This window comes from Nonomuraea montanisoli (assembly GCF_013363975.1).
GTDB classification, from domain to species: domain Bacteria; phylum Actinomycetota; class Actinomycetes; order Streptosporangiales; family Streptosporangiaceae; genus Nonomuraea; species Nonomuraea montanisoli.
In genome coordinates this window covers 112,716-166,640 of record NZ_JABWGN010000018.1, presented here as the reverse complement: position 1 = coordinate 166,640, position 53,925 = coordinate 112,716, and the positions used below count along the sequence as shown (strand labels likewise).

Sequence of the window (53,925 nt, the reverse complement as noted above, 5' to 3'; positions counted from 1 at the left end):
GGCCGAGCCGGTCGAAGGCGCGGCTACGGACGCCAAGCCGGTCGAGAGCGCGGCTGTGAAGGCCGAGCCGGCCGAGACCGAAGCGGTCGGCATCGAGCGAGCAGAGACCCCAGCTGTGGAGGCCACGTCTGCGGAGACCGCCGGTGACGTCGCCGGGGAGTCGCGGCTGCTGAGCGTCGTGCAGGTCGTGGCGGTGGTCAGCGGGGCCATCGCCGTGTCCACGTTCCTGGCGCAGCTCGTGCCCTGGTGGAGCCTGCCGATGCCGATGGCGGGCGTGATCGGCACGATCCTGGGCATCGCCGTGCTGATCAGCGGGGTCGCGTTCGGCGGGCCGTGGCGGACGCACGTGCTCGGGCCGCTGACCGTGGTCGCGGGCGTCACCTCGGTGGCGTTGCTCGCGGACGTGATGACCGGCTCCACGCTTCAGGTGAACGCCGTCACCGGGTACGAGCCCGTCACCGGCGGCCGGTTCTACGGCTTCAGCAACATCGCCTTCGCCGTCTACGCGACCGGCACCATCCTCGGCCTCGCCGGGATCGCCCACTGGCTCCTCGGCAGGGGGGCGCCCCGGCTCGTGACGCTGCTGGTCTGCGCCGCCTACGGGGGCCTGGCGGTGTTCGCCGACGGGTGGCCGGCGTGGGGAGCCGACTTCGGCGGCGTGCCCGCCTTCGTGATCGGACTCGCCGTCTTCCTGATCATGCTCGCCGGGCGCCGGGTGTCCGTCGTGAAACTGCTCCTGGTGGCGTTCGCGGGCGCCGCGCTGATCGGCGCCATCGCGTTCTTCGACTGGCTGCGGCCGGCGGCACAGCGCACCCATCTGGGCAACTTCGTCCAGCAGATCATCGACGGCCAGGCGTTGACCGTGGTCGGCCGCAAGTTCGGCGCCATGATCGGGGTGACCGTCGGGAACTGGTCGCTGACGCTGCTGTCGGTGGTGGCGCTGGCCTTCCTGTTCCTGGTGCTGGACCGTCCGTCGCGCTGGGGCGCCTCGGCGCTCGGCCAGGCGTACGCGCTCGCGCCGCCCCTCCGGGCCGGCCTGTTCGGCGCGCTGACGTGCGCGTTCATCGGGTTCCTCATCAACGACTCGGGGATCGCCATCCCCGCCATGGCGCTCACGATGGCCGTCCCGCTGGCGCTGGCCGCGTCCGTACGGGCCCTGCAGCTCTCCAGGCCCACCACACCAGAGCGCCCGTCAGAGCCAGCAGCACCCACGGAACGACCTGGGGCCTGACCACGGCCCTGAGCCAGCCGAGGTCGTCCGGGAGGACGATCACCCGTGCCGGGAGGTAGGCCAGGGACAGGGCCAGCAGGTGCGCGACCAGGAAGCCGTCGAACGCCGTGGCCGCCACCAGGGCCAGCAGCGCGAACGCCATCCCGTCGTACCAGGGCAGGACGTACGGGGTGGCGAACACGTACGCGCCGACCAGCACGGCGGCCACCACCTCGGCCGGTAGCCCCTCGACCTGCCCGACGCCTCCGGCGGCCGGCGACCCGACGGGGGTCAGCCGCTGCGACAGCCGGAACAGGGACCAGGCGACGAGGACCAGGACCAGCAGAGAGCCGATCTGGATCTCGCCCCGGTAGGCGCTTCCCGGGCCCACCAGCGTCTGCAGCCAGCCTTGGACGAGCTTCCAGTAGGAGGCGTGGGAGATCGCCTTGCTGGTGCGGGTCACGGGGCTGATGGCGTCCGTGCCCACGACGGCGTAACCGGCGATCACCACGGCCAGTGCCGCGCCGGCCATCAGCGCGAGCCGCACCGGCCGGCGGCGCAGCTCCCATGCGGGCCCCAGCGCCACGAGCCCGGCATTGACCTTGATCGCCACGCCCAGCCCCAGCAGCGCCCCGGATCCGAGCGGACGGGCCCGGGCGAGGAGCGCCGCGATCATGCAGGCCACGGCCAACGTGTCCACATGCATGCCGGCGACCAGTTGGTACAGCAGCAGCGGGTTGGCCGTCCACAGCAACGCCGCCCGGAGCCGTCTGGCGGGATCACGCCTGGTGGAACAGTCGATCAGGAGACCCGTCGCGACGAACGCGGCCGAATTCAGCACAGCCAGGACGAACATGGTCAGCCTGAGCGAGTCTCCGCCGACCCAGCTCGCCAGCGCCTGCGCGCCCGTCGCGATGGGGCCGTAGACACTGGGCTCCTCGCGCCACGGCTCCTCCACGGCTCGGGCGATGGGATCGCCGGGGAGGTCGACCGCGCCATGCGTGTACGGATTGACGCCCAGGACGACCATGCGGCCGTACGCGGCGTAGTTGAGGTGGTCGCCGGAGCCGGAGGGCGGCAGGAACGCGAGCAGACCGGCGGCCACGCAACCGACGAGGACGAGGAGGCGGGCGGTGGCCGACAGGCCGACACGGCCCGGCCGGTGGGCGGTGGCCGACAGACCGTCACGGTCGTCCTGCTGGCGGGCTGTGGCGGGGCCAGGAGTGCGTTCTGCGCCGCTGGGGTCGCCTGCGAGGTCGGCGGGAGTGCCCCCAGTGTGTTCGGTATCGCGTGTGGGGTGGCCAGGGGGCCTCTCGACGCGATCATCAGGGTTTGGGGGGTGGGTGGCAGTGCTCTCCACGTGGTTGGCGCCGCCTGTGGCGGGGTGGGAGGCGCCTGCGACGGGGTGGGAGGCCCCTGTGGCGGGGTGGGAGGCGCTTGTGGCGGAATGTGTGGTGCCTGCGGCGGGGTCAGTGGCGCTTGGGGCGAGGTTTGGAGCGCTTGTGGCCGTGTTGGGGGCGCTCGGCGCGTGGGCGGGAGCGGCTGTGGGACGGGGTGAGGCGCGGCGGGTGGCGGCCAGGCCGGCGAAGAGACCCAGGCCGCCGAGGACGATGGCGGCCGCAGCCATGGCGATCACAAGGTGGGGGTCGGGCCGGACGTCCAGCGAGAACGGCGGCAGCCAGGCCGGGCCGCCGAGGTCAGGGACCATGGCGGACGGACCGAGGAGGCCGATGGCGATCGTCAGCAGGATGGATGCGATGATCGCGATCATGGCCGGCCCCGGAAGCCGGTGGGTCGGCTTTCCGCTCTCGTTCTCCGAAGTCACCCGCAAATTCCAGCACACCGGTCCGAGCACCTGGTCCGTCTATCCCCAGCCTGTGGATAACTTCGCGGTTCTGGTGGATGAAGGGGGCTGGGGAGGGCTCTCAAGGCCGTCTGGGAGCGTCCGGATCGATTTCGGGCGCGCCTGAAGCGCTGTTTCGGACAGATTCAAGCTTGCTGGGGTGATCGGGATCCCCCTGGGCGGATGGGTGGGCTGGCCGTGCGCCTGTGCGCGTCCGGTTGTGGACCCATGAGGCGTCCCTTTGAAGGTGTGGCGAGCAGAACGGCCGGTCGCTGCTCACCTGCCATCGGTTCGCCCGAGCCGAGTGTCGATCACGCGCACCGGAGCGACAGGGCCGTGGAGGGCAACCGGTCGAGCACACGAGCGCGTCGAAGCCGCCGCTCACCTCAAGGAAGCCGCCGCTCACCTCAAGGAGGAAACCGGGCGATGACGCCGCTCACTCCAAGCAGGGAAGCCAAGCGAAGCCGCTCTTCGTCCCAGCAGGACAGCCGAGCCAAGAGGCTCTTCGTCCCGACAGGACGGCCGGGCGAAGAGGCCGGCCGGAGGGGGGTTCGTGCGCGGATTTGGCGGGGCGTGGAGGGGGTGCGGGGGATCGACCGGGTTTGCGTGGGGCCGGTCAGCGGTTGGGGCGGAGCTTGTTGAGGTTTTGGGTGATTAGGGGCTCGCGAGTCGCGAGTGCGAGTGCCACGTCGCGGAGTTGGCGGGCACGGTGGAGCTGGGCGCGCCAGTCGGTGCCCGTCGCACGATGGCTCATCTCCACCTCGACCTCCACCACGCGGTACCCCTTGCGCAGCAGGTCGATGGTCAGTCCCGTCTCCACGCCGAACCCGTGAGCCAGCGGCCGGGCCGCCTCGAAGGCGTCGCGGGTCAGGCAGCGCTGGCCGTTGAGCGGCTGGGTGGCCGTGAAACCGGTGGCGCGGCGTATGCCGTCGCGCGACAGCCGGACCACCACGCCGTGACCGCCGAGCTTGACGCGCGTGGCGAACACCGCGATGGACATGTCTGCCTTGCCCTCGCGGATGGGGGTGATCAGGGCGGCCGCCGCGCGGGCGGTGTCCCCGAGGTCGGCGTCCAGGAACAGTAAGTGGCGGGAGGTGTCGTCGTCGAGCAGGCGCACGGCCTCGGCGCCCGTCTCCATCGCGGCGGCCTTGCCACGGTTGCGGCTGTGGCGCACCACTCGGGCTCCCGCCGCACGCGCCGCCTTGCCGGTCTGGTCGGACGATCCGTCGTCGACGACCACCACCAGGTCCACACCTGGCAGCGCCAGGGCGGCGGTCACGGTGGCGCCGATGCGCCCGGCTTCGTCCTTGGCGGGAATGATGACCGCTGTGTCGCCGCTCACCACGCCTCCCCGTCAGTCATCGGAATCGAGATCGGGCCAAGAGAATCAGGTCTCAGTCGCCGTCGGCAGCTCAGGCGTCCGAAGGTGCCCGTGTGTGTGAACGTCTCCGGGCTCGCGGAGGTGCCCGCGCTCAGGGGGGTCTCGGTGCACGCGAAGGTCCGCAGATCTGCGCAAGTCTCCGTGCCCGCGAAGGTCCTCAGGTCCACGCGAGTCTCCGTGCCCGTCAAGGTTTCCACGCTCGCGAACGCTCTCGTCCCGTGCGCCGCTCTCCGCGCGCTTCCGCGTCTCGCCATGGGAGAGGGCGACAGGTGGGCGTCCTGGGTGCGTGTAAGGCGCGCCCTGCATGTGGGCGTCAGGCGAGCGCCCAAGGTGCGCGTTCGCACAGGGCTGGGCCGCATAGGGCTGGGTGCGGGCGTCGGGCCCGCACCCAGCATGGTCGTACGGCCCGCCCCTCGCGAGGGCGGTTGGTCCGTCGTGGGCCGGGGGGTCGGGTACGCGCGTTGCAAGGGCGGCCTCACGACCCTTCGGTGATCAGAAGCTCCTGCGGCACCGCGTCGTACACGGTGAAGACCGAGTCGAGGCCCGTGACCTGCAGGATCTTCCGTACGGCGGGACGAGGGGCGGCCACGTCGAGGGCGCCGCCCCGCTCCTTCATGCGTTTGAGCGCAGAGAGCAGGACGTTCATCCCCGTGGAGTCGCAGAAATCCACGCCGGACATGTCGATGACCACGCGGCTGGGCCCGTCCTGCAGCAGGCGAGTGAACTCGGACTGCAGGTGGGGTGCCGTGTAGAGGTCGATTTCGCCGGTGATGGCGACGAGCGCCTGACCGGCATGTGATCGAGTCGAGACCTTGAGCTCCACAGGGGCAGGCTAGCGGCGCGAAGCCTTCCGGTCACGTTGTCACGCCGAGAGGCGAACCGCAGGTTTTTGTCCTCCGTTTGGGCTCCACAGGAACGCAGAGTACGCGAAGCTTGACGGTGTGACACCGGCACGGCCGGAAGGGGGCGGCCCGGCACCCGCGTCCGGTCCCCGCTCCGATGCCGCACCGAGACGGATCGCCGCACCGAGAAGGAGGGGCTGGGCGCGACCACGGGCCCGAGTATCTGATGAATACCGAAGAACCCGAAGATCCTCAGCGTCGACGGCTCCGCGAGCACCTGGAGACCATCCTCATCCGCACCGAGAAGGCCGCTCCCTGGCATGACGAGGCCGGACGCCTGCGCAGTCTGGTCAATCACGAGGGATTCGTCCCTGTACGTACACGGTTGGCGATCGAGGACCTGGAGTTCCTGGCGGGCGCCCGCCAGGAAGTGCTGACGTTCGCCGAGCTGACCCTGCGACTGCTCGACCTGCATCAGCCCCGCGACGCCGGCGGCATCACCAGCGACTCCGCCCATCCGATCCTGCGCTGCCGGAGCTGCATGTGGCGCTGGCCGTGCCCGACATTTCGGGCAATGACGGAGTCGTTCGGCGGGGCCCTCGACGCCCTCTCAGAGCCCGCATGAAGCTCCGCTCAGAGCCCGCATGAAGCTCAGAGCCCGCATGAAGCTCAGAGCCCGCATGAAGCTCAGAGCCCGCATGAAGCTCCGCACGCCCCCAGCCCTCAACGCACCAACGGCAGCCGGATCTCGAACCGGCAGCCCGGCCCGTCGTTGATCACGCCGATCATCCCGTCGTGCGCCTCGACGATGCCCTGAGCGATGGCCAGCCCGAGCCCGGCCCCACCCCCCTCCCGGGCCTCCCGGGTGGGGGTACGGGCAGCCTCGCCCCGGAAGGCGACCTCGAACACCCGAGGCAGGTCCTCCTCCGGTATCCCGCCGCAGCAGTCCGACACCGACAGGCAGGCCATCCCCGAGTCCACCCCCGCCCGCAGCACCACGGTCCGGTCCGAGGGAGTGTGCCGGATCGCGTTGACCACGAGGTTGCCCAGCGCCCGCCCCAGCGCGGTGGCGTCGGCCTCCACGGGCACCGGCTCGGCGGCCTCGGCGGTCAACAGCACGCCCTTGGCCCTGGCCAGCGGCTCGGCGCCGGCGACCGTGTCGGCCACCAGGTCGGCCAGCCCGACCCGCGCCCGTGACAGCCGCAGCGACCCCGCGTGGATGCGCGACAGCTCGAACAGGTCGTCCACCATCGCCGACAGCCGCTCCACCTCCAGCTTGATCTGCCGGTGGTAGCGCTCGACCGTCGCCCGGTCGGTGACGACCCCGTCCTCCAGCGCCTCGGCCATGGCGCGCATCCCGGCGAGCGGCGTGCGCAGGTCGTGGCTGACCCACGCGACCAGCTCGCGCCGCGCGCCTTCGAGGGCGCGCTCGCGGGCGTACGCCTCCTCCAGGGTGTCGGCGATCGTCTGGAGCTCGGCCGGCAGCCCGGACGGGGCGGTGAACGGCGGCTCCCGTACGGCGGCGACCAGCCTCCTGCTCTCCCCCACGACCCTTCTGGCCAGCACGTACGCCACCCCGAGCCCCACCAGGCCGCCCACCGCGACGACGCTGAGCACGATGTCCCTGACCTCGCCCTCGATGATCATCTTGAGGGTGATGGCCACGACCCCGGCCAGGGTGGCCGCGATGGACACGACCATGACCACGGCCAGCATCACGCCGATGGACCTGCGGCGCAGCGCCCACATGGCCCACACCCCGACGAGCGCCACGAGCAGCCCCAGCCCGGCGGTGACGGCGACGATCAGCCCGAGGTCGTCCATGGCCGCCCCGGCCCCCAGGGCCGCCCGCACGTTCACCCCCCGGCCTCCAGCGGCTCGAACCGGTAGCCGACCCCCCACACCGTCACGATCCGGCGCGGCTCCGTCGGGTCGGGCTCGATCTTCTCCCGCAGCCGCCGCACGTGGACCGTCACCGTCGAGGAGTCGCCGAACGACCACCCCCACACCTGGTCGAGCAGCGCCGACCGGCTGAACGCCTGGCGCGGGTTGCGCATCAGGTACGCCAGCAGGTCGAACTCCCGCGCCGTCAGCATCACCTCGGCGCCCCCCAGCCGCACCTCGTGCGCGCCCACGTCCACCACCAGATCGGCGTCGCGCAGCACCCCCGTGCCGCCGGGCACGGACGCGCCGCGCGCCCGCCGCAGCACCGACTGCACCCGCAACGCCAGCTCGCGCGGGCTGAACGGCTTGGTCACGTAGTCGTCGGCGCCCGTCTCCAGCCCGACGACCCGGTCGATCTCCTCGCCCAGCGCGGTCAGCATGATCACCGGGACCGGCCAGCGCTCCCGGAGCTTGCGGCACACCTGGAGCCCGTCGATCTTGGGCAGCATGAGGTCGAGGACCATCAGGTCGGGCGGCCGGGCGAGGGCACGCCGCAGGGCCTCGGCGCCGTCGCCCACGCACTCCACCTCGTGGCCGTCGCGCTCCAGGTACCGCGCCACCACCTCGGCCACGGTGGGATCGTCGTCGACCACCAGGATGCGCGCGTTCACGCTTTCACCGTACGGCCCGCACCCCCGGCAGGACACTCACGTCATCGCTTCGTAAGCCTCGCGGATCTTGGTCGCAGGACGTACGGTGTGCTCATGAGTCGAGTCGTCATGCTCGTGCTGGGCGCCCTTCTGGCGCTCTTCGTGCTGTTCAACTTCATCCTGCCCATGGTGGTGGGGCTGCTGAAGGTGGCGCTGATCATCGGGGTGATCGGCCTGCTCGTCTTCGTCGCCGTCTCGCTGGTCGGCAAGACGTCCTCGCGGTGATCCCGCCGGAAATCTGACGTGACCCTGTTCCTGCTGGACCCGTGGCTGGCCGGCGTCACCATGGTGGCGGTCCTGCTCCTCGTGAGCTGGGCCGCCAGGCTGCTGCCCGTCGCGAGCGGCCGGGCGCCGAGCTTCCCCCTGGTGTACGCCCGCCGTACGGCCTTCCAGCGCCAGCGTGACCCCGGGGCCGCCGGCCGGCCCCGGCCGAGAGCGCCATCACGCCGCCCCGCTTCCACCTAGCGGGGCTCGCCTTCCTTTTCGGGCCCGCTGAGGGCTCGTCATCGAGACAGAGCCCTCGTTCACCCTGTACGTCGAGGAAGGGCTCATGTTCGATTCTCTTGTCACGTTTCTCATTGGCATGTCCGGAGGCCACGCGGCGCTCGCGATCGTGCTGTTCACGGTGGCCGTACGGCTGCTGCTGCTCCCGCTGAGCGTCCGCCAGGCGCGTGCCGCGCGCATCACCGAGCGGCTGGCGCCGAAGGTGCGCGCCCTGCGCGAGCGGTTCGGGCGCAACCCGGAACGGCTCGCCCGGGAGATGTCCGCGCTCTACGCCAAGGAGGGAAGCTCGCCGATGGCGGCGCTCCTGCCCGGGCTGGCGCAGGCGCCGTTCATGTGGCTGGTCTACCGGGTGGCCACGCACCCGACCGCTCTGGCCGGGCACGATCTGCTGGGCGCCCCGCTGGGCCAGCAGATTGCCGGAATTGTCGACAATTACGGACTGATCAGTTGGCCTGTTTCGGTCTTTGTCGTGGTGATCGTCCTGGTCATGCTGGTGGCGTGGCTCCAGGCGCGCCGGATCGCGGCCACGCTGCCTGCGGAGCAGCCGCCGCTGCTGCGGAGGATCATGCCGCTGATGCCGTTCGGCTCGGTGCTCGCCGCCCTGGTGCTGCCCCTGGCGGCTGGTCTCTACCTGCTGGTGTCCACCGCGTGGACGTACGGTGAACGGACGGTGCTGACGCGCCGGCTCGCCTGAGACATTCGTCACAGAGCCGTCCGGCGAAGCCGCGAGGCCGGTTCAGCCGGCCTCGCGCAGGGCTGCGACCTGCCCGTTCATGCCGTTGCCCGTCCCGTTGGGGGCGGGCAGGATGGCCCAGACCGTGGTGGTGTCGCCGTCGTGGCGCACGCCCCAGCTCTCGGCGACGTACTCGACGATGCCGAGCCCCCGGCCGCCGAGCGAGGACAGCGTGGGACGGCCGGCCCGCGGCTCGGTGGCCGCGCCCCCGTCGCTCACCGCGACCTCGATGTGGTCGTCGTTGCGCAGCCACGCCACCTTGACCATGCCCGACGGCAGCGGATGCGCGTGCCGCAGCGCGTTGCTGAGCAGCTCGCTCACCACGAGCACCGCGTCGTCGATCGCGGCGGCGAAGACACCGCAATCGTGCAGGTCAGTGCTCAGACGCTGGCGGGCAACGGCGACGCTGGACGGCGCGTACGGCAGCAGCACCACGCTTGACACACCCACCTCCCCGTCTTCATGTGCCCCCCGCGGGAACACCCCCGGTACGACCGAAATGCCCCGTTACTCAATCCCAGAAACCGGATCTCGATCACAGCTTGTCCACATCGGACGATAGGTCAGCTCAACCGTGACCACCTCGTTACCACACCGGTGTGTCGGATCCGATAGGGGGAGCCGCGGCGAGCACCATCCGCATCCGGGTGCCTCCACCCGGTCGCGGATGGGCGCTCACGTCGCCGCCCTGGGCCCGCGCGAGGCTGCGCACGATGTAGAGCCCGAGCCCCACTCCGCCGAACCTCCTCCGGTCGCCGCTCTCCACCTGGACGAACCTCTCGAAGATCCGCTCCCGGTCCGGCGCGGCGATGCCGACGCCCTCGTCGTCCACGACCACGACCACCCTGTCGCCCTCCGGCCACGCCTCGACCCTGATCAGCCCGCCCTTCGGTGAGTACTTGAAGGCGTTCTCCAGCAGCTGGCCGAGCACGATGTCGGTGGCCAGCGCGTCACCCTTCACGTACGGCAGGCCGTCGGGGATGTCCACCTCGACCTGGTGCGTATCGGACAACTCGGGCAATCCTAACGTCGCCGCATTGATCCGCTCAGCCAGGTCGAAGGTCTCCACTCGTACCTTGAGCTCGTCGGCGCCCGCCCGCGAGCCGAGCAGCAGATGGTCCATGAGCTGTCCCAGCGACCTGGCCCGCTCGGCGATCGTGTGGACGGCCGAACGGCGCTCCGGGTCGCTCAGCTTGTCCCAGCGCGAGTCGAGCGTGCTGGCGAAGCCGCGCACGATCGTGATCGGGGTGCGCAGCTCGTGGCTGGTCGTCGCCAGGAACAGGTCCTTGGCCTCCTCCAGCTCCTTGGCCCGGGTCACGTCGCGGAAGTCGACCACCGTCTCGCCGGTCGCGTCCACGCGGGCGCTCACCACGTCGAGCCAGCGGCCCGTGTCGAGCTGGAACGTCAGCTTCTCCCCCGGCCTGGGCAGCGGGAACGGCGGCGGCCCGCCCCTCACCGCGTCGGCGGCCAGCCCGGTCAGCTCGGCCGCCGCGGGGTTCCACCGGATGACCCGGCCGGCCCCGTCCAGCACCGCGATGCCGTCGGCGCTGGCGTCGAACACCGCCTGCTCGTGCGCCCGCTGCCGCACCGCCTCCTGGTAGGCCATGGCGTTGCCCACGGCGATGCCGGCGTGCCCGGCCAGCAGCTCCAGCAGCTCCAGCTCCAGGTGGCCGGGCTTGCGCCGGGCGTACAGCGCGTACAGCGCGCCGTACGGCCGCCCGCCCACGGCCGCGAGGCCGAGCGCGATCGTGTGCAGGCCGCTCAGCTCGGCCCACACCAGCTCGTCCAGCCCCTGCGACTCCAGCAGGACCGTCTTGCCGGTGCGCAGCAGCTTGTCCACCAGGCTGGTACGCAGGCCGGCCGTGGCGCCCTTGAGCGTCTCGGGCAGCCGGTGGGCGCTGACCAGGCGCAGCCGCTCGTCCTCGATGAGCACGAACCCGCCCGCGTCGGCGCCCGTCAGCTCGGTCAGGCTGCCCGCGATCCGGTCGAGGACGGCCGGCAGCTCCAGCTCGGCGTTGATGTCGCCGACCACGTCGGTCAGCCGGCGCACCAGGCGGACCCGGCGCGCCATGCGCTCGCTCGCCGCCTCCTCGGCCGCCGCGCGGTGGTGGACGCACACGTAGCCGACCACCGAGCTGCCGATGACCAGCGGCCCGATGTCGACCGTCACGTCGAGCACGCGGCCGTCGCGGCGTAACCGCTTGGTGCGCAGCGTCACCTGGTCGCCGGTGCGCGCGCGTTCGAGCACCGCGTTGTGCTCAGCCGTCAGCTCCCCCGGCACGATCGGCGCCCTGCGGCCCAGCATCTCCTCGGCACTCCAGCCGAAGAGCCGCTCGGCGGCCGGGGTCCAGACCAGCACGGTCTGGTCCCGGTCGAGCGCGATCAGCGCGTTGGGCGAGCCGGCGAGCACCGCGCGAGCGATCTCGTCGTCACTGCCGGCCCACTCGTCACCCACACCTCCATAGTGCCCGCGCTGCGGGGCCGCCGTCGGCCGATCCGTCCGATACGCTGCCGATCACGACCTACCAGGTGAGAAGAGGGTGAGCGGATGTCGAGCGGCGACCTCGATGCCCTGCTGCGGGTGACCTCCGCCACCTACCGCGGGGAGACGCCCCCGGACATCGCGTTCGGCACCTACGACGGCGCCGTGGGGCGCCTGGTGCTCGCGGTCTCCGGCAAGGGGGTCGCGGCCTGCAGCTTCGAGGACGAGCACACGGTGTACGAACGGGTGATGCGGCACGTGGGCACGTTCATCGGGCCCGACCCCGGGCGGCTCGACCCGGTGCGCCGCGAGCTCGACGCGTACTTCTCGGGGCGGCTGCGGGCCTTCACCACGCCGGTGGACCTCGCCCTGGCCACCCCGTTCGCGCGTACGGTGCTGCAGAAGACGATGGCGGTGCCGTACGGCACGACGACGACGCTCGGCGAGATCGGCGAGCGCATCGGGCGGCCCCGCGCGCTGCGGGCGGTCGGCAACGCGCTGATGGCCAACCCGGTGTGCGTCGTCGTCCCCTGCCACCGCGTCGTGCCCGGCGACGGCGAGCTCGGCGACTACGCCGGGGGCGTGGCCGCCAAGCGGCACCTGCTCACCGTCGAGTCCCGCTCCTGAGAGCGGGCGGGCGGTCGCCCCGGCGGGTGACCAGGCCGATGGCGAGCGTGACGAGTGAGGCCACGAGCGCCGCGCCCAGCGCGCCGTTCATCCACGGCTGCCGGGTGAAGCCGATCGCCGCGCGCGCCCCCGCCCACAAGCCGTCCCAGGCGGCGACGGTCGGCGTCGAGGTGGTCAGCCAGTACGCGGCGAAACCGAGCACCCAGGGCACCAGCATGGACCAGCGGGCCGGGGCGTCCTCGTCGGTGTTCCACCGGGCGGCGCCGCCGAGCAGGAAGTAGTCCACGGCGAGCACCGCGAACATCGGCACGAACACCGCGCCGATGACGCCGAGGAACGCGCCGTAGGAGTTCACGTCCACGAGCAGCGCGAGCCCGGTGGTGACCACGCCGATGGCGACGGTGAAGATCCGGCGGTCGACGCGCGGCATGAGGTTCTGCAGCGAGACGGTGGTCGAGTAGACGTTCGCGAACGACTGGTCCGTCTCGCGCAGCACGAGCACGGCGAAGAACAGCGCACCGAGCGGCGCCGCGACGAACGCGCCGAACACCGCGGTGGAGTCGGCCTGAATGGCGGCCGCCCCGGTGATGGCCACCGCGTACACGCCGAGCCCCAGGCACGCCACCTGGGCCAGCGTGTAGCCGCCGACGACGCCGGTGAACGCGGCGGCGCTCGACCTGGAGTGCCGGGCGAAGTCGGCCGCCATCGGCACCCACGAGACCGACAGCGCGATCACGTAGTCGACGGCCGGGGCGAACGCCTGCCACGAGCCGCCGGTCTGCGGCTGGACGTGGCCGAGGAAGTCCACGGCGAACCAGATCAGCGCGAGGATCACGGCGACCGTGACGTACCGGCGCAGCAGCCGCACCGAGCCGAGCGGCCAGATGGTCAGCGAGGTGGTGAGGACGCCGGCCGCGATCACCCACACCGCGTACGGCACGGCCGGACCGAAGATGGCGGTCGCGCCCATGGCGATCACCCAGAGCTCGAAGGCGCCCCAGCCGACCATCTGGATGATGTTGAGCACGGTCGGCACGTACGACAGCCGCGCCCCGAACAGCCCGCGGAGCAGCACCATCGCCGGCCGGCCGGTCTGCGTGCCGGGAACGGCGGCCAGGCCCACCATCGCGGTGCCGATCAGGCTGCCCACCACCGTGGCGGTGAGGGCGGCGGCGAGGCTCAGCGGCGCGCCGCCGAGCGGGTCGAGCAGGAAGAGCGCGCCGGAGAAGCCCAGCAGGCTGACGCCGAGGTTGGCCCAGAGCGCTCCCTGGTCGAGCACGCCGAGCGTCTTCGGCGGGGGCTCGTCGAGGGTCAGCGGGACTTCGTTGACGGCATGCGTCATCACACACTCCCTACGCCGGCATTACCCGGACAGGTTCATGCGGTCGGCAGCAGCGATAGCTGCCCTCTCAGCCCGGTGACCCCGAGCTCCCGCGTTGGCTCATGAAGTTGGCGCCCTCATATTGCCTCACGAGAGGGCATATGGCCACACTCAGGGGCGGCGGATGGCGACGGCGGTGTACGGCGTGGTGGCGGTCGGGGTGGTGTCGAAGCGGGCGTTGGGCAGGTAGAGCCGGTCCCTGAAGGCGGCCATGGTCGCCGGTACGTCGAAGCGGGGGTCGGTCACGCGCCGCGTGACGCGGCCGTCGGTCCCCGCCTCGTTCAGCCGCAGGACGGTCACGGTGTTGAGCCGGTTCTGCACGGCGTACAGCGTCCGGCCGCGCAGCAGCAGGCCGTCGCCCTCCTTCAGCGACTCGCCGTGCAGGTCCACCCGGCGGGTCCGGCCGGACGGGCTGACGCGGAACAGCCCGCCGGTGTTCGACTGCACGACGAGCAGGCCCCGGCCGTCCGGCGTGGGGGTGATGCCGTTGGCGTTGAAGCCCTTGCGGTACACCATGTCGCCGGTGAGCTTGATCCGCTGCGCCGCGGCGGGCAGGCGGCCGCCGCGCAGCGGCAGCTTGTACAGCACGGGGTTGGTGGAGTCGGTGATCCACGCCGCGCCCCGGGTGAGGGTGAGGTCGTTGACGAACGCAGGGCCGGTCGTCAACCGGTAGGTGGCCAGTGCCTCGCCGCTGCGCACGTCGAGGACGCGCAGGTCACCGCCCGTGCCGCCCGCCACGAACAGCCGTCCGCCCGAGTCGACCGTCATGCCGAGGGCCGGCGTGCCCGGTCCCCGGCTGAGGATCCCACCGCGCCCGGTGCGCAGGTCGGCGCGGTAGATCGAGCCGTCGGCCATGGAGCCGACGTAGGCGTACGGGCCGGGGCCGATGGCGATCCCCTCGGGCTGGAAACCGTCGGGCAGCGAGATCGACCGCGGGAACCTCGCGGCCTGCCGGTCCGCTGCCGCTCCCGCGGACCCGCCCATGGTGACGACCAGGGCGAGCGTGGCGGGAACCACGACGAGGAGCTTCATCATGCCCTCCGGTCGGCCGCGGTGAACGCCGCGGCGTGGTCGCGGACGAAGTCGGCGATGTCGCGGGGGCGGCGGCCGAGGAGCTCGGCGACCGTGTCGGTGGTGAAGTCCCCCCAGCCGGAGGCGTACGCCTGCGCGTACTCCTCCAGCATGTCGACGATCCAGGGCGGGACTCCGTAACCGAGCAGGGTCTTGCGCTTGGCGTCGTCGCTGACCGGCAGGTACGCGACGGACCTGCCGAGGGCGAGCCCCAGCTCGCCCGCCACCTCCTCGAACCCGAGCGAGCGAGGGCCGGTGAGGGTGTACGTCCTGCCGTGGTGGCGATCCGGGTCGTCGAGCAGCACGCGGGCGGCGCACTCGGCGATGTCGCGAGCGTCGATCATGCCGACCCGCGCCGCGGCCATGTTCAGCTGGAACGTGCCGGCGGCGGCGATGTCGCCCGTCTCGTTCAGCAGGTTCTGCATGAACCAGTGGGGACGCAGGATCGTCCAGCGCATGCCGCTCTCCTCGGTCTCCCGGTCGGAGAGCGCGTGCAGCCGGCCGCTGCGGTTGGGCGCGTCGTGCGCCGCGCCGACGACGGACAGGCGCACGACGCGCTCCACGCCGGCCTGGCGCGCGGCCCACAGGGCGTTCATGTGGTGCTCCGGGGCGCGCGGGCCGTTCGGGGTGAGCAGCCACACGTCCTGCACGCCCTCGAAGGCGGGCGCGAGCGACCGCGGGTCTTCCAGGTCGCCGACGACGACCTCGGCGCCGCCCGCTCGCGGGCTCCTGGCGCGGTCGTGGACGAGGGCGCGGAGGTTCACCTCGGCGCCGCCCAGCGCGTCGATCAGCGCGGTGGACACGGTTCCGGTGGCTCCGGTTATGAGCACGGTGCGTGGCACGGTCATTCTCCCTTTGTGGTGGTGGTGACGGGGGTACGGATCGAGGCCGGCGAGCTCTTGCCCGCCGCGCGGCTGACGGTGACGCGCTCCAGCACCCACAGCACGACGGTCCCGGCCGAGAGGGCGGCGCCCAGGACGGACACGCCGGCCCAGCCGGCGTACGCCCAGACGATGGAACCCAGCGCGGACCCCACCGCGCCGCCGACGAAGAAGGCGGTCATGAAGGCGGAGTTGATCCGGTTGCGGGCCTCGGGCCGCAGCGCGTAGACGACGTTCTGGCTGCTGTTGAGCACCGCCTGATGCGCCAGGTCCAGCACGACCACGCCGACGAGCAGGAGGACCAGCGAGCTCGCCCCGGCCGCCATCGCCGCCCAGGACGCCACCAGCAGGACCGTCCCGGCGCCGCTCACGACCTGGACCAGCCCGCGGTCGGCCAGCCGCCCCGCCACCGTGGCGGTCAGCGCGCCCACGGCGCCGACCAGCCCGAACAGGCCGATGGCCGACTCCGACCACGCGTACGGCGCCCCAGCCAGCAGGAAGGTCAGCGACGTCCACAGCACGCTGAAGGTGGCCAGGCTCAACGCGGCGATGCCCGCCCGCCACCGCAGCAACGGCTCCAGCCGGAACATCGCCACGGTCGAGCGCAGCAGGGCGAGGTACGACTGGCGTGGGCCGTCCCCGCCCAGCCGGGGCAGGAAGGCGCGCAGCAGCACGGCCATCAGCGCCATCAGCACCGCGCCCACCCAGTAGACGGTCCGCCAGCCGCCCAGCTCCGACAGCGCGCCGGAGGCGGTGCGCGCCAGCAGCAGGCCCAGCATCAGTCCGGTCATCACCGTGCCGACCACCTTGCCGCGCTCGGCCGGGTCCGCCAGCGTCGCCGCGAACGGCACCACGACCTGCGCGCCCACCGAGGTCAGCGCGGTCAGGGCCGTGCTGACCATGAGCACCGCGCCGTTGGGCGCCATGGCCGACACCAGCAGGAACACCGCGGTCGCCGCGTAGAGCGTGACGGCGAGCCGCCGCCGCTCCATCAGGTCGCCGAGCGGCACCAGCAGGATCAGCCCCAGCGCGTACCCGGCCTGCGCGGCCGTCACCAGCAGCGCCGCCGCAGAGGGCCCGACCTCCAGCTCACGACCGATCAGGTCGAGCAGCGGCTGCGCGAAGTAGTTGCCCGCGACGGCCAGGCCGGTCGCGACCGACATGAGCAGGAGCAGCCCGCGCGAAAGTCCGCCGGATGTGTGAGGTCTTGTCGCTGTCATGCCCCCAAGCCTCGGGCTCAGGGCATCAATGAGTCCAACGCATGTTTGTCATCGGACCGATCGTGCATCACGATTGATCCATGGAGCTGCAGCAGATGCGCTATGTCGTCGCCGTCGCGGAGACGAGGAACTTCACCCGCGCCGCCGAGCAGTGCCTGGTCGTCCAGTCCGCGCTGAGCCACCAGATCGCCCGCCTCGAACGCGAGCTGGGCGCCAAGCTCTTCGAGCGCACCAGCCGCCGCGTACGGTTGACTCCCGCCGGCGAGGCGTTCCTGCCCGCGGCCCGTCAGGCGCTCGACGCAGCCGAACGAGCCCGCGCCGAGGTGGCGGCGGCGGCGGGCGAGATCCGGGGCCGGTTGGCCGTCGGCGCCATCCCCACGGTCGCGGCGGTCGATCTGCCGGCCGCGCTGAAGCGCTTCCACCTGCGGCATCGGCAGGTACGGATCACCCTCCGCTCGGGCGCGAGCGAGCGGCTGATCGAACAGGTGCAGCAGGGCACCCTGGACGCGGCCTTCCTGGGGCTGCCTCTCGGTGTCCGCCCCAAAGGCGTCCGCGGGCGCGAGCTGGCGCGCGGCGACCTGGTGGCCGTGGTGGCGCCCGGCCATCCGCTGGCGGAGGAGGAGCGCGTGGACCTGCGCCGGCTCGCGGACGAGCCGTTCGTCGACTTCCCTCCGGGCACCGCCGCGCGGGCCCAGACGGACGAGGCGTTCGCGGCGTCCGGGGTCCGGCGCGAGGTCGCCTTCGAGGTGACGACCGTGGACTTCATCGCCCGCCTGATCCGGCAGGGCCTGGGCATCGGGATGATGCCCGCCGCCTTCGTGTCGGAGCTCCCGGGCCTGCCCGTCCTCCAGCTCAGCGACGCCCCCGCCCGCATGGAGCACCTGATCTGGAGCCGGTTCGCCCCCTCTCCTGTCGCCGCGGCGTTCCTGGCCACCCTCGGCGTCTCGGCGGCGGAATGCTCAGGGGCGCCCAACCGGTGACGTCAGGCGCCGGGGGCGCGGACGTACGGGGTCGTGGTGCCCAGCGGCTCGAACCCGAGGCGCAGCAGGATCGGGCGGCTCTCGTCGGAGGCGTCCACGTGGAGGTAGCGGTAGCCCCGCTCGACGGCCACCCGCGCCCGGTAGGCCACCAGCGCCCGGTACACGCCGCGCCCGCGCCAGCCGGCCACGGTGCCGCCGCCGAAGAGCCCGGCGAACTCGGTGTCCGGGTCGAGGTTGAGCCGCGCCCCGCTGATCGGCCGGTCTCCGGCCATCGCGACGACCGCGACCATCGACTCGGGCCGCTCGCTCAGCCGGCGCAGCACCCGCTCGCGCAGCCCGGGCAGCGACATGCCGAACGCCTGCTCGTGCGCCTGCACGAGCAGGTCGATCCCGGCCGGGTCCTCCGCCACGCGCAGCTCGACGCCCTCGGGCAGCCGCGGCTCCGCGGCCACGGCGGCGGCCTCGGCCGCCATCAGCGTCTCCTCCGGCTCGGCCGTGAAGCCCGCCGCCAGCAGCCGCTTCGCCAGGTCGGCGGGCCGGTCGTGGGAGTACAGCTTCCACTCGAAGTCGCGCTTCAGCGCGGCGAAGTAGGCCCGCTGCCCCGCGATCTCGGCGTCGGCCGTCTCCTCGTCGAGGTCCGACCACAGGATGCCGTTCCAGCCGCCCTTGGCCGCCTTGCGCACCACGCGCCCCACCCGCTCGCCCTGGCGGATCCGTACCTGGCGCTCGTAGGCCGCCAGCACTTCGTCACGATTCACCGGCACAGCCCACCAGCCGGGAGGCGGGCCGGGCAACCGGTTTGCGGCTCAGGCCACGAACGGCGGCCGGCCGGTCTCACTGACCATCGGGCGGCTCGCGCCCTCCCACGACTGCATGCCGCCGCCGACGTTGACCGCCTCGCGCCCGAGGTGGTTGAGCCAGGCCGCGACCTGGTAGGAGCGGCCGCCGACCCGGCAGACGACGTAGACCTGCCGGTCGGCGGGCACCTCGTCCACCCGCCCCTGGATCTCGGTCATCGGGATGTGCACGGCCTCGGGAGCGTGGCCCGCCACCCACTCCTCACGCTCGCGCACGTCCAGCAGGAAAGCGTCGGCGGGGACGTCGCGTGCCTCTATCTCGGGAACCGTCATGCGTCCATCATCTCGCGCCCGCGGTCGTAGGCCGCACGGGCCTCGGCGATCTCCTGCTGGTGGTCCTCGGTCCAGGTCACCAGCGCCTTGATCGTCTCGTGCAGGGTGCGGCCGAGCGGGGTGAGCGCGTAGTCGACGCGCGGCGGCACGACGGGGTGGACGGTGCGGCTCACCAGGCCGTCGCGCTCCAGGTGGCGCAGGGTCACGCTGAGCATGCGCTGGCTGACGCCGTCGATCTCGCGGCGCAGCTCGCTGAAGCGCAGGCTCCGGCAGTCGAGCAGGGCGATGACGAGCAGCGACCACTTGTCGGCGACGCGGTCGAGGATCTGGCGGACCTCGCAGCCCTCACGCGTGTCCCACTGCCGGACGTCGTAGTCGTCGGTCGTCTCGCAGGAGGCATGGTCGTCCATGACATCCCATGCTGGCGCAGGTGGCGGACGGTTACAAGAGGTAACCGATACTACTTCAGGAGGCGCGACAGGCGCCGGTCGGCGAGCGGCTTGCCGCCCGTCTGGCAGGTCGGGCAGTACTGCAGCGAGGAGTCGGCGAACGACACCTCGCGGATGGTGTCGCCGCAGACGTCGCACGGCTGGCCGGCGCGGTTGTGGACGCGCAGGCCCGACTTCTTCTCGGCCTTGAGGTCCTTGGCGGCCAGCCCCCGGGCCCGCTCCACGGCCTCGCGCAGCGTCTCGACGATGGCCTCGTGCAGGTCGGCGATCTGCGCGTCGGTCAACGTGGAAGCGATCTTGAACGGGGACATCCTGGCCGCGTGGAGCACCTCGTCGGAGTAGGCGTTGCCGATGCCCGCGATGACCTTCTGGTCGCGCAGCAGCCCCTTGATCTGGGTGCGGTTGCCGCCGACGATCCGCTTGAGCGCGTCGGCCGTGAACGTCTCGGCCAGCGGGTCGGGCCCGAGCGAGGCCACGCCGGGCACCTCGGCCGGATCCCGCACCACGTACAGGGCGAGGCGCTTCTGCGTGCCCGCCTCGGTCAGCTCGAACCCCGGCGCCAGGCCCTCCTCGTCGGGCGCCAGCCGCAGCCGGGCCGCGAGCGGCCCCTTGCCGGGACGCACCGGCTTGGCCCCCGACAGGTCGTCGCGCCAGCGCAGCCAGCCGGCCCGCGCCAGATGGATGACCAGGTGCAGGCCGTCGCAGTCGAGGTCGAGGAACTTGCCGTGCCGGGACACGCCGGTCACGGTCAGCCCGCCGAGCGCGCTCACCGGCGGGTCGAACGTCTTGAGCGCCTGGATGGCCACCACGTCGACGGCCAGCACGGTGCGGCCGACCGCCCGCTCGCGCAGGAAGCCCGCCAGCGACTCGACCTCGGGAAGTTCCGGCATGCCCTCAGAGTACGTTCACGGCACGTCCCAGAAGGCCAGCTCGTGCGCCATGCCCTCGCGGAAGAGCCGCTCCGCCCGCGCCGGGTCCGGAGCCGCCTCGTCGATCATCTGCGCGATGCGCCCGGTCAGCGCCGCGAAGCCGGGGTCGGCGTAGGTGTCGACCCACGCGCGGTAGCGCGGCTCGGCGGGCGGGTCCTGCGCGAGGATCCGGCCCAGCGTCGAATATCCCCACATGCACGGGTAGAGCGCCGCCAGCCCCTCCGCGTACGTGGCGGCCGACTCCAGCAGGAACGACGTGTACGCGGCACACGCCGGCCCCTTCACGGCCCCCTCCAGGTCGGCGCCGAACTCCGCCGACATCGACCGGTGCAGGCTCAGCTCGTCGTGGAAGGTCGCGTGCGCGAGGTCCACCAGGTCGCCCAGGTGCCCGTCGGGCGCCTGCCAGGCCAGCCGGGCGAAGACCCGCACGTAGTCGAGCAGGAACAGGTAGTCCTGCTCCAGCCAGGACCGGAACACCGGTTCGGGCAGGTCGCCGCGCCCGATCCCGGCGACGGTGGGGTGGGCGAGCTGGGCGTCGAGCAGCGGGCGGCCGACGGCGTGCAACTTCTCGGAGATGGCCATGGACGGCCACGTTAATCGCCGTGGGCGGGCGTTAGTGTCGAGGGCATGACTGTGACGATCGCCGAGGAACTCCTCCTGCTCGCCTACAGCGAGGACGAGGGCAAGCAGCTCGTCAGCTCCGCCCAGCTCGACCCCGCGCTCGGCGGCGCGATCCTGGCCGAACTGGCCGTCAGCGAGCGGATCGCGCTGTCGGACAAGACCGTGACGGTCACCGACCCCACCCCCCTCGGCGACGAGGAGCTGGACGGCGTCCTGGCCCGCATCGCGGCGGAGGGCAAGGAGCGCAAGCCCGTGTGGTGGGTGCAGAAGCTCATGTCCGGCAAGCCGCGCCGGCGGCTGCTGACCCGGCTCGTCGAGCGGGGCGTGCTGGCCGAGCAGCGCGGCAAGGTCCTCGGGATCTTCACCACGACCCGCTGGCCGGAGGCCGACGGGTCCGTCGAGGCGAACGTGCGGGAGCGCGTCGCGAGCGCGCTCGCCGGAGCCGACCCCGACCCGCGCACCGCGGTGCTGATCGCCCTCCTGCACGCCGCGAAGATCGACCGCAAGGCGTTCCCGGGGGCGAGCAAGGAGCGCGTCAAGGAGATCGCCGAGGGCGCGTGGGCGGCCGACGCCGTGGCCAAGACCATCGCGGCCATCAACGCGGCCATGATGGCCGCGGTCACCTCGGCCACCATCGCCGCCACGACCAGCGCCGCCACGAGCTGACCCCGGCCGGGCCGGCCGTTCCGCCGCCCCTCTCCGGACCGCGCCGCGCCCGGCCACCCGTGTGGAGGCCGGGCCCGGCGGGCGGGATCAGTTGGCGTCGAGGATCTCCTGCGGCACCGGCTTGTCGCTCTTCAGCGCGTCGAACAGGACGAGCGCGCGGGTGCGGTCCCACTTGACCGCCGAGCCGCCGCCCGCGATCTCGTTGCCGCCGAACGGCACCACGGTCGTCACCGGGCTGTCGCCCATCGCGAGCCCCAGCGACAGCATGTCGAGCGCCCCGGTGTCGGAGTCGACGGTGACGGCGTCGGTGGCGCTCATGGCCAGCGGGATCGAGGTGAAGGGGTTGAGCAGCACGCCGGGGCCGGCGGCCTTCTTGACCACCGCGCCGAGGAACTGCCGCTGCCGCTTGGTCCGCTCGAAGTCGGGCAGCGCGCCGCCCTTGCGGGTGCGCACGTAGCCGAGGGCCTGGCTGCCGTTGAGCACCTGGGGGCCCTTCTTCAGCTTGAGCCCGGCCTTGGGGTCGTCCACGGCGGCCCGTACGTCGATCTCGACGCCGCCGATGGCGTCCACGATGCCGACGAACCCGGCGAAGCCGATCTCCATGTAGTGGTCCACGTGCACGCCGGTGACGGTCTCGACGGTGCGGACCAGCAGCTTCGGCCCGCCGATCGCGTACGCGGCGTTGAGCTTGTTGCGGCCCTTGCCGGGGATGGTGACGGCCGAGTCGCGGGGCAGGCTGACCAGCGTCGGCTTGTCGCTGCCGTCGGGGATGTGCAGCAGCATCATCGAGTCGGTGCGCTGCCCGGCCGCGCGGCCGGTGGCCAGCTTGCGGCGCTGCGCCGCCGACAGGCCCTTGCGGCTGTCGGAGCCGACGAGCAGCCAGTTGGTGCCCGGGGTGTCGGCCACGCGGCCCGGGTAGTCCTCCAGGACGCCCTCGATGCCGACCAGCCGCGAGTTGATCCAGAAGAACAGCCCTACGGTGGCGACCAGCAGCACGGCCACCACGGCCGCCAGGATCTTGAGGATGGTGCGGCCCGAGGGCCGCTTCCTGGGCGAGCGCGGGCGCGCGGGGCCGGGCGGCTCGCCGGGGCCCGGGGGCTCGCCGGGGCCCGGGGGCTCGTCCCGCCTGCCCAGGGGCCTGACGGGCGACTTGCCCGAGCGCTCACGCCCGTACACCCGGCCCGCCCCGGGGCGGGGCGCGTCGCCGGCGGACGGGGCGGGCTCGGAGTGGGCCGGCAGCAGGTGCGTGGACGCCGCCTCGGGACCGGCCCCGGGCCGCCCGCCGGGCGGCGGCCCCGAAGGCGGAAGGGGCGCGTCACGGCCGGGCATCGGGGGTCGCTGGTGGGCCGGGGCGCCGCCCGAGAGCGGGCCCCCGTCGTTGCGGGGAGGCAGCGGGCGCCCGTCGCCCGGCGAGCGCATGGCCCGCGTGCGGTCGTCCTCAGACACTTCCCTCTACTTCCCTTCGGCTGCCATAAACGCTACGTCGTACCTGCACCAGTGAAGACGGCCCGCTCGGCTTTTCCCACGGAAAAGTACGCAGAACTAGCGGAGAGTCACGCTGGAAACATAGTGGAGACGTGGATCGTTACGGTTATGGACGACCTCTATCGAAGGGATGATCGTGTCCGCTCCGGACCCTTGGAGTAGCGGCCCGTGCGTGCGCACGGGTGCCTCTGAGAGCTCACCATGGTGAGCGCCTATCTGGGCCTGCTGGCCCTCCTCCTTCTCACCGCGGCGACCGGCTACTTCGTCGCCCAGGAGTTCGCCTTCGTGGCGGCGGACCGGACCGCCCTGCGCGAGCAGGCCGCGGCCGGCGACAAGGCCGCGGACAAGGCCCTGCAGGTGACCTCCCGTCTCTCGTTCATGCTCTCCGGCGCCCAGCTCGGCATCACGGTGACGGCGCTGCTGGTCGGCTTCCTGGCCGAGCCGGCGATCGCCACGCTCGTACGGCCCTGGCTGAGCGGCACGGCACTGCCCGACGCGGCCGTCACCGGGCTGTCGGTGGCCGCCGGCGTGTTCGTCGCGACCATCGTGCAGATGGTCCTCGGCGAGCTCGCGCCCAAGAACCTCGGCATCGCGCGGCCGGAGCCGGTCGCCAAGTTCCTGGCCGGTTCGACGCTGGCCTACCTGGCCGTGGTGGGCCCGGTGGTCCGCCTGTTCGACTCGGCGGCCACCGGCGTGCTGCGGCGCGTCGGCATCGAGCCCGTCGAGGAGGTGGAGCACGGCGCGACGCCCGAGGAGCTGTCGCGGATCATCGCCGAGTCCACGCGGGCGGGCGAGCTGCCGCCGCGGCTGTCCGACCTGCTGGAGCGGGCCCTGGAGTTCGGCGACCGCATCGCCGAGGAGATCATGGTGCCGCGCCCGCGCGTGGTCGCGCTGCGCGACTCGCAGCCCATCTCCGACCTCGTGGACGTCATGCGCGAGCGCGGTCACTCCCGCTACCCGGTGCTGGGCGCCGACGGCGACGTGGCCGGCGTGACGGGCGTGCGCGAGCTGCTGGCCTCCGGCCTGGACGCCGCCGCGGGCGGCACGATCGGCGACGTCATGCGTCCGGCCCGCCTGGTGCCCGACTCGCTGCCCCTGCCGGCCGTGGTCGAGGAGATGCGGGCCGCCAAGGACGACATCGTCTGCGTCATCGACGAGTACGGCGGCCTGGCCGGCGTCATCACCATCGAGGACCTGGCCGAGGAGCTGGTCGGCGAGCTCGTCGACGAGAACGACCCGGAGCCGGCCGGCGCCCTGGAGCGCGCCGACGGCGGCTGGGACGTGCCCGGCCGCCTCCGCCTGGACGAGGTGGAGCGGGCCACCGGCGTGGCCCTGCCGGAGAGCGACGACTACGACACGCTCGCCGGTCTCATCCTGGCCCGGCTGGGCCGCATGCCCGAGGCGGGCGACCAGGTGGTCGTGCCGCTGGAGACCGAGCCCGACCTGTTCGCCGACGACGACGGCGGCGAGCGGCTGGCGGAGCTGACCGTGCTCTCGCTCGACCGCCGCGTGCCGGGCCTGGTGCGCCTGTCGCCGGTGCTGCAGACGGAGGCCGTCCGATGACGATGATCCTGCTCAGCCTGGTGCTGCTGGCGCTGAACGCGGTCTTCGTGGCCGCGGAGTTCGCCTTCGTCTCGGCCCGGCGCCACCGCCTGGAGGAGGCGGCCGGCGGCGGCAACCGGCTGGTCCGCTTCGTGGCCCGGTCCGCGGTGGGCGGCGGGCGTCAGCTCTCGATGATGCTGGCGGGCGCCCAGCTCGGCATCACGCTCTGCACGCTGGGCCTCGGCCAGGTCACCGAGCCGGCGATCGAGCACTTCCTGGAGCCGGTCTTCGCGGCCGTCGGGGTTCCGGAGGCGCTGCGGATGCCGATCGCGCTGACCATCGCGCTGGCGCTGGTCACGTTCCTGCACATGGTCATCGGCGAGATGGCGCCCAAGTCGTGGGCGCTCACCGCGCCCGAGCGGGCCGCCATGCTGCTGACGGTGCCCTTCCGCGCGTTCGTGACCGTGACGCGGCCGCTGCTGTCGGCGCTGAACGGCCTGACGAACCTCATACTGCGGGGCTTCGGCGTCAGCCCCCGCGACGAGCTGGCGACGACCCGCACCCCGCGTCAGCTCGCCATGCTGGTGGGCGAGTCGGGCCGGATGGGGCTGCTCGACAGGGACGAGCACGACCTGCTGACGCGGGCGCTGCGGCTGGAGGCCGAGGGGATCGAGCGGCTCATGGTGCCCATCGGCCGGGCCGTGACCGTGCCTCCGGAGGCCGACGCCGCGACCATCAGGGGGGCCGCCCGCGAGAGCGGCCACCTGCGGCTGCTCGTCGGTGTGCCCGGCGAGGTCAGGGGCGTGCTGCACGCCCGTGAGGCGCTGCTGCAGCCGGACGCCACGGCCGCGAGCCTGGCGCGGCCGGCTCCGCGGCTGGCGTGCGTCACGCAGGTGCCCGAGGCCGTGACGGCGCTGCAGGAGGCCCGCGCGCACCTGGCGCTGGTCACGGGGCAGGACGGCGAGGTCATCGGCATGGTGACGCTCTCGGACCTCATCGGGGAGCTGCTGGACACCCGCGCCGCCCTGACCGCCCCTGTGCCCGCCTGACGCGCATCAGCTCGCCGCGGCCGGTCCTTCCGGATCGGCCGCGGTGCGGTGCCGCGTCCGGGACGCCGCGCCGGGCCACCCGGAAACTCGCAGGAAAGTCCCAGCTCAGCCCCGAAATGTGAGCTAAATCACGCAAGCCATCCGAAAGTGATCTGCAAGCGGAGGCATCTACCGTCGTCGCTCGGGGAGCACACGCGGAGCACAGACGCGCGCGCCAGGTCCGGACAAAGAACAAGCCCCGGCTCTTGCGAACCGGGGCTGTCTTCGTCAAGGTGGGTCTGCCGATTCCATCGGCGAACCCGTGGTGGGCGAGGAGGGATTTGAACCCTCACGTCCTTTCGGACACACGGACCTGAACCGTGCGCGTCTGCCGTTCCGCCACCCGCCCTTTGTTGGGTGCGGAGAAACAGTAGCACGGAACAGCCGGTGGTACTGAACCCGGATACGATCGCATAAGACACGGGAGCGGATGAGCTGGGCGCGACGGCTGACCAAGCGCCGGGATCGCCGTGACGTGGGACGAGCGGAGCCAGGCGCGCGAGCGTCTGGAGGCCGCGATCATATGCACGGAGGAAGGGAGGTACCCGGTGGGAGTCCTTCAGCGCTTCGAGCGAAGGCTCGAAGGCTTGGTTGAGGGGGCCTTTGCGCGGGCGTTCAAATCTGACCTTCAGCCGGTCGAGGTCGCCAGCGCGGTTCAGCGGGAGATGGACGAGCGTGCGGCGATCGTCGCACAGGGTCGCACACTCGTGCCCAACGACTTCGTGGTGGAGCTGTCCACGACCGACAGTGAGCGGCTTGAGGTCTACGCCGACAGCATCAGCCACGAGCTGGCCAACCTCGCCAGGGAGTACGCCAAGGAGCAGGGCTACTCCTTCGTGGGACCGGTCCGGGTGCGTTTCGAGACCGCGGCGGACCTGGCTGTGGGGTTGTTCCGCATCAGGTCGGGCGTCATCCGCGGCGCCACGGTGGAGCAGGACGAGATCCGCCAGCCCGCCAGCGACCTGCCCCCTTCCCGGCCCAACGCGTTCGGCGGGCGGCCCCGGCTGCTCGTCTCCACCCAGGACGACCCGCAGGGCGACCGCTCCTACGAGCTCACCACCCCGGTGACCCTGCTCGGCCGGGGCACCGACTGCGATCTCCGCCTGGTCGACCCTGGCGTCTCGCGCCACCACGCCGAGCTGCGCGTGGAAGGGCCCCAGGTCCACCTGGTGGACCTGGGATCGACCAACGGCACTTTCGTCAACGGCCAGCCGGTACGCAGAATCGAGCTCCAGAACGGCACGCGAGTGACGTTGGGGCGCACGACTCTGGTGTTCCGGCGCGATTAGGGGTAGACAAACGGTCCATGTCCGAGCTCACGCTGCTGCTGATCCGGCTCGCCTTCCTGGCGGTGCTGTGGTTCTTCGTCATTGCCGCAGTCGGCGTGATCCGGACTGACTTGTTCGGATCACGTACGGCTGCGGCGGGCCCACGGAAGAGCGCGAAACCCACCAAACCCGCCGCCAAGCCGAAGAGCAAGAAGGGCGAGCCACGCCAGCTCGTCGTGACCGGTGGCCCCTTGCAGGGCACCACCATTAACCTCACGGAGACGCCCATCACCATCGGCCGGGCGAACGACGCCACGCTGGTAGTCAGCGATGACTACGCTTCCAGCCGGCATGCCCGGCTCTTTCCTCAGGACGGTCAGTGGATCGTGGAAGATCTCGGTTCGACCAACGGCACGTATCTCGACCGCTCAAAAGTCACCCGTCCGACCCCGGTGCCGCTCGGTGTTCCGATCCGCGTCGGCAAGACAGTCATTGAATTGCGCAAATGACCATCGCACTCCGCTACGCCGCCCGCTCGGACGTCGGCCTCCTCCGCGAAGGGAACGAGGACTCGGCGTACGCCAGCGGCCGCCTGCTCGCCGTCGCAGACGGCATGGGCGGGCACGCACACGGCGAGGTGGCGAGCTCCGTCGCCATCGCCGCAATGGCCTCCCTGGAGGAGGCCCAGCAGGGCGGTGACCTGCTCAACGCCATCGAGGCAGCAGTACGCGACGCCAACCGCAGGCTGCACGAGATGGTGGGGCGGGACCCGAGCCTGAAGGGCATGGGCACCACGCTCACCGCCATGCTCTGGAACGGCACCCAGGTGGCCCTGGTGCACGTCGGCGACTCCCGCGCCTACCTGCTCAGACGCGGGGAGCTCTACCAGATCACCCACGACCACACGCTGGTGCAGCAACTGGTCGACGACGGGCGCATCACTCCCGAGGAGGCGGCGACGCACCCGCAGCGCTCGATCCTGCTGCGGGCGCTCGACGGGAGCGGCGAGGTCGATCCGGACCTCACGCTCCGCGAGGCCCAGGTGGGCGACCGCTACCTGCTGTGCTCCGACGGGCTGTCCGGCGTGGTGAGCGCGGAGACGCTGCACGCGACGCTGACCAACATCGACGACCCAGAAGAGGTCGTCCGGCAGCTCATCGACCTGGCCAACAGGGGCGGCGGGCCCGACAACATCACCTGCGTGCTGGCCGACGTGGTCGAAATCGCCGACGGCCAGCAGGTGCCCGTCGAGGCGGCGGTCGTCGGCGCGGCCGGCATGAACCGGCTGAGACCGGGCCCGCAGGAGACCTCCCCGGGGCGATCGAGCGCGGTGACCGCGCCCCAGCCGGTGATCACTGATGACGAGTTCGACGAGCCGGGCGCGCAGGCGTCCGGCCGGCCGGGCCGCCGCCGTCGGGTGTGGCCCGTGCTGGTCTCCGTGCTCGGCGTCGGGGCCGCGGTCGTCGGTGTCGGCGGCTATTTCGGCTGGCAGTGGACCCAGGAGCAGTTCTTCGTCGGAGCCAGGGGCGACGAGGTGGTCGTTTTCCAGGGGATCCAGCAGGAGGTGGGCCCCCTCCAGTTCTTCTCGGTGGCCAAGCACACCGGCAAACCGCTGTCCCAGCTCTCCCCTCTCGACCAGGAGCTGATCAAGGACGGCATCGAGGTCGCCAGCGTGAACGAGGGCGTCGACCGCATCAACGGCCTGAAGTTCACCGACGGTCAGACCGATTCCAAGGACAAGGCGGCGCCCGACGCGAGCGCGTCGGCCTCCCCCGACTCCGCCAAGGCGTCCCCCAGCGCCACGAAGGCATCTCCGAGCGCCACGAGGACGAAGCCCTAGATGAGCGAAATGGCCGCCACCCCCGTCCCCCTCCCGGCCAAGCGGCGAGGGGCACAGCTGCTCATGCTGGCGCTCGCCGTCGGCATCGTCATGTTCGCCTACGCCAACGTGGGCCTCGCCATGGACGGCAAGGTCCCGGCGGGCATGCTGACGTACGGGCTGGGCCTGGGCGGCTTCATGCTGGCCGCCTACCTGGTGCTGGCCAAGTGGGCGCCGTGGGCCGACCCGCTGATCCTTCCCCTGGTCACGCTGGTCAACGGCATCGGCCTGGTGATGATCTACCGGATCGAGGCCTCCAAAGCGCCGGGGGCCTCGGCCACCAACCAGCTCATCATGACCGGCGTGGGCGTGGTCCTGTTCGCCATCACGCTGATCGTGCTGCGCGACCAGCGCGCGCTGCAGCGGCTGACCTACACCGCGGGATTCGTCGGCCTGTTCCTGCTGATCTCCCCGCTCATCCCCGGGCTGGGCAAGAGCGTCAACGGCTCCCGCATCTGGATCGGCTTCGGGCCCGCCACCATCCAGCCCGCGGAGCTGGCCAAGATCGCTCTGGTCGTCTTCTTCGCCGGCTACCTCGTGGCCAAGCGCGACGTGCTGGCCCTGGCCGGGCGGCGGCTGCTCTTCATCGACCTGCCCCGCGCCCGTGACCTCGGCCCGGTGCTCATCACCTGGGCGGTCAGCCTCGGCGTGCTCGTGCTGCAGAAGGACCTCGGCTCGTCGCTGCTGCTGTTCGGCACCTTCATCGCGATGCTCTACATCGCCACGCAACGCACGTCGTGGGTGCTGATCGGCATCCTGCTCTTCGTCGGCGGCGCGTTCCTCGCCGGTCAGCTCTTCGACCACGTGCAGGCCCGCTTCGAGGTCTGGCTCGACCCGAGCCGGCAGGAGTTCTTCGACCGCGAGCTGGGCGGCAGCGCCCAGCTCATGCAGGGCCTGTTCGCGATGGGCGCGGGCGGCATCCTCGGCACCGGCCTGGGCGAGGGCCACCCGTATCTGATCCCGCTGTCGTTCTCCGACTTCATCTTCCCCGCCACCGGCGAGGAGCTCGGCCTGACCGGCCTGATGGCCCTGCTGATGGTCTACGCGCTGATCGTCGAGCGCGGCCTGCGCACCTCGCTCGCGGCCCGCGACCCGTTCACCAAGCTGCTGGCGGGCGGCCTGTCGTTCCTGCTGGCCTGGCAGGTGTTCATCATCGTCGGCGGCGTGACCAACCTCATCCCGCTGACCGGTCTGGTCACCCCGTTCATGTCGCAGGGCGGTTCGGCCCTGCTGGCAAACTGGATCCTCATCGCCCTCCTGGTACGCACATCTGACGCGGCGCGCCAACCGCCGCCCCAGGCGATCCAGAACGAAGGACTGACACAGGTGTTCCAGCGATGAACAGCACCGTCAAGCGCATCGCGGTGGCCTGCCTGGCCATGTTCGCGCTGCTCATGGCCAACGTGAACTACGTCCAGGCGGTCAAGGCCGACAAGTACTCGGAGGACTCGCGCAATCTGCGCAACTTCTACGAGCGCTATGCGGTGCAGCGCGGGCGCATCACGGCCGGCGGCAAGGAGATCCTCGCCCAGTCGCGCGACACCGGCAGCTCGGAGTTCCGCTTCGTCCGTCAGTACACCGACGGCAAGCTGTACGCGCACATCACCGGCTTCTTCTCGCCCGAGAGCGCGTCCGGCATCGAGGCGGCCGAGAACAAGCTGCTCGACGGCTCCAGCTCCGACCTGCTGCTGCGGCGCAGCATCGACCTGTTCACGGGCGAGCCCACCAAGGGCGCCAACGTCGACCTGACGATCAATCCGAGGGCGCAGAAGGCGGCCTACGACGCGCTGCGCGAGAGCGGCAAGCGGGGCGCCCTGGTCGCCATCAACCCCAAGACCGGCGCGATCCTCGCGATGGTGTCGCTGCCCTCCTACGACCCCGCCGAGCTGTCGGGCACCAACAAGAAGCAGGTCTTCACCCGCTACGACGAGCTGGCCAAGGACAAGAACCAGCCGCTGCTCAACCGCGCCATCGGCCAGACCTATCCGCCCGGCTCCACGTTCAAGGTGGTCACCGCCGCCGCGTACCTGGAGGACGACGACTCGCGCGGGCCGAACACGACCGTGGAGGCTCCGCAGCGGCTGCCCCTGCCGGGCACCACCATCAGCCTGCCCAACTACGGCGGCGCGGCCTGCGGCGCGGGCCAGGTCCCGCTGGTCTTCGCGCTGGAGAAGTCCTGCAACACGCCGTTCGGATCCATCGGCATGGAGCTCGGCTACGACAAGATGAAGGAGCAGACCGAGAAGTTCGGCATGGGAGAGCAGATCGGCGTCCCGATGTCGGTGACCCAGAGTGACTTCGGCCCCGAAGAGGACAAGGCGGCCCTGGCCATGGCCTCGATCGGCCAGCGCAGCAACCGGATGACGCCGCTGCAGATGGCCATGATCGCCGCGGGCATCGCCAACAACGGCACGGTCATGAAGCCGTACCTCGTCAACAAGATCACCGACAGCAAGGGCGACTCGATCGAGGACGCCGACCCGCAGGAGCTGAGCGAGGCGGTCAGCCCCGAGACGGCCGGCAAGCTGCGCGAGATGATGGTCAGCGTCGTCAACAACGGCACGGCCAACCTCGCGCAGATCCCCGGCGTCCAGGTGGCCGGCAAGACCGGCACCGCCGAGACCTCCGACAACCGCCCGCCGCACGCCTGGTTCATCTCCTTCGCCCCGGCCAACGACCCGCAGATCGCGGTCGCGGTCATCGTCGAGTCGGGCGCCGCCAACGTGGGCGCCGAGGCGACGGGCGGCCACACCGCCGCGCCGATCGCCAAGCAGGTGATGGAGGCGGTGCTGAAGAATTGAGCGACGCTGACGTGCCGGGCCATGCGGCTCGGTAACCGCTACCTCCTCCTCTCCCGGATCGCCGCGGGCGGTATGGGAGAGGTTTGGCGTGCCCGCGACGAGCTGCTGGGCCGCGAGGTGGCGGTCAAGGTGCTGCGCAGCCACATCCACGCCGACCCCACCTTCCGCGAGCGCTTCCGCAACGAGGCGCGCATCACCGCGGCGCTGTCCGACCCCGGCATCGCGCAGGTCTTCGACTACGGCGAGCAGGACGACCTGGCCTACCTCGTGATGGAGCTGGTCCACGGCGAGCCGCTGTCGGCGATCCTGGCCCGCAACGGCGCCCTGGGGCCCGAGGTGGCGCTGGACGTGCTGCACCAGACGGCCAAGGCGCTGCACGTGGCCCATGTCTCCGGGGTCGTCCACCGCGACGTCAAGCCGGGCAACCTGCTGGTGACGCCCGACGGCCACATCAAGGTGACCGACTTCGGCATCGCCCGGGCGCTGGAGGCCGCACCGGTGACGCAGACCGGCACCGTGCTCGGCACCGCCCCGTACGTGAGCCCCGAGCAGGCGCAGGGCCTGCCGCTCACGCCCGCCACCGACCTGTACTCCCTGGGCATCGTCGTCTACGAGTGCCTGGCGGGCCGCACCCCGTTCCGTGGCGACACCCAGGTGGCGGTCGCGCTCCAGCACCTCAACGAGCAGCCGCCGCCGCTCGGCGTCGACGTGCCGGCCCCGGTGCGCGACCTGGTCATGGCGCTGCTGGCCAAGGACCCGGCCTCGCGGCCCGGGTCCGCGCGGGAGCTGGCCGACCGGGCGTACGTGCTGCGCGACTCGCTGGTGGGGCACGAGCGGGGCGTGGAGCTCAGCATGCTCACCGACCCCGACGGCTTCAGCGTCCACGGGCGCGACCCGTACGGGACGGGCGGGGGCACGGGCGGCGGAACCGTGCCGGCCGCGAGCCCGGTGCGCCCGCACGACAGGGACTCCACCTACGACCTGATGGGCGGCGCCGCGCCCGCCACGGTGTCGGCGTCCCCGTCGCGGCGCCACCCCGGCAGGCCCGGGCGGCGGCGCGGCCCAGGTGCGCGGGCGCTGGCCGTCGTGGCCACGGCCGGCTGCCTGGCCGCGGTGGGGCTCAGCGCCATGACGCTCCTCCAGCAGCGCGACGTGCCCGCCAGGCCGCCGGACATCACGGACCCGTCACGAGCCGGCTCGGCCACCCCGACCCCGGACAAGACCCGCCCCAAGCCCAAACGCACGCGAAGACCGCCCGCGATTACGGCGAAGTCCACGCGGCCGGTACCCTCACGGTCGGCTACCGTTGACAAGTCGGCGACTCCTACCCAGAAGCCGACACCCCGACCCACCCCGACCACCCGAACCCCGACCCCCACACCGACCCCGAAGCCCACGACGACGCCAACAAGTCCGACACAGAGCGCCTCACCTGACCCTGGGGAGACAAACCCGCCGAAGGAAGGGACGTGATGTGCCATGGGGGTCGATGATGGACACCGGCGGCTCCGCGCAGACCGCGGTACCCAAGATGAACGGTAAGGGACAGTGCAGGAAATGACTCAGCCTCGGCTACTCGGAGGTCGCTACGAGCTCGACGGTGTCGTCGGGCGCGGCGGCATGGCCGAGGTGTATCGTGCCCGAGACATCCGGCTGGACCGCATAGTCGCGATCAAGACCCTCCGGTCGGACCTGGCGCGCGATCACACCTTCCAGGCCCGTTTCCGCCGTGAGGCGCAGTCCGCGGCTTCGCTGAACCACCCGGCCGTCGTCGCGGTCTACGACACCGGCGAGGACGTCACCGACGGCACCCCCGTGCCCTACATCGTCATGGAGTACGTCGACGGCCGCACGCTGCGCGACCTGCTCCGCGCCGACCGGCGGCTGATGCCCGAGCGGGCGGCCGAGCTGGTCGACGGCATCCTGCGGGCGCTCGACTACAGCCACCGCGGCGGCATCGTGCACCGCGACATCAAGCCGGCCAACGTCATGATCACCCGGGCCGGCGACGTCAAGGTGATGGACTTCGGCATCGCCCGCGCGATGGCCGACTCGGCCGCGACGATGACGCAGACCGCGCAGGTGATAGGGACCGCCCAGTACCTCTCGCCCGAGCAGGCGCGCGGCGAGCGCGTCGACGCGCGCAGCGACATCTACTCCACCGGCTGCGTCCTGTACGAGCTGCTGACCGGCCAGCCGCCGTTCACCGGCGACTCCCCCGTCGCGATCGCCTATCAGCACGTGCGCGAGGAGCCGATCCCGCCGTCGCAGATCGACCCCGAGATCCCGCAGTGGGCCGACGCGATCGTGCTCAAGGCCATGGCCAAGGACCCGGCGCACCGCTACCAGAGCGCGAGCGAGATGCGGGCCGACATCCAGCGGGCGATGACCGGCATGCCGGTCGACGCCCAGACGATGGCCATGAACAACACCTATGCGCCGTCCACCCGCATGATGACCTCCACGCAGGCCGCCGCGAATCCGGCCACGCAGCGCACCACCGCCGTGCCGCCGTACGAGTACGACGAGGGCGGCGCGGGCAGGGGCGGCGGCGGCCGTCGGCGGGCCAACGGCGGCGGCGGGGGCAACACCGCGCTGAAGACCGCCGCGTGGATCCTGGTGCCGCTGCTCGTCATCGGCGCGTTCATCGGCGTGGGCTACGCGTTCCTCAGCAACAACGAGGGGCCGAAGGCGGAGGCCATCAAGGTCCCGTCGCTGCAGACGCAGACCGAGCAGGCCGCGGTGGCCGAGCTCACCGGTCTCGGTCTCAAGCCCGAGGTGGTCAAGGACTACAGCGACGAGTTCGACCCCAAGACCGTGATCAAGACCGACCCGGCCGAGGGCACGGAGGTCAAGAAGGGCGACACGGTCAAGGTCTTCGTCTCCAAGGGCAAGAAGAAGGTGAAGGTCCCCGAGGGCCTCATCGGGGTCACCAAGGAGGAGGCCACCCAGATCCTCAAGGACGCCGGGCTGACCGCCACGGTCAAGACCAAGGGCACCCGAGGGAAGCAGGGCACGGTCGTCTCCACCGACCCCGTCGCCGGCGCCGAGGTCGAGGACGGCGGCAGCGTCACGCTGTACGTGCCCAAGGAGCTGACCTCGCTGCCGGACGTCACCGGCATGACGTCCGAGGAGGCCAAGGCGGCGCTGGAGTCGGCCGGCTTCCAGGTCAGGATCTCCAAGCAGTTCAGCGACCAGGCCGAGGACACGGTCATCCAGCAGAACCCCGGGCCCAACGCCAAGCTGTCGCCCGGCACGACCGTCACGATCGTGGTCTCCAAGGGGCCCGACCAGTCGCAGACGCAGCCGACCGATCAGCCGACCTTCACCCAGCAGCCCGACCCGTCGCAGCCCACCGACGAGCCGACGGACGAGCAGACGACGATCGAGGAGCCCGGCGGCGACGACGGCTTCTGACGCCGAGGGCGTTCTGAGCGGCTGAAGGGCCGCCTCCCGCGTGGGGGGCGGCCCTTCCGCTTCCCGGGCTCCGGGCGGCGCTCCGGGCGTCCAGGAACCCTCTGGACGCCCTGGCGGCTCTCCGGGGCTCTGCGGGACAACGAGAAGCGCCCCCGCCGCTCGGGGGCAACGGCGGGGACGCTCATCTGTGTGTCGTACCGGCGGGCCCGCGTGTTACACGATTCGCCGGGCCGCTCACGGGAGAGTGCGCAGCCAGTTGGCCAGCAGCCGGTGGCCGTGCTCGGACAGCACCGACTCGGGATGGAACTGGATGCCCTCGACGGGGGCCGTGCGGTGGCGCAGGCCCATGATGACGCCGTCCGCGGTGCGGGCCGTCACCTCCAGCTCGTCCGGCACCGTGCCGGGGCGCACGGCCAGCGAGTGGTAGCGGGTCATCCGCACCGGCGAGGGCAGCGACGCGAACACGCCCCGCCCGTCGTGGGAGATCGCGCTGGTGCGGCCGTGGACGATCTCGGGCGCGCGGTCGACGGTGGCGCCGTAGGCGTGGGCGATGGCCTGGTGCCCGAGACAGACGCCGAGCAGCGGCCGGCGCTCCTCGGCGGCCCGGAGCACCAGGGGCACGCTGACGCCCGCGGCCTCGGGCGTGCCGGGCCCCGGGCTGATGACGACGCCGTCGAACCCGGCGGAGTCGGTCACGGCAACCTCGTCGCGCGGGCGCACGTCGCACGTGGCGCCCAGCTCGCGGAGGTACTGCACGATGGTGTGGACGAAGCTGTCGTGGTTGTCCACCACCAGCACACGGGTCATTGCGTAACGGTCACCTCGTCCAGCGTCACCAGGGGTTCGAGCAGCGGGAACACCCGGTACCACAGTACGGCCACCACGATGCCGGCCAGCACGGCGGCCATGAGCGCCTTGGCCGCCGCGGGGCCGGGGAGCCTTCGCCAGATCCAGCCGTACACGTGATCAGACCTTCCTGAGCTCGACGCGGTCGAGCACCCCGTGCACGATGTAGCGCTGCGCGGCGGAGTACTCGGGGTGGCAGGTGGTGAGCGTGATGAACGCCTTGGAGGGCTTGCTGTCGGGTTTGCCGGGGACCGGGGCGATGACGTCCAGGTCGGTCGGCAGCACGACCTCGTGGTAGGTCACGCGGTAGGTGTAGCGGGCCTCGCGCGCGTCGACGACGATCTCGTCGCCCCGCTTCAGCTCGTCGATCTCGTTGAACGGCGCGCCGTAGGTGGTGCGGTGGCCGGAGACGACGAAGTTGCCCCTCTGGCCGGGCATGGCGGTGCCGGGGTAGTGGCCGGGCCCCTTGCGCAGGTGCTCGGTGGTCACGCCCTCGATCACCGCGTACTTGTAGTCGTTGCCCAGCCGCGGGATGCGCAGCAGCGCCACCGCGTGACCGAGCTTGATCTTCTTCAGCCGCTTCGGCCTGTCCTCGCCCTGCGGGCCCGGGTCCGCCTGCTCGCGCGCCAGCTCCTGCTCCAGCAGCGGCTGCTCGCGGTCGGTGTAGGCGCCCGTCCCCCAGAGCAGGTAGGCGCAGAACAGCAGGAGTACGAGGCCCGCGGTGATGCTCAGCTCTCCCGCGGCCCGCAGCATGGCCCTCACCTCATCAGCGTAAGCGCATGGCTACGTTCGGTGAGGGATCGCCATCTCCCTCGCGTGGCGACTATCCTGGCCCAGTCTCAACTACGCTTACCGAAGAGCCTGTGGACGATCCGGAAGCCCAGGCGCTCAGCAGGAGTCATCCAGTGCCCAAGTCGAAGACGCGCAAGAAGGCGGTCTACACGCCGCCGCAGAAGTCCCAGCAGGTCAAGATCAGCCCTCGCTGGCTGGCGCCGACGATGGTGGCTTCGTGGATCATCGGCATCCTGTGGATCGCCACGTACTACATCGCCCCGCAGCAGGCGCCGCTGATCAAGGATCTCCAGGCGTGGAACCTGCTGATCGGGTTCGTCTTCATCATCTTCGGTGTGGTGCTCTCCACCCGCTGGCGTTAGATCTTTCCACAGTCTTTTCCACACCCTGGGGACACCGGGTCACCGATCGTTCACCCCATGGTGCCGGTGAGGGCGGTGGTCCGCAGCGCGACGAGCGCCACCAGCACGACCAGTGCCCCCGCGAGCGCCAGCGCGTGCCACAGGAGCCGGTTGCTCCTGGGCGCGTAGGCGAGCGCGGCGGCGATGGCCGAGCCGGTGATCAGGCCGCCGATGTGGCCGGTCCAGCTGATGCCCGGCACCACGAAGGTGATCACCAGGTTGATGCCGATGAGCACCGTGAGGTAACGCACGTCGAGGTTGAGCCTCCGGCCGACCACGAACGCCGCGCCGAACAGGCCGTAGATCGCGCCCGAGGCGCCTACCGAGGGCTGGTTGAGCGGGTCGATCCAGTAGCCGAGCACCGAGCCGCCGAGCGCGCTGAGCAGGTAGAGGGCCAGGTAGCGGGCATGGCCGAAGGCGCGCTCCAGGCTCGGGCCTAGGACGTAGAGCGCCCAGCAGTTGAACAGGACGTGCATCAGACTGCCGTGGACGAACGCGGCGGTGACCAGCCGGTAGTACTCACCGAGCGCCGCCACCCCGTTGGGCCACATCATGAGCCGGCTCGTGATGTCGCCGCTCGTGAGCTGCTGCACGCCGAAGATCAGGACGTTGAGCCCGAGCAGGATCCACGTCACGTACGGCGTGCCGACCACCGCGGCGCCGAACGTGGACCTCGCCTCCCGCAACCCCTTGTTGCCCTCGGCCACGCACTCGGGGCACTGGAAGCCCACGGCGGCGTCGCGCATGCAGTCGGGGCAGATGGGCCGTTCGCAGCGCTGGCAGCGGACCCAGGTCTCGCGCTCGGGGTGCCGGTAGCAGGTGGGCACCGCCTCCGCGGGCTGCTCCGGGGGCAGGGGCGGCTGGCTGGTCATGCCCGCAGCCTACGGCCTCGCCGACCCTGCCGCGTGCGCCCCGCCCGCCCGCGGGGCGTGGCGGTCAGCGGCTCTCGCCGGCCCCTGCCTCCCGGGCCGGGCCTCAGCCCTGGACGCGGTCGATCGTCACCGACTCCAGCACGACGTCCTCGGCCGGACGGTCGTTGCGGCCGGTGCGGGTCTTGGCGATCGCGTCGACGACCTCCTGGCCCTCGACGACCTCGCCGAAGATGGTGTGCCGGCCGTTCAGGTGCGGCGTCGGCACGACCGTGATGAAGAACTGCGAGCCGTTGGTGCCCTTGCCGAAGCGGATGCCGGCGTTGGCCATGGCGAGCAGGTACGGGCGGTTGAAGTAGAGGTCCGGGTGGATCTCGTCGTCGAACTCGTAGCCCGGGCCGCCGATGCCCTGGCCGAGCGGGTCACCGCCCTGGATCATGAAACCGGAGATCACCCGGTGGAAGATCGTGCCGTCGTAGTACTTGCCGGTGCTCTTCTCGCCGGTGCCCGGGTGGGTCCACTCGCGGCCGCCCTCGGCGAGCTCGACGAAGTTGCGGACGGTCTTGGGCGCCTGGTTCGGGAAGAGTTCGACCTTGATGGTGCCGTGATTGGTCTGCAGGTTTGCAATCAGCTTCTCAGCCACGAGACAGCTGCCCCCCTCTATACACAGGGTTGTTCTGTGGTCGTTTGTTGACTATGGCCGTTCGGCCTCCCGGCCATCCTCCCACGGCTCGTCATGATTGAGCCGCCTTCTACCGGGAAGGTCAGGCTCGGGGCCCCGAACGACAGGGGAGGTTGTCGTGTCCCTGACACTGAGGAAGCGCCGCGTGGTCATAGAGGTTCCCGCCACGTGGATGGGCCGGATGAAGGCCCGGGCCGTCCAGACCGGCCAGCGTGTTACACCGATGGCGGATCAGGCCAGGATGATGGCCGATCAGGCGAAGGTCATGGCCGACCAGGCCAGGACGAGCGCCGCCCAGCGGATCGAGGACGCCCGTTACTGGGCGGCCCCGGTGCTGGAGGACGCCGCGCATCGCGTGGAGGACCAGCTCGCCCCCAAGGTCAGCTCGATGCTGACCGCGGCGGCCGACAAGATCGACCCGACGCCCGCCCGATCGCGGCGTTGGCCGATCATGGTTCTGATCACCGGTCTCGCTGTGGGCGCGATGGGCTACATGGCCTATCGTCGCAACGCGCAGCAGTGGACGGAGCAGATGAAGGACTCCGCGTCCGACGCGTCGCGTTGGGTGAGCGAGAAGGCGGACAGGACCGCCCAGTCCGCGGAGAACGCCGCGTCCACCGTCTCGGAGAAGGCGGACGAGGCAGCGCACAAGACGCAGTGAACCAGCGCGAAAGTGCGCCCCCGAGCTCTGGGGGGCGCACTTTCGCGTTTCCGGAGCCTGCCCCTCGTTGACTCCGAACCAAGCGCTTGCTAGAACCGGCGGCATGAGCCTGTCACCGCTCGACGACTACCCGGTCCACCAGGCCGCCCAGGTCATGCGGCACGTGACCACCTCCGACCGCAACTTCTACGACCGCTACTACTTCAACTGCCACGCCGGCACGGACGAGCTGATGCTGATCGTCGGCCTGGGCCAGTACCCCAACCTCGGCGTCACCGACGCGTTCGCCTGCGTGCGCCGCCGAGACGCGGGCGACGACCTGCACCGGGTGGTGCGCGCCTCCCGCGAGCTGGGCGCCGACCGGATGGACACCGGGATCGGCCCGTTCCGGGTCGAGGTCATCGAAGGGCTCGAACGGCTGCGCGTGGTGCTGGAGCCGAACGAGCATGGCCTGTCCTTCGACCTGACCTGGAAGGGCACGATCCCGGCGACGCTGGAGCCCCGGCACTTCCTGCGCTGGCAGGAGCGGGTCATGTTCGACTCCGTCCGGCTCGCGCAGACCGGGCGCTGGAGCGGGCACATCCGCGTCGGGTCCGAGGAGATCCCCGTCACCCCGGACCGCTGGCTGGGCACCCGGGACCGGTCCTGGGGCATCAGACCCGTCGGCGAGCCCGAGCCCCCGGGCGTCCAGGCGAAGAACCCCGGCACGTTCTACTGGCTGTACGCGCCGATGATGTTCGACGACCACGCCATCCTCTGCATCGTGCAGGAGGACGAGCGGGGGCGCCGGGTGCTGGAGGAGGCCACCCGGGTGTGGTCGGACGGCCGGGAGGAGGAGTACCTCGGCCGGCCCGAATACCGCCCCGTGTACGCACCCGGCACCCGCGACGTGGTCGAGGCCACCATCACCTTCGCGCCGCCCGGGGGCAAGCCGTTCGACGTCCGCTGCACGCCGCTCCTGCCGGTCCACCTCATGGTCGGCACCGGGTACGGCCTGGAGCCGGACTGGAAGCACGGCATGTACCAGGGCGCCGGACCCGTCGTGCAAGGGGTCACCTACACGCTGCCTGCCGACGCCGCCCGCATGTGGGGCATGGTGGACGCCGTGGGCCGCTTCGAGTACGACGGCCTGGTGGGGCACGGCCTGTTCGAGTACTGGGCGCTGGGCCCGCACCCGTCGTTCGCCTGACCGGGCCCCGGGCCGGCTACTTGCCCCCGGCCTCGCAGGTCACGGTGGCGGCCGGGGCCGTCACGCCCTTCGGCGGCGCGCCGTCGGGACCGTCGGCCGGGAGGGCGGGCACGCTCTGCACGTCCAGCATCTCGCCCTCCTTGATCTTGCCGCTCACCTTGGCCTTGTCGCCCTCCTCGATCCGCGCGACGCCGGCCTCGTCCGCGGGCTCGGCCCGCTCGACGCGGAACTGCGGCGTGCCCTCGGGGAGGGCCTGGGCCAGCTTCTCCTCCTCCTCGGGGGTGAGCGGCTTCCGCTCGACCCTGGTCAGCTTGCCCGGCTCCGCCGGCACGCCCTGCTCGTCCTCGGAGATGGCGAGCGTGCCGTCCTTCAGCTTCTCGACCTTGATGGCCTTGACGGCCTTCGAGAAGTTCACCACCTGGCCGTCGCTCGTCCGGCAGACGACCGTGACGTCCGGCGTCGGGGCCGGGGTCTCGTCGGCCAGGGCGGACCCGCTCAGGATCGACAGCGCGAGGACGCCCACCGCGCCCAGGATCCCGACACGCCTCTTGAACATGGAATCTCCCTTTCGTGGAAGAGATCGGACGATCTGACGGACCGACCATGGCCCCTCGTACCTGAAGCGAGCCTGAACGCAGCCGAAATGATCTTCAGGTTGGCTTTAGGTGGCGTACGGCACGCTGGTCGGCGTGCGGGTCTTACTGGTGGAGGACGAGCGGCGGCTGGCGGGCCTCGTCCGCGACGGGCTGTCGGGCGAGGGGTTCGCGGTCGACGTGGCCCACGACGGCCGCGACGGGCTGTGGATGGCCACGGAGAACCCCTACGACGTGATCGTCCTGGACGTGATGCTGCCCCGGATGAACGGCTACACCGTGTGCGCGCGGCTGCGCGAGGCCGGGAACTGGACGCCGATCATGATGCTCACCGCCAAGGACGGCGTCTACGACGAGGCCGAGGCGCTCGACACCGGGGCCGACGACTATCTGTCCAAGCCGTTCTCGTACGTGGTGCTGCTGGCGAGGCTGCGGGCCCTGGTGCGCCGGGGCGGCAGGGAGCGGCCGGTGTCGATCACGGTGGGCGACCTCGTGCTCGACCCGGCCGGGCTGCGCTGCCGCAGGGGCGAGGTGGAGATCGCGCTGACGCCGAAGGAGTTCGCGGTGCTGCACGGACTGGCGCGGCGGGCGGGCGAGGTGGTCTCCAAGAGCGAGCTGCTGGCCCAGGCGTGGGACTTCTCCTACGACGGCGACCCGAACATCGTCGAGGTGTACATCAGCGCGCTCCGCCGCAAGATCGACCAGCCGTTCGGCCGGTCCTCACTGATCACGGTGCGCGGCGCCGGTTACCGCCTGGAGGCGACATGAGCGGCACCATGGGCCGCGGGGTGAACAGGGGCACGGGGCGAATGTCACCGGCTCGGCCGCGGGTGAGGGTCCCGGCGATGCTTCGCGGGGGACTGCCGTCCGGGCTGTCCGCCGAGCTGTCCGCCGGGCTCTCGTCGGTGCGGCTGCGGGCCACGGCGGCGGCGACGCTGGTGGTGGCGCTCGCCCTGGGCGCCGCCGCGGCCGTGCTCGTCGTCACGTTGCGCGGCAGCCTGGAGGCCAGCACCGACGCCGAGGCCGCGCGACGCGCGGTCGCGGCCGCGCCGCTGCTGATCCAGGCGGTCCAGGGCACCGAGGCGGCGCCCACGACCGACGACGTGAGCGGCACCACGGCGAGCACCGCGCCCGACGGCATGACCGGCACCACGACGAGCACCGCGCCCGACGGCATGACCGGCACCACGACGAGCACCGCGCCCGACGGCATGACCGGCGCCGCTCGCACCATGCCCGACACGACCGGCACCGGCCCCGAGAGCACGGCCCGCACTGTCGTCGTACCACCGGACCACACCGTGGTCGTGCCACCGGTCGGCCAGGTCACGGCGCTGGTCGGCCGGGTCCAGGAGGCACAGTCGGCTCCCGCCGAGGCCGATCCCCCGGCCCTCGCCAGGAGCAGCGCCAAGTCTGCTCGGCCGAACGCGTCGGGCGTCCCCGGCACGGAGGTCAAGCCGGTCGGCGATCCCGACGTCGTCCTCGTCGACGCGGCGGGGAAGGCGACCGTCGACCAGGGATGGGCGCAGCCCGACCTGTACGCGGTGGCGGCCCTGAAGGTGGACACCAAGAAGGGCACGTCCACGGTGTGGGCCCGGGCCTCCCGGGCGGGGGCCGACGAGGCGTTGCAGACCCTCGACGGCGCCCTGCTGCCCGGCGTGCCCGCGCTGCTGGGCGTGGTGGCCGCGATGACCTGGTTCTCGGTGAGCCGGGCGCTGAAGCCGGTCGCCGCGATCCGCGCCAAGATGGCCGACATCACCGCCCGGGACCTGCACCAGCGTGTGCCCGTACCGCGCTCGCGCGACGAGATCGCGGCCCTGGCCACGACCGTCAACGGCACGCTCGACCGGCTGGAGACGGCCGTCGGCACCCACCAGCGGTTCGTCGCCGACGCGGCGCACGAACTGCGCAGCCCGATCGCCACCCTGCGGGCCCGGCTGGAGCTGGCCCCGCCGAGCGAGCTGACCCGCGAGGCGCTGGCCGACGTGGAACGCCTCCAGACCCTGGCCGGCGACCTGCTCATGCTGGCCAGGCTCGACGCCGGCGAGCCGGTGCGGACGACGTCGCTCGACCTCGGACAGGTGGCCTTCGAGGAGTCGGTGCGCTCGGGGCCGGGCGCGGAGCCGAAGGTCGTCGTGGACATCGAGCCCGACGTGGTGGTCCAGGGCTCGCGCGGCCACCTCGCCCGGCTGGTGACGAACCTGCTCGACAACGCGCGCCGGCACGCCGAGACGACGGTGACGGTGCGGGTGCGGCCGGACGACGGCATGGCGGTGCTGGAGGTGTTCGACGACGGGCCGGGGATCCCGCCGGAGCACCGGGAGGCGGTGTTCGACCGGTTCACCCGGCTGGACGAGGCCCGCGCCAGGGACGACGGCGGCGCGGGGCTGGGGCTGCCCATCGCCCGGGACATCGCGGGCCTGCACGGGGGCACGCTGGTGGCGATCGACGGCGGCTTCCGCGCCACCCTTCCGGCGATCTCCCCTGACAGCGCCCCCCTCACCGCGACCTCCTCTGACCACGCCCCCTCCTCGCGAGCACCTGAGTGCCCGTCCACCCGGCATCGCCCCAGCACCCCGCCCACCCCTCGCCTGACCGCGCCTCCCACGTGAGGCACACCCTCCCCTTGCAGGCGGCTCCCCGCTCCGTGCCCTCTCCCGCCGCCCCGCTGACCGTCTTCCAGGTCCCCGCACGGAAACCGAGGGGTGGGAGCCGCCGACCGGGACGGGGGCACGGACTGAAGGTCAGCGGACCGAGGACCGTCACCGCAGACGCGAGCCGGGGACCGAGCGTCAAGGGCCGCCGACCGCGGGCCGCAGGACCCCGGCCAGGGCCGTGAGCCGCCGACCGAGGGCGAGGGCCCGGGGTTGAAGCTCCGGGGCCCGAGGATCGTAGGCGCGAGCCGGGGACGGACATCAAGGGCCGCTGACCGAGGGACGGGAGCCGCCAGCCGGGGACCGTGAGCCGAAGACCGGCGACCCGTGAGCCGAGGACCAAAAGCCGTGGAGTGGGCCGGGGAGGCGGGGGCGGTTACGGGGTCAGGTGGACCGGGCAGCCGATGGCGGCGCCGATGCGGGTGAGGCCCGTCGCGAAGGAGTCGCGCGTGGCCTGGTCGTAGCCGATGAAGAACCGGTTGGCCAGCGGCACCCCCCAGCGCAGACTCGTGGCCACGTTGTAGACCCGGTGCGTGAGCAGGGTGCCGTCAGGATGGGGCGCGAGCGTCCACTCGCCCCGGTACCACCAGCCGCCCTGGAGGGCGATCATCCGGTCGGTGACCTCGACGGTGCTCCTGTGCCCCGGGAAGTCCTCGACGGTGAAGCGGTCGCTTTCGGGCACCGGCTCCGGCAGCAGCGCCTCCCTCAGGGCCTCCCGCACGCGCCCCACCGGCGCCTCGACCACGCCCGACACCTCAGTGACCAGTTTCCTGTCCTTGCCGCTCATGCCCGCCTCCTTGGGAAGCCCGCTCCAGCAGTGACTGTTTGACCGTGTCCGGCCAGTCGAGCGCGCCGCTCTCCAGCCGTTCCAGCACCCCCCGCACCCAGGCCAGCTCGGCCGCCTGGGCGGCCCGCTGGTAGTCGAGCTTGAGCGCCAGCACCTCCGGCAGACCGTTGTCGGCCATGCCCGCGAGGTGCGCGTCGAGGCCGGCGACCGCCGCCTCCAGCGACGCGGCCCGGCTGCGCAGCGCGCGCCGCGCCTCGGGCACCGGCAGCGCGCCGATCAGCGAGATCCCCGCGACGAGCACGCGCTGGTCGGGGTCCGGCCGCTCCAGCAGGCGCCGCAGGCGCGTGGCCAGTTCCTGGCGGCCCTCGGCGGTGATCTCGTAGACGGTCCGCTCGGGCCGCCGTCCCTCACGCCCGGTGGCGGAGGGGGTGATCAGCTCGTCGCGAGCCAGCCGCTCGACCGCGTGGTACAGGCTCCGGGGCAGCCCCGTCACGTAGTCCTTACGCGTGTCGACGATGAGGCGCTGCAGCTCATACGGGTGACCGGCGCGCACCGAGAGCAGGGCGAGCACGGTCAGCCCGACCAGGTCATGGCGTTGCGCCATAGTGCCTCCTTCTATAGTGCACTTTGCACTATAGAAGGGTCCGCCGAGGGTGTCGAGGGTCCGCCGGAGCGGGATCCGTCAGGCGGGGCTGGCGTCGAGCTGCAAGAAGGCGCGCTCGATGATCTGGCGGCTGACGTCCTCGGGGTACGGGAACTGCTTGATCAGGTCGCGCAGCCCCTCCACGTGCGCCCGCCTCGCCAGCTCGGCCACGGCGACCAGCTCGGCCCGCTGCGCCTCGACGAACGCGCGGTCCACCACCGCGCCGTGGCCGGGCACGATCACCTCGCCGGGCAGCTCGGCCAGCATGGCGGCCGTCGTCGCGGGCCAGTCGAGCGGGTAGGAGTCGCTGAACGCCGGCGGCGCCCCCTGCTCGACCAGGTCACCGGCGAACACCACGCCGGCGTCGGGCACGTGCGTCACGATGTCGTTGCTGCTGTGGCCCAGCCCGAAGTGGCGCAGGTGGACGATCCGCCCGCCGATGTCGAGCGAGGCCGCGGTGGTGAACGTGTTGTCGGGCGGATCGATCACCACCTCCTCGAACTCCTCCCGCCGCTCCTCGGGCATCATCCGGATGATGTTGGCCCGCTGCTCCTCACCGTCCTGCTCCATCTCCTCGGCGCAGCGGACGTGTCCCCAGATCTCCGCCGGGCGGAACAGCGCGTTGCCCCAGACGTGGTCGAAGTGCGTGTGGCTGTTGACGACCGTCCAGGGGCTGCTCGTGATCCGCCGGATCGCGTCGATCAGGTCGGCGGCCTCACGGTGCGACGCCCTGGTGTCGAGCACCAGGCAGTGCCCGTCGCCCACGACGAGGCCGACGTTCATGTCGTACGACTTGTGGCGCCGGACGTAGACCCGGTCGCCGACCTCCCGCCATTGCTCTCTCATGGACGAAACCTTACTGACGGCGGAGATGGGCGAGGACGGCCAGCACGCGCCGGTTCCCGTCGACGGCGGGCGGCAGGTCGAGCTTGGTGAAGATGCCGGCGATGTGCTTGGCCACGGCCGCCTCCGTGACGTACAGCTCGCCGGCGATCGAGGCGTTGGAGCGGCCCTCGGCGATCAGCGCCAGCACCTCGCGCTCCCTGGGCGTCAGCCGCAGCAGCGGGTCGCGGGGGCGCCGCAGGAGCTGGCGCACCACCTCGGGATCGACGACCGTGCCGCCCGCCGCGACCCTGTCGAGCGCGTCCACGAACTCGCGCACGTCGCCGACGCGGTCCTTCAGCAGGTAGCCGACCCCGGCGCCGTCGCCGGAGTCGAGCAGCTCGGCGGCGTACGTCTGCTCCACGTACTGGCTGAGCACGAGCACGGCCGGGGCCGGGCGCGCGCGGCGCAGCTCCAGGGCGGCGCGCAGCCCCTCGTCGGAGAAGCCGGGCGGCATGCGCACGTCGGTGACCACGACGTCCGGCCGGTGCTCGGCGACGGCCTCGACGAGCGACGGCGCGTCGCCGACGGCGGCGGGCACGGTGTGGCCGAAGCGTTCGAGCAGACCGATCAGGCCCTCGCGGAGCAGGACGGCGTCCTCGGCGATCACGACGCGCACGGGATCTCCACACGCATCCGGGTCGGGCCGCCGGCCGGGCTCGACAGCGACAGCCTGCCGCCCACGACGGCCAGCCGGTCGGCCAGCCCGGTCAGGCCGGTGCCGCGCCCGGGGTCGGCCCCGCCCCGGCCGTCGTCGTGGATCTCCAGGACGAGCGTGCCGTCCGCCGCGCCGCCGGTGACCCGGGCCGCGCTCGCGCCGCTGTGCCGGGCGACGTTGGCGAGGGCCTCCGTCACGACGTAGTACGCGGTGACCTCGACGGCCGCCGGCAGCCGCTCCTCCAGCGCGAGCCGCACCTCCACCGGGACGGGCGAGCGGCCGGCGACGTCGCGCACGGCCGCGGGCAGGCCCCGGTCGGTGAGGACCTGCGAGTGGACGCCCCTGACGAGCGCGCGCAGCTCGGCCAGCGCCTGCTTGGCCTCGCCGTGCGCCCGCTCGACCGCCCGGGCCGCGGGGCTGTCCTCCGGCAGGTCCAGCCGCGCCAGGCCGAGCGTCATCGTCAGCGCCACCAGCCGCTGCTGGGCGCCGTCGTGCAGGTCACGCTCGATCCGGCGCCGCTCGGTCTCGAACGCGTCGACGAGCCGGGCGCGCGAGCGCAGCACCTCGGCCAGCTCGGCGGCCTGCGGGGCGAGGATCGCGCGGGTCATGGCGCCCCGGGCGCCCGCCCAGGCGGTCAGCGTGTACGCGGCGACGGGCACCAGCAGCATCCCGGCGGCCGAGGCCGCGACGGCGGCCACCGGCTCCACCTCGGGCTGCACGACCGGCGACAGGATCAGCAGCACCGGCCCCGCCGCGCCGAACGCGGCCATGACCAGGTCGATCCACCACAGCACGAGCAGCGCGAGCCCGCCGAGCGCCACCACCCGGCCCTCGCGCCCCCGCCCGGGCGGCTCACCGGCGTCCCCGCCCGGCTCAGGGGGCGCGGCGGGCAGCGGCACGCCGTCCACCCGGCCGCTCGGCCCAGAGGGCACGGCCGGCAGCGGCACGCCGTCCACCAGCCGCAGCCGCCACCGCTCGTACCTCCCCGCCACGGGGGTGAGCAGGGCGGCCACCGCCACGCAGGCGACCAGGACGGCCGACGAGGACGTCAGCGCCACGGCGGTCACGGCGCCGAGAACGGGCAGGCCGGGCACCGCCCCGGCCAGCAGGTAGGCCAGGGAACGCCACGGCCAGGCCGACCGCAGGAAGGTGATCGGCCGCTGGGCGAGCGCTTCCAGCGCGGTCCTGACGAGCACCCCGCGACACTATCCGCGGGTCACGCCCGAGGTCAGTAGTGCCAGGTAGACCTTCCCGCCTTCTCCCCGGACGCCTCCGCCACCCCCAAGCGTGGAAGGATCTTTCGGACGCACAGCCTCAAAAGGGGGATGAATGGACGAGATCTTGCGCGTGGACCAGCGATCGCTGCTGGACGCCCGCCTGGGCGCGGAGGACATGGAGGACCGGCTGGAGCGGGTCGCGCGGCGGGCGCTCATCACGGTCTCGGCCCCGGAGCCGGCGGACCGCGAGCAGCCGGGGGCCGAGTTCGACGCCGAGTACGCGCGCTTCGTCCGGCACGCCGCCACCGCCTTCGACGCGACCCTGCGGGAGGTCAGGGAGCACGCCCGCAAGCTGCGCGAGACCGCCCGCACCCACGCCTCGGCCTCGGGCGCCAACGAGGACCTGGTCCGCCGCCTCGCCGACGGCCGCTGAAGGGAGCCAACCGGACATGGGATGGGAACTGCCTGCCCAGCTCAGGCCGATCCACGAGCAGTTCAAGGACGACGCTCCATGGCCGGACGCCGACGAGGACGACCGCCTGCTGCGCGTACGGGGCTGGCTGGACCTGGCCGACGAGCTGAGGAGCACGGCCGCCGAGCTCGACGCCGGCCACGACGGGGTCGTGCGGGCCAACGCGGGGGGCGACGTCGAGGCGTTCAAGGAGAAGTGGGAGTCCGCGGAGAGCGTGCGGCACCGCCTGGGGGACGGCGCCAAGGCGGCCGACCTCGCCGCCGTGGGGACCCTGATGACGGTCGTCTTCAGGGTCATCTGGAAGGCCCTGGTCGTCTATCTGCTCACCGTGCTGCTCGTCGCGTTGGTCAGGGCGATCGCGGTCACGCCCGCCGGCGGCTTCTGGCTGACCTTGCGGTGGTACGTCACGCGGCGGCTCTTCCGTTCCATGCTCACCGAGATCAGGGGCAACATCGGCGTGGTCCTGGCCCAGACCCTTCGCGAGGCCATGGAGCTCCTCCTGATCAGCGGGGCGGTGCCCCTCGGGCTGATCGGTCTCGCGACGTGGGACGCCGGCAGGCGGACCTCGTGGATGAGGACGGACGACGACGCGCGGCGTGAGGTGGAGCGGGTCCTCAACGAGACCCCGAGAGGACGCGCGGCGCTGGCATGGGCGCGCGAGCACAACGTGACCATCCTCTACCAGCCCCCCGGCGAGGGGGACGACAATGTCCTCGGCGTCTACCACGACGAGTACAACGTCGTGGAGATCTACCTCCGGGACGGCGACACCCCGGAGGGCCTCGCCAACACGCTGATCCACGAGCTCAACCACGCGCAGCACCGCAGGACCCCCGACCCGACCGAGATGAGCCGCGACGCGTACGTCGAGGCGGCCATCCGCGAGGAGGCGCAGGGCAATCTCCAGGCGTACCGGTTCTCCGAGGAGCTGGAACGGGTGCGCGGTCAGGACCTCGACCACCAGAGCGAGGCCACGTACGACGACGCCTACTCCCGGGCCGTGCGGGACGCGCGGGCCCGGCGGGAGGAGGCGGGCGGTCCGCCGCTCACCGCGGCGGAGGAGCGCCGGATCGGCGAGCGGGCCGCCGCGGAGGCGCTGTACGACGAGCTGAGCAACCCCGAGGGCGGCAGCGTCTATCCCAAGTCGTACAGCGAGGACTGGGACGACAAGCGAACCGCGGTCCAGCGGGTGTGGCAGCACATCATCGACTGACCCCGGCCTCCCCGGCGGGGGCCAGGGCGGTCAGGACGGGCGTGGTGTCGTCGGCGGGCGGCGGCACCGGGTCCGGGCGGCGGTCCACGGCCTGGAGAGTGAGGGCGCCGGCGGCCAGGACGACCAGGCAGACCACCACGATCAGCACGCGCCGGCGCAGGCGGCCGCCCGGGGCGAAGGCGAGCCGGAGCCGCCAGCCCAGCCCCGGTGGCTTCAGGCGCACGCCGGCCGTCAGGCGGGCGAAGGCCGCGTCGACGTCCAGCTCGGGCTGGTCTTCAGGCGGGTTCACAAGACAGCGATCCTAAAACACGGCAAACACCATCAACGAGTTTTACGATCACATATTGATCACATACTCGGTTATGTCATTGCCGGACCGCTGAATTCGGCGGTGAAGCGTTCATGAGAGATGTACGGCGTGGCGTCCTTTTCCGCCGTGAATGCTCGCCATAATGAGGTGATCAACGTGGTCGCGAACGCCCGGCGGGGGAGGATTCCATGCGTTCCGTGGCAGGAATGGCCGCCGTCGCCGTCCTCCTGACGAGCCCGGCCACGCTCGCGGCCCTCCCGTGCCCGCCGGCCGCCGCGGCCACCGGCCGCGGCCCGCTGCCCAAGGACTGGAAGAAGGTCACGTCCCTGCGGATCCTGCCGCAGTGGCCGCGCCAGAACGACACCGTGCGCGTCTTCGTCCACTGCCCCACGAAGGCCAACCACGCGCTCATCGGGTCCACCGCGTTCACGCTGAAGGGCTCGTGGCGGATCTACCGTGAGGTGGGGCTGGGGCTGTCCGACCGGGGGCTCGGCCGGCGCGGCATCGGGATCTCCTACTACGCCTTCCCGGGCGACCACCTGGCGCACCTCAAGTGCGTGAAGGTCACGATCAACGAGCACACGCGCATCAGGAAGGTACGCGTGATCAGCCGCTTCACCGTGCCCCTGGTGGTGCGCCCGTTCCGGCTCGGCCGGTTCTTCTGACCCGGATCGCGGGAGGGACGCGCCTGCCGCATCACGCCATGTCCGGATCTGTCTGGCGTCGGCCGGGGGCGGTGCCGTACATCTGACGCATGACCACGTACTCCGCCGTCGTCACCACCGGCATCTACTGCCGGCCCGGGTGCGGCGCGAAGCCGCTGGCGAGGAACACCCGCACGTACGAGCTGGCCGCCGCGGCCGAGGCCGCCGGGTTCCGCGCCTGCCTGCGCTGCCGGCCGTACCGGGTGGCGGGTCCCGTCGCCGCCGACGCGCCGGAGCTGGTGTGCCGGGCGTGGCAGCTCATCATCGACGGGGTCCTGGACGAGGGCACGGAGGCGGCGCTCGCGCGACGGGTCGGCCTGTCGCCGCGCCACCTGCGGCGCCTGTTCCTCAGGCACCTGGGGGCGAGCCCCGACCAGCTCGCCCGCTCCCGCCGGGCGCACTTCGCGCGCCGGCTGCTCGACGACACCGACCTGACGGTGCTGGACATCGCGTTCGCGTCGGGGTTCGGCAGCCTGCGGCAGTTCAACCGGATCATGCGGGAGGTGTTTCGCGCCTCGCCGACCGACCTGCGCGAGCGGCGGCACCGCGCGGACCGGCTCGCCGCCGACGGCGGGCTCGCGCTGCGGCTGCCGGTCCTGCCCGGCTACGACTGGGACGCGGTGCGGGACTTCCTCGCCGCGCGGGCGGTGCCGGGGGTGGAGGCGGTGGAGGGCCGTACGTACCGGCGCACGATCACCGTGGACGGCGCGCCGGGCCTGCTGGAGGTGTCGCCCGGCGACGCCGCGGGACACCTGCTGCTGGTGGCGCACCTGCCGTACTGGGAGGGACTCATCCACGTGGTCGACCAGGTGGGGCGCCTGCTCGGCACGGAGACCGACCACACGGCCGGCGTCGCCGCGCTGTCCGCCGACCCGGTGCTCGGGCCGGTGGTGCGGGAGCGGCCCGGGCTGGCGGTGCCGGGGGCGTGGAGCGCCCTGGAGGTGGGCGTACGGGAGCTCCTCGGGCGGGGCCGGGACCCGGAGGAGGCCGCCCGATGGCTGAAGGCGCTGGTGGAGGCGCTCGGGACGCCCGTACCGGGACTGCCGGACGGGCTGACCCACGCGTTCCCGCCGCCGGAGGCGCTGACCCGCGCCCGGCTCGAGTCGCTGACCGTGGACCCCGACGGGCGGCTGCCCGCGGAGGACGCGGAGGCCATCGCGGCGCTGGCCGAGGGGGCGGGGACGCTCGGGTACGGCACGAGCCCCGACGCGCTCGCGGCGCTGCCGTACCTGGACGAGGACCTGCGCCAGGTCCTCGGGCTCCGGCTGGGGCAGCGCGAGGCGTTCCCGCTCGCGGACCCCTCGCTGCGAGCGGCGCTGGAGGAACTGGGCGCGCCCTCGGGAGGCGCCGACTCGTGGACGGCCGGCCGGTGGCGTCCCTGGCGTCCTCTCGCCGCCACCCACCTCATGGCGTACGGCGACCGCCGGAGAAAAGCCGCCTTTTCTCTTTCCGCCGAATGAAACCGCTCAGAATTCTTTATATCGGGGCACGAAATCATCGCCGCCCGGACCGGAGGGAATTCCTCGCGCCTGTGCTGACGGCCCGCCGGGGACCCCGGACGGCGCCCGGGGTCCCCGACAGTGGTCGTTCAGCTCGTCGGCTGGTCGCCCAGCCCGTTCACGAGCGCCATCCGGTCGAAGGCCACCCGCGTCACCGGAGTCTCCTCCCCCGCCTTGGTGACCTCGTACTCCAGCAGCCCGGCCGTGTCCTCGGCGAAGGTCAGGCGGAACTCGAACTCACCCTCCGGCGAGTCGAACCGGCTGGTGAGGGCGACCCCGGTGCGCCCCAACCCGTCCGTGGCCCGTCCCTGCGCGGTGATGCCCGGCTGCTCGGCCAGCACCTTGAACAGCGCCGACCGCGTCCCCGGCGTGGTCGGCGAGACGAGCAGGTCGAGCGCGGTCTGCGGCATGTACTCGGCGAACGAGCGCCCGTTCGCGCCGCTGCGCGCCGGGCTCTTGGCGTACAGCTCGCGCAGCCGGCGCTCCAGCGCGTCCTTCTCCGTCGGCAGCTTGCCGACCTCGGCCATGGTCAGCGTGGGGTTGTCGATCGACACGATGCGCGACTCGCCGCCGTCGCTGGTCCTCGGCTTGTCCTCGCGCAGGACGGGCGAGCCGGCCGCCTTCCACTTCGCCTCGTCCTCCGGCGTGGCGAAGGTGATCTTGACGTCCTGGTTGGTGACCGAACGGTTCCCTCCGCTCTGGGCCACCGACTGCCAGGAGTCGACGGTGTAGGCGGCCACGGCCTTGTACGGGACCTGGGAGGTCTTCAGCTCTCCCACGCGCTTCTGGAACTCCGCGTCGGCCGCCCGGAGCTCGGCGGGCCGGTCCTTGAACTCGCTCTTCTTGGCCTCGTACTCCTTGTCCAGCGCCTTGAGCCTGGCCATGTACTCGCTCTCCGCCACCTGGACGCGCTCGAAGACGCGCTGGCGGGTGTACCAGTAGCGGCCGGAGCCGGCGGGCTCCCGTGCCACCGTCTCGGCCGCCGCCAGCAGGAACGTCCGGGCGTCCACCGGCCCCCGGTCCGCCGTACGCGAACCGGCTGTGACCTGGTGCCCCACGGCCGGGACGTCCCGGCCCACGAGCCCGGGAACGGCGACCGCGGCGGCGGCCGCGAGCCCGAGCGCGGCGGCCGCGGTCAGGAGGAGAACGGGGCGGCGGGTCATGAGAATCCTCTTTTCGTCGGGTGAGAAGGAGTCGCGTGGGGTGGCGAAGGCGCGGGCGAGGTCGTCGGCGCGGCGCCGCTGATGGGCGGCCTCGGTCAGCTCCTCCAGCTCCACCGGCTTGAGCTGGGCGAACAACCGGTCGGCGGGGTCGTCTCCCGTGCTGGGCGGGTACGGCATCAGGTCTCCTCCGAAAGTCGGGCGTGGTGGGTGGAGCGGAGGTCGGCCCGCGCGGGCCGGCCCTCCGCCTCCACCCGGAGGGCCTTGCTCAGGCGCTTGCGGGCGCGATGGAGCCGCACGTTGTACGTACGGGTCGAGCACCCCATGACGGCGGCGGCCTGGTCGGGCGGCAGCCCGTGCCAGGTCGTGAGGACCATCGCCTCCACGTCCTGCTCCGGAAGGGCCGCCAGCACGGCCAGCGCGGTCTCGCGGTCCACGACGTGCTCGGCGACGTCCCAGATCAGGTTGTCCTTGGCCGTGGTCAGAGCCGCGATCCGGCCGACCAGCGCCTCCCGGCGGTCGCGGGAGACCCGCTGTTTGGCCAGCAGGTTGCGGGCCACGCCCAGGAGCCAGGGCAGGGGCGGTTCGGGCAGCTCGGCCAGCCGCCGCCAGGCGATCAGGAAGGTCTCGCTGGCCACGTCCTCCGCCACGGCGCGGTCGGCACGCAGC

58 protein-coding genes, 1 tRNA gene and 1 riboswitch (2 of these 60 running past the window's edge) are annotated in these 53,925 nt (G+C 72.1%); of the genes, 27 read left to right on the top strand and 32 right to left on the bottom strand.

Annotation, left to right across the window (positions count from 1 at the left end; genetic code table 11):
• Positions 1 to 1,231 carry the 3' end of a hypothetical protein gene (locus HTZ77_RS37750; RefSeq protein WP_205304461.1) on the top strand. It extends 1,349 nt beyond the left edge of the window, so 1,231 of the gene's 2,580 nt are visible here — the last part of the coding sequence; the start codon falls outside the window, past its left edge; it ends in the stop codon at positions 1,229 to 1,231.
• Here the strand turns inward: HTZ77_RS37750 and HTZ77_RS37745 are convergent.
• Positions 1,113 to 2,315: a glycosyltransferase 87 family protein gene (locus HTZ77_RS37745; RefSeq protein WP_205304460.1), complete on the bottom strand. Its 1,203-nt coding sequence runs from the start codon at positions 2,313 to 2,315 to the stop codon at positions 1,113 to 1,115. The two genes, HTZ77_RS37750 and HTZ77_RS37745, sit on opposite strands and share 119 nt — an antisense overlap.
• A gap of 625 nt (positions 2,316 to 2,940) precedes the next feature.
• Between HTZ77_RS37745 and HTZ77_RS37740 the strand changes: the two genes are divergently transcribed.
• A complete protein-coding gene (locus HTZ77_RS37740) occupies positions 2,941 to 3,180 on the top strand; it encodes a hypothetical protein (RefSeq protein WP_175594547.1) in 240 nt (79 codons plus the stop codon).
• Positions 3,181 to 3,669: 489 nt separating this feature from the next.
• On the opposite strand, the gene HTZ77_RS37735 is transcribed toward HTZ77_RS37740, so the two are convergent.
• Together HTZ77_RS37735 and HTZ77_RS37730 are read right to left on the bottom strand one after the other, a co-directional pair.
• A complete protein-coding gene (locus tag HTZ77_RS37735; RefSeq protein ID WP_175594546.1) occupies positions 3,670 to 4,395 on the bottom strand; it encodes a glycosyltransferase family 2 protein in 726 nt (241 codons plus the stop codon).
• Between the two features lie 514 nt (positions 4,396 to 4,909).
• Positions 4,910 to 5,257, bottom strand: coding sequence for an STAS domain-containing protein (locus HTZ77_RS37730; protein WP_175594545.1), 348 nt, complete (start codon positions 5,255 to 5,257; stop codon positions 4,910 to 4,912).
• Positions 5,258 to 5,502: 245 nt separating this feature from the next.
• Here HTZ77_RS37730 and HTZ77_RS37725 point away from each other — a divergent pair, with 245 nt between their 5' ends.
• Positions 5,503 to 5,901, top strand: a complete 399-nt coding sequence (locus HTZ77_RS37725; protein ID WP_175594544.1) for a hypothetical protein — start codon at positions 5,503 to 5,505, stop codon at positions 5,899 to 5,901.
• 98 nt (positions 5,902 to 5,999) lie between these two features.
• On the opposite strand, the gene HTZ77_RS37720 is transcribed toward HTZ77_RS37725, so the two are convergent.
• Together HTZ77_RS37720 and HTZ77_RS37715 are read right to left on the bottom strand one after the other, a co-directional pair.
• Complete coding sequence (locus tag HTZ77_RS37720; protein WP_328809002.1) at positions 6,000 to 7,136, bottom strand: sensor histidine kinase; 1,137 nt, start codon at positions 7,134 to 7,136, stop codon at positions 6,000 to 6,002.
• Entirely contained in the window at positions 7,133 to 7,831 is a 699-nt protein-coding gene (locus tag HTZ77_RS37715) for a response regulator transcription factor (RefSeq protein WP_175594543.1), read from the bottom strand. Before HTZ77_RS37715 ends, HTZ77_RS37720 begins: the two co-directional genes overlap by 4 nt.
• Positions 7,832 to 7,924: 93 nt before the next feature.
• Here HTZ77_RS37715 and HTZ77_RS37710 point away from each other — a divergent pair, with 93 nt between their 5' ends.
• From HTZ77_RS37710 to HTZ77_RS37700, 3 genes are all read left to right on the top strand, one after another.
• Positions 7,925 to 8,095, top strand: coding sequence for a hypothetical protein (locus tag HTZ77_RS37710; protein WP_175594410.1), 171 nt, complete (start codon positions 7,925 to 7,927; stop codon positions 8,093 to 8,095).
• A gap of 18 nt (positions 8,096 to 8,113) precedes the next feature.
• Positions 8,114 to 8,335, top strand: a complete 222-nt coding sequence (locus HTZ77_RS37705) for a DUF6412 domain-containing protein (protein ID WP_175594409.1) — start codon at positions 8,114 to 8,116, stop codon at positions 8,333 to 8,335.
• Between the two features lie 118 nt (positions 8,336 to 8,453).
• Entirely contained in the window at positions 8,454 to 9,068 is a 615-nt protein-coding gene (locus HTZ77_RS37700) for a YidC/Oxa1 family membrane protein insertase (protein WP_175594542.1), read from the top strand.
• Between the two features lie 42 nt (positions 9,069 to 9,110).
• Here HTZ77_RS37700 and HTZ77_RS37695 read toward each other — a convergent pair whose 3' ends face one another.
• Both HTZ77_RS37695 and HTZ77_RS37690 read right to left on the bottom strand, forming a co-directional pair.
• Entirely contained in the window at positions 9,111 to 9,551 is a 441-nt protein-coding gene (locus HTZ77_RS37695; protein WP_312888556.1) for an ATP-binding protein, read from the bottom strand.
• A gap of 142 nt (positions 9,552 to 9,693) precedes the next feature.
• Positions 9,694 to 11,562, bottom strand: a complete 1,869-nt coding sequence (locus tag HTZ77_RS37690) for a PAS domain S-box protein (RefSeq protein WP_175594540.1) — start codon at positions 11,560 to 11,562, stop codon at positions 9,694 to 9,696.
• Positions 11,563 to 11,655: 93 nt separating this feature from the next.
• Here HTZ77_RS37690 and HTZ77_RS37685 point away from each other — a divergent pair, with 93 nt between their 5' ends.
• Positions 11,656 to 12,216: a methylated-DNA--[protein]-cysteine S-methyltransferase gene (locus HTZ77_RS37685; RefSeq protein WP_175594539.1), complete on the top strand. Its 561-nt coding sequence runs from the start codon at positions 11,656 to 11,658 to the stop codon at positions 12,214 to 12,216.
• Here the strand turns inward: HTZ77_RS37685 and HTZ77_RS37680 are convergent.
• The 4 genes from HTZ77_RS37680 to HTZ77_RS37665 form a co-directional block, all read right to left on the bottom strand.
• Positions 12,194 to 13,558 (bottom strand): purine-cytosine permease family protein, encoded by a 1,365-nt coding sequence (locus tag HTZ77_RS37680; RefSeq protein WP_175594538.1) that lies wholly within the window; start codon positions 13,556 to 13,558, stop codon positions 12,194 to 12,196. The two genes, HTZ77_RS37685 and HTZ77_RS37680, sit on opposite strands and share 23 nt — an antisense overlap.
• Positions 13,549 to 13,661: riboswitch (TPP riboswitch) on the bottom strand. Its footprint overlaps the gene before it by 10 nt.
• A 47-nt stretch (positions 13,662 to 13,708) precedes the next feature.
• The gene (locus tag HTZ77_RS37675) at positions 13,709 to 14,632 is read right to left on the bottom strand and encodes an SMP-30/gluconolactonase/LRE family protein (protein ID WP_235995699.1); all 924 of its coding nucleotides are present in this window, start codon (positions 14,630 to 14,632) and stop codon (positions 13,709 to 13,711) included.
• Positions 14,629 to 15,510 (bottom strand): SDR family oxidoreductase, encoded by an 882-nt coding sequence (locus HTZ77_RS37670; protein ID WP_175594537.1) that lies wholly within the window; start codon positions 15,508 to 15,510, stop codon positions 14,629 to 14,631. The genes HTZ77_RS37675 and HTZ77_RS37670 overlap by 4 nt, the downstream gene beginning before the upstream one ends.
• A 2-nt stretch (positions 15,511 to 15,512) precedes the next feature.
• Positions 15,513 to 16,712, bottom strand: a complete 1,200-nt coding sequence (locus HTZ77_RS37665; protein ID WP_175594536.1) for an MFS transporter — start codon at positions 16,710 to 16,712, stop codon at positions 15,513 to 15,515.
• Between the two features lie 137 nt (positions 16,713 to 16,849).
• On the opposite strand from HTZ77_RS37665, the gene HTZ77_RS37660 reads away from it, so the two are divergent.
• Positions 16,850 to 17,749, top strand: coding sequence for a LysR family transcriptional regulator (locus HTZ77_RS37660; RefSeq protein ID WP_175594535.1), 900 nt, complete (start codon positions 16,850 to 16,852; stop codon positions 17,747 to 17,749).
• A 2-nt stretch (positions 17,750 to 17,751) separates the two neighbouring features.
• Here HTZ77_RS37660 and HTZ77_RS48535 read toward each other — a convergent pair whose 3' ends face one another.
• Genes HTZ77_RS48535 through HTZ77_RS37635 form a run of 5 tightly spaced genes read right to left on the bottom strand, consistent with a single transcriptional unit; the run spans position 17,752 to position 20,839 of the window.
• Positions 17,752 to 18,507, bottom strand: a complete 756-nt coding sequence (locus HTZ77_RS48535; RefSeq protein WP_175594534.1) for a GNAT family N-acetyltransferase — start codon at positions 18,505 to 18,507, stop codon at positions 17,752 to 17,754.
• A 48-nt stretch (positions 18,508 to 18,555) separates the two neighbouring features.
• The gene (locus HTZ77_RS37650) at positions 18,556 to 18,879 is read right to left on the bottom strand and encodes a rhodanese-like domain-containing protein (RefSeq protein ID WP_175594533.1); all 324 of its coding nucleotides are present in this window, start codon (positions 18,877 to 18,879) and stop codon (positions 18,556 to 18,558) included.
• On the bottom strand, positions 18,876 to 19,289 hold the full coding sequence (locus tag HTZ77_RS37645) for a winged helix-turn-helix transcriptional regulator (RefSeq protein ID WP_175594532.1): 414 nt from the start codon (positions 19,287 to 19,289) through the stop codon (positions 18,876 to 18,878). The genes HTZ77_RS37650 and HTZ77_RS37645 overlap by 4 nt, the downstream gene beginning before the upstream one ends.
• A gap of 50 nt (positions 19,290 to 19,339) precedes the next feature.
• On the bottom strand, positions 19,340 to 20,218 hold the full coding sequence (locus tag HTZ77_RS37640; protein ID WP_175594531.1) for an Fpg/Nei family DNA glycosylase: 879 nt from the start codon (positions 20,216 to 20,218) through the stop codon (positions 19,340 to 19,342).
• Positions 20,219 to 20,233: 15 nt separating this feature from the next.
• Positions 20,234 to 20,839 carry a TenA family protein gene (locus HTZ77_RS37635; protein WP_175594530.1) on the bottom strand — a complete coding sequence of 202 codons (606 nt, stop codon included), beginning with the start codon at positions 20,837 to 20,839 and terminating at the stop codon, positions 20,234 to 20,236.
• Positions 20,840 to 20,884: 45 nt separating this feature from the next.
• Between HTZ77_RS37635 and HTZ77_RS37630 the strand changes: the two genes are divergently transcribed.
• Positions 20,885 to 21,544, top strand: coding sequence for a GOLPH3/VPS74 family protein (locus HTZ77_RS37630; protein ID WP_175594529.1), 660 nt, complete (start codon positions 20,885 to 20,887; stop codon positions 21,542 to 21,544).
• An 87-nt stretch (positions 21,545 to 21,631) separates the two neighbouring features.
• Here the strand turns inward: HTZ77_RS37630 and HTZ77_RS37625 are convergent, their stop codons facing one another.
• Entirely contained in the window at positions 21,632 to 22,990 is a 1,359-nt protein-coding gene (locus HTZ77_RS37625) for an LCP family protein (RefSeq protein WP_328809001.1), read from the bottom strand.
• Between the two features lie 243 nt (positions 22,991 to 23,233).
• On the opposite strand from HTZ77_RS37625, the gene HTZ77_RS37620 reads away from it, so the two are divergent.
• Together HTZ77_RS37620 and HTZ77_RS37615 are read left to right on the top strand one after the other, a co-directional pair.
• The gene (locus tag HTZ77_RS37620) at positions 23,234 to 24,592 is read left to right on the top strand and encodes a hemolysin family protein (RefSeq protein ID WP_407940632.1); all 1,359 of its coding nucleotides are present in this window, start codon (positions 23,234 to 23,236) and stop codon (positions 24,590 to 24,592) included.
• A complete protein-coding gene (locus HTZ77_RS37615) occupies positions 24,589 to 25,620 on the top strand; it encodes a hemolysin family protein (RefSeq protein WP_175594527.1) in 1,032 nt (343 codons plus the stop codon). Before HTZ77_RS37620 ends, HTZ77_RS37615 begins: the two co-directional genes overlap by 4 nt.
• Before the next feature lie 302 nt (positions 25,621 to 25,922).
• Here HTZ77_RS37615 and HTZ77_RS37610 read toward each other — a convergent pair.
• Positions 25,923 to 26,008, bottom strand: a tRNA-Leu gene (locus tag HTZ77_RS37610).
• 199 nt (positions 26,009 to 26,207) lie between these two features.
• Here HTZ77_RS37610 and HTZ77_RS37605 point away from each other — a divergent pair.
• The 7 genes from HTZ77_RS37605 to pknB all read left to right on the top strand — a co-directional run bounded on the left by HTZ77_RS37605 (position 26,208) and on the right by pknB (position 35,024).
• Positions 26,208 to 26,948 (top strand): FhaA domain-containing protein, encoded by a 741-nt coding sequence (locus tag HTZ77_RS37605; protein WP_175594526.1) that lies wholly within the window; start codon positions 26,208 to 26,210, stop codon positions 26,946 to 26,948.
• 17 nt (positions 26,949 to 26,965) lie between these two features.
• Positions 26,966 to 27,436, top strand: a complete 471-nt coding sequence (locus tag HTZ77_RS37600; RefSeq protein ID WP_175594525.1) for an FHA domain-containing protein FhaB/FipA — start codon at positions 26,966 to 26,968, stop codon at positions 27,434 to 27,436.
• Positions 27,433 to 28,767 (top strand): Stp1/IreP family PP2C-type Ser/Thr phosphatase, encoded by a 1,335-nt coding sequence (locus HTZ77_RS37595; RefSeq protein ID WP_175594524.1) that lies wholly within the window; start codon positions 27,433 to 27,435, stop codon positions 28,765 to 28,767. The genes HTZ77_RS37600 and HTZ77_RS37595 overlap by 4 nt, the downstream gene beginning before the upstream one ends.
• Positions 28,768 to 30,147 carry an FtsW/RodA/SpoVE family cell cycle protein gene (locus HTZ77_RS37590; RefSeq protein WP_175594523.1) on the top strand — a complete coding sequence of 460 codons (1,380 nt, stop codon included), beginning with the start codon at positions 28,768 to 28,770 and terminating at the stop codon, positions 30,145 to 30,147.
• The gene (locus HTZ77_RS37585) at positions 30,144 to 31,607 is read left to right on the top strand and encodes a peptidoglycan D,D-transpeptidase FtsI family protein (RefSeq protein WP_175594522.1); all 1,464 of its coding nucleotides are present in this window, start codon (positions 30,144 to 30,146) and stop codon (positions 31,605 to 31,607) included. Before HTZ77_RS37590 ends, HTZ77_RS37585 begins: the two co-directional genes overlap by 4 nt.
• Before the next feature lie 21 nt (positions 31,608 to 31,628).
• On the top strand, positions 31,629 to 33,080 hold the full coding sequence (locus HTZ77_RS37580) for a serine/threonine-protein kinase (RefSeq protein WP_175594521.1): 1,452 nt from the start codon (positions 31,629 to 31,631) through the stop codon (positions 33,078 to 33,080).
• Between the two features lie 84 nt (positions 33,081 to 33,164).
• On the top strand, positions 33,165 to 35,024 hold the full coding sequence (pknB, locus tag HTZ77_RS37575) for a Stk1 family PASTA domain-containing Ser/Thr kinase (protein WP_175594520.1): 1,860 nt from the start codon (positions 33,165 to 33,167) through the stop codon (positions 35,022 to 35,024).
• A 234-nt stretch (positions 35,025 to 35,258) separates the two neighbouring features.
• On the opposite strand, the gene HTZ77_RS37570 is transcribed toward pknB, so the two are convergent.
• Genes HTZ77_RS37570 through HTZ77_RS37560 form a run of 3 tightly spaced genes read right to left on the bottom strand, consistent with a single transcriptional unit; the run spans position 35,259 to position 36,623 of the window.
• Complete coding sequence (locus HTZ77_RS37570) at positions 35,259 to 35,831, bottom strand: anthranilate synthase component II (RefSeq protein WP_175594519.1); 573 nt, start codon at positions 35,829 to 35,831, stop codon at positions 35,259 to 35,261.
• Complete coding sequence (locus tag HTZ77_RS37565; protein ID WP_175594518.1) at positions 35,828 to 35,986, bottom strand: hypothetical protein; 159 nt, start codon at positions 35,984 to 35,986, stop codon at positions 35,828 to 35,830. The genes HTZ77_RS37570 and HTZ77_RS37565 overlap by 4 nt, the downstream gene beginning before the upstream one ends.
• Before the next feature lie 4 nt (positions 35,987 to 35,990).
• Complete coding sequence (locus HTZ77_RS37560) at positions 35,991 to 36,623, bottom strand: class E sortase (protein WP_175594603.1); 633 nt, start codon at positions 36,621 to 36,623, stop codon at positions 35,991 to 35,993.
• 152 nt (positions 36,624 to 36,775) lie between these two features.
• On the opposite strand from HTZ77_RS37560, the gene HTZ77_RS37555 reads away from it, so the two are divergent.
• Entirely contained in the window at positions 36,776 to 37,024 is a 249-nt protein-coding gene (locus HTZ77_RS37555; RefSeq protein WP_175594517.1) for a cell division protein CrgA, read from the top strand.
• 50 nt (positions 37,025 to 37,074) lie between these two features.
• Here HTZ77_RS37555 and HTZ77_RS37550 read toward each other — a convergent pair whose 3' ends face one another.
• Positions 37,075 to 37,935 (bottom strand): rhomboid family intramembrane serine protease, encoded by an 861-nt coding sequence (locus tag HTZ77_RS37550; protein WP_175594516.1) that lies wholly within the window; start codon positions 37,933 to 37,935, stop codon positions 37,075 to 37,077.
• A 103-nt stretch (positions 37,936 to 38,038) separates the two neighbouring features.
• The gene (locus HTZ77_RS37545; protein WP_175594515.1) at positions 38,039 to 38,575 is read right to left on the bottom strand and encodes a peptidylprolyl isomerase; all 537 of its coding nucleotides are present in this window, start codon (positions 38,573 to 38,575) and stop codon (positions 38,039 to 38,041) included.
• Between the two features lie 220 nt (positions 38,576 to 38,795).
• Between HTZ77_RS37545 and HTZ77_RS37540 the strand changes: the two genes are divergently transcribed.
• Both HTZ77_RS37540 and HTZ77_RS37535 read left to right on the top strand, forming a co-directional pair.
• Complete coding sequence (locus tag HTZ77_RS37540) at positions 38,796 to 39,275, top strand: hypothetical protein (RefSeq protein ID WP_175594514.1); 480 nt, start codon at positions 38,796 to 38,798, stop codon at positions 39,273 to 39,275.
• A gap of 103 nt (positions 39,276 to 39,378) precedes the next feature.
• Positions 39,379 to 40,464: a hypothetical protein gene (locus HTZ77_RS37535; protein ID WP_175594513.1), complete on the top strand. Its 1,086-nt coding sequence runs from the start codon at positions 39,379 to 39,381 to the stop codon at positions 40,462 to 40,464.
• 16 nt (positions 40,465 to 40,480) lie between these two features.
• Here the strand turns inward: HTZ77_RS37535 and HTZ77_RS37530 are convergent, their stop codons facing one another.
• The gene (locus HTZ77_RS37530; RefSeq protein WP_175594512.1) at positions 40,481 to 41,020 is read right to left on the bottom strand and encodes a hypothetical protein; all 540 of its coding nucleotides are present in this window, start codon (positions 41,018 to 41,020) and stop codon (positions 40,481 to 40,483) included.
• 109 nt (positions 41,021 to 41,129) lie between these two features.
• Here HTZ77_RS37530 and HTZ77_RS37525 point away from each other — a divergent pair, with 109 nt between their 5' ends.
• Complete coding sequence (locus tag HTZ77_RS37525) at positions 41,130 to 41,825, top strand: response regulator transcription factor (protein ID WP_175594511.1); 696 nt, start codon at positions 41,130 to 41,132, stop codon at positions 41,823 to 41,825.
• 77 nt (positions 41,826 to 41,902) lie between these two features.
• Positions 41,903 to 43,669: a sensor histidine kinase gene (locus HTZ77_RS37520; RefSeq protein WP_235995698.1), complete on the top strand. Its 1,767-nt coding sequence runs from the start codon at positions 41,903 to 41,905 to the stop codon at positions 43,667 to 43,669.
• Between the two features lie 418 nt (positions 43,670 to 44,087).
• Here HTZ77_RS37520 and HTZ77_RS37515 read toward each other — a convergent pair whose 3' ends face one another.
• The 5 genes from HTZ77_RS37515 to HTZ77_RS37495 all read right to left on the bottom strand — a co-directional run bounded on the left by HTZ77_RS37515 (position 44,088) and on the right by HTZ77_RS37495 (position 47,877).
• Positions 44,088 to 44,498: a hypothetical protein gene (locus HTZ77_RS37515; RefSeq protein ID WP_175594510.1), complete on the bottom strand. Its 411-nt coding sequence runs from the start codon at positions 44,496 to 44,498 to the stop codon at positions 44,088 to 44,090.
• A complete protein-coding gene (locus HTZ77_RS37510) occupies positions 44,467 to 45,102 on the bottom strand; it encodes a PadR family transcriptional regulator (RefSeq protein ID WP_175594509.1) in 636 nt (211 codons plus the stop codon). The genes HTZ77_RS37515 and HTZ77_RS37510 overlap by 32 nt, the downstream gene beginning before the upstream one ends.
• Before the next feature lie 78 nt (positions 45,103 to 45,180).
• Positions 45,181 to 45,987, bottom strand: a complete 807-nt coding sequence (locus HTZ77_RS37505) for an MBL fold metallo-hydrolase (RefSeq protein ID WP_175594508.1) — start codon at positions 45,985 to 45,987, stop codon at positions 45,181 to 45,183.
• A 10-nt stretch (positions 45,988 to 45,997) separates the two neighbouring features.
• Complete coding sequence (locus HTZ77_RS37500; protein WP_328809000.1) at positions 45,998 to 46,642, bottom strand: response regulator transcription factor; 645 nt, start codon at positions 46,640 to 46,642, stop codon at positions 45,998 to 46,000.
• Positions 46,630 to 47,877 carry a sensor histidine kinase gene (locus HTZ77_RS37495; protein ID WP_175594507.1) on the bottom strand — a complete coding sequence of 416 codons (1,248 nt, stop codon included), beginning with the start codon at positions 47,875 to 47,877 and terminating at the stop codon, positions 46,630 to 46,632. Before HTZ77_RS37495 ends, HTZ77_RS37500 begins: the two co-directional genes overlap by 13 nt.
• 133 nt (positions 47,878 to 48,010) lie before the next feature.
• Here HTZ77_RS37495 and HTZ77_RS37490 point away from each other — a divergent pair, with 133 nt between their 5' ends.
• Together HTZ77_RS37490 and HTZ77_RS37485 are read left to right on the top strand one after the other, a co-directional pair.
• Entirely contained in the window at positions 48,011 to 48,331 is a 321-nt protein-coding gene (locus HTZ77_RS37490) for a hypothetical protein (protein WP_175594506.1), read from the top strand.
• Between the two features lie 16 nt (positions 48,332 to 48,347).
• Complete coding sequence (locus HTZ77_RS37485) at positions 48,348 to 49,583, top strand: hypothetical protein (protein WP_175594505.1); 1,236 nt, start codon at positions 48,348 to 48,350, stop codon at positions 49,581 to 49,583.
• Here the strand turns inward: HTZ77_RS37485 and HTZ77_RS37480 are convergent.
• Positions 49,573 to 49,872 (bottom strand): hypothetical protein, encoded by a 300-nt coding sequence (locus HTZ77_RS37480; protein ID WP_175594504.1) that lies wholly within the window; start codon positions 49,870 to 49,872, stop codon positions 49,573 to 49,575. The genes HTZ77_RS37485 and HTZ77_RS37480 overlap by 11 nt on opposite strands.
• Before the next feature lie 209 nt (positions 49,873 to 50,081).
• Here HTZ77_RS37480 and HTZ77_RS37475 point away from each other — a divergent pair, with 209 nt between their 5' ends.
• Positions 50,082 to 50,558 (top strand): hypothetical protein, encoded by a 477-nt coding sequence (locus HTZ77_RS37475; RefSeq protein WP_175594503.1) that lies wholly within the window; start codon positions 50,082 to 50,084, stop codon positions 50,556 to 50,558.
• A gap of 89 nt (positions 50,559 to 50,647) precedes the next feature.
• Positions 50,648 to 52,057 (top strand): AlkA N-terminal domain-containing protein, encoded by a 1,410-nt coding sequence (locus HTZ77_RS37470; protein ID WP_175594502.1) that lies wholly within the window; start codon positions 50,648 to 50,650, stop codon positions 52,055 to 52,057.
• Positions 52,058 to 52,185: 128 nt separating this feature from the next.
• Here HTZ77_RS37470 and HTZ77_RS37465 read toward each other — a convergent pair whose 3' ends face one another.
• Entirely contained in the window at positions 52,186 to 53,436 is a 1,251-nt protein-coding gene (locus tag HTZ77_RS37465; RefSeq protein WP_175594501.1) for a hypothetical protein, read from the bottom strand.
• Positions 53,436 to 53,925, bottom strand: the 3' portion of a protein-coding gene (locus HTZ77_RS37460) for an RNA polymerase sigma factor (protein WP_175594500.1). 71 nt of this gene lie beyond the right edge of the window; only the last 490 of its 561 coding nucleotides appear in the window; its start codon lies beyond the right edge, outside the window — the gene reads right to left on this strand; the stop codon is at positions 53,436 to 53,438. Before HTZ77_RS37460 ends, HTZ77_RS37465 begins: the two co-directional genes overlap by 1 nt.

What these genes read in the sequence shown, in the direction of transcription:
- HTZ77_RS37740 (WP_175594547.1), top strand. Translation starts at nt 2,941, where the DNA reads ATGGCGATCGTCAGCAGGATGGATGCGATGATCGCGATCATGGCCGGC.
- HTZ77_RS37725 (WP_175594544.1), top strand. Translation starts at nt 5,503, where the DNA reads ATGAATACCGAAGAACCCGAAGATCCTCAGCGTCGACGGCTCCGCGAG.
- HTZ77_RS37710 (WP_175594410.1), top strand. Translation starts at nt 7,925, where the DNA reads ATGAGTCGAGTCGTCATGCTCGTGCTGGGCGCCCTTCTGGCGCTCTTC.
- HTZ77_RS37700 (WP_175594542.1), top strand. Translation starts at nt 8,454, where the DNA reads ATGTCCGGAGGCCACGCGGCGCTCGCGATCGTGCTGTTCACGGTGGCC.
- HTZ77_RS37685 (WP_175594539.1), top strand. Translation starts at nt 11,656, where the DNA reads ATGTCGAGCGGCGACCTCGATGCCCTGCTGCGGGTGACCTCCGCCACC.
- HTZ77_RS37680 (WP_175594538.1), bottom strand. Translation starts at nt 13,558, where the DNA reads ATGACGCATGCCGTCAACGAAGTCCCGCTGACCCTCGACGAGCCCCCG.
- HTZ77_RS37675 (WP_235995699.1), bottom strand. Translation starts at nt 14,632, where the DNA reads ATGATGAAGCTCCTCGTCGTGGTTCCCGCCACGCTCGCCCTGGTCGTC.
- HTZ77_RS37665 (WP_175594536.1), bottom strand. Translation starts at nt 16,712, where the DNA reads ATGTCGGTCGCGACCGGCCTGGCCGTCGCGGGCAACTACTTCGCGCAG.
- HTZ77_RS37660 (WP_175594535.1), top strand. Translation starts at nt 16,850, where the DNA reads ATGGAGCTGCAGCAGATGCGCTATGTCGTCGCCGTCGCGGAGACGAGG.
- HTZ77_RS37650 (WP_175594533.1), bottom strand. Translation starts at nt 18,879, where the DNA reads ATGACGGTTCCCGAGATAGAGGCACGCGACGTCCCCGCCGACGCTTTC.
- HTZ77_RS37645 (WP_175594532.1), bottom strand. Translation starts at nt 19,289, where the DNA reads ATGGACGACCATGCCTCCTGCGAGACGACCGACGACTACGACGTCCGG.
- HTZ77_RS37640 (WP_175594531.1), bottom strand. Translation starts at nt 20,218, where the DNA reads ATGCCGGAACTTCCCGAGGTCGAGTCGCTGGCGGGCTTCCTGCGCGAG.
- HTZ77_RS37635 (WP_175594530.1), bottom strand. Translation starts at nt 20,839, where the DNA reads ATGGCCATCTCCGAGAAGTTGCACGCCGTCGGCCGCCCGCTGCTCGAC.
- HTZ77_RS37630 (WP_175594529.1), top strand. Translation starts at nt 20,885, where the DNA reads ATGACTGTGACGATCGCCGAGGAACTCCTCCTGCTCGCCTACAGCGAG.
- HTZ77_RS37615 (WP_175594527.1), top strand. Translation starts at nt 24,589, where the DNA reads ATGACGATGATCCTGCTCAGCCTGGTGCTGCTGGCGCTGAACGCGGTC.
- HTZ77_RS37600 (WP_175594525.1), top strand. Translation starts at nt 26,966, where the DNA reads ATGTCCGAGCTCACGCTGCTGCTGATCCGGCTCGCCTTCCTGGCGGTG.
- HTZ77_RS37595 (WP_175594524.1), top strand. Translation starts at nt 27,433, where the DNA reads ATGACCATCGCACTCCGCTACGCCGCCCGCTCGGACGTCGGCCTCCTC.
- HTZ77_RS37590 (WP_175594523.1), top strand. Translation starts at nt 28,768, where the DNA reads ATGAGCGAAATGGCCGCCACCCCCGTCCCCCTCCCGGCCAAGCGGCGA.
- HTZ77_RS37585 (WP_175594522.1), top strand. Translation starts at nt 30,144, where the DNA reads ATGAACAGCACCGTCAAGCGCATCGCGGTGGCCTGCCTGGCCATGTTC.
- HTZ77_RS37580 (WP_175594521.1), top strand. Translation starts at nt 31,629, where the DNA reads ATGCGGCTCGGTAACCGCTACCTCCTCCTCTCCCGGATCGCCGCGGGC.
- pknB (WP_175594520.1), top strand. Translation starts at nt 33,165, where the DNA reads ATGACTCAGCCTCGGCTACTCGGAGGTCGCTACGAGCTCGACGGTGTC.
- HTZ77_RS37570 (WP_175594519.1), bottom strand. Translation starts at nt 35,831, where the DNA reads ATGACCCGTGTGCTGGTGGTGGACAACCACGACAGCTTCGTCCACACC.
- HTZ77_RS37560 (WP_175594603.1), bottom strand. Translation starts at nt 36,623, where the DNA reads ATGCTGCGGGCCGCGGGAGAGCTGAGCATCACCGCGGGCCTCGTACTC.
- HTZ77_RS37550 (WP_175594516.1), bottom strand. Translation starts at nt 37,935, where the DNA reads ATGACCAGCCAGCCGCCCCTGCCCCCGGAGCAGCCCGCGGAGGCGGTG.
- HTZ77_RS37540 (WP_175594514.1), top strand. Translation starts at nt 38,796, where the DNA reads ATGAAGGCCCGGGCCGTCCAGACCGGCCAGCGTGTTACACCGATGGCG.
- HTZ77_RS37535 (WP_175594513.1), top strand. Translation starts at nt 39,379, where the DNA reads ATGAGCCTGTCACCGCTCGACGACTACCCGGTCCACCAGGCCGCCCAG.
- HTZ77_RS37530 (WP_175594512.1), bottom strand. Translation starts at nt 41,020, where the DNA reads ATGTTCAAGAGGCGTGTCGGGATCCTGGGCGCGGTGGGCGTCCTCGCG.
- HTZ77_RS37520 (WP_235995698.1), top strand. Translation starts at nt 41,903, where the DNA reads ATGCTTCGCGGGGGACTGCCGTCCGGGCTGTCCGCCGAGCTGTCCGCC.
- HTZ77_RS37515 (WP_175594510.1), bottom strand. Translation starts at nt 44,498, where the DNA reads ATGAGCGGCAAGGACAGGAAACTGGTCACTGAGGTGTCGGGCGTGGTC.
- HTZ77_RS37510 (WP_175594509.1), bottom strand. Translation starts at nt 45,102, where the DNA reads ATGGCGCAACGCCATGACCTGGTCGGGCTGACCGTGCTCGCCCTGCTC.
- HTZ77_RS37505 (WP_175594508.1), bottom strand. Translation starts at nt 45,987, where the DNA reads ATGAGAGAGCAATGGCGGGAGGTCGGCGACCGGGTCTACGTCCGGCGC.
- HTZ77_RS37490 (WP_175594506.1), top strand. Translation starts at nt 48,011, where the DNA reads ATGGACGAGATCTTGCGCGTGGACCAGCGATCGCTGCTGGACGCCCGC.
- HTZ77_RS37485 (WP_175594505.1), top strand. Translation starts at nt 48,348, where the DNA reads ATGGGATGGGAACTGCCTGCCCAGCTCAGGCCGATCCACGAGCAGTTC.
- HTZ77_RS37475 (WP_175594503.1), top strand. Translation starts at nt 50,082, where the DNA reads ATGCGTTCCGTGGCAGGAATGGCCGCCGTCGCCGTCCTCCTGACGAGC.
- HTZ77_RS37470 (WP_175594502.1), top strand. Translation starts at nt 50,648, where the DNA reads ATGACCACGTACTCCGCCGTCGTCACCACCGGCATCTACTGCCGGCCC.
- HTZ77_RS37465 (WP_175594501.1), bottom strand. Translation starts at nt 53,436, where the DNA reads ATGCCGTACCCGCCCAGCACGGGAGACGACCCCGCCGACCGGTTGTTC.